This window comes from Nonomuraea sp. CX421 (assembly GCF_059358955.1).
The window spans coordinates 1-57671 of record NZ_JCADBK010000021.1 but is presented as its reverse complement, the minus strand read 5'-3'; the positions used below and the strand labels follow the sequence as shown (position 1 = coordinate 57671).

The 57671-nt window shown below is 65.4% G+C and carries 50 protein-coding genes, 1 pseudogene, 4 CRISPR repeat arrays and 1 other annotated feature; of the genes and pseudogenes, 30 read left to right on the top strand and 21 right to left on the bottom strand.

What is annotated here, in order from left to right:
- The first annotated feature begins 168 nt into the window (after positions 1–168).
- Positions 169–3120, top strand: coding sequence for a type I restriction-modification system subunit M (locus tag AC5L3X_RS29470; RefSeq protein ID WP_494861251.1), 2952 nt, complete (start codon positions 169–171; stop codon positions 3118–3120).
- 74 nt (positions 3121–3194) lie between these two features.
- Here the strand turns inward: AC5L3X_RS29470 and AC5L3X_RS29465 are convergent, their stop codons facing one another.
- On the bottom strand, positions 3195–3386 hold the full coding sequence (locus tag AC5L3X_RS29465) for a hypothetical protein (RefSeq protein ID WP_494861249.1): 192 nt from the start codon (positions 3384–3386) through the stop codon (positions 3195–3197).
- Between the two features lie 254 nt (positions 3387–3640).
- On the opposite strand from AC5L3X_RS29465, the gene AC5L3X_RS29460 reads away from it, so the two are divergent.
- From AC5L3X_RS29460 to AC5L3X_RS29450, 3 genes are read left to right on the top strand one after another with little or no spacing between them, the layout of a single operon-like run.
- Positions 3641–5158, top strand: a complete 1518-nt coding sequence (locus tag AC5L3X_RS29460) for a type I restriction-modification system subunit M (protein WP_494861248.1) — start codon at positions 3641–3643, stop codon at positions 5156–5158.
- The gene (locus tag AC5L3X_RS29455; RefSeq protein WP_494861247.1) at positions 5155–6369 is read left to right on the top strand and encodes a restriction endonuclease subunit S; all 1215 of its coding nucleotides are present in this window, start codon (positions 5155–5157) and stop codon (positions 6367–6369) included. Before AC5L3X_RS29460 ends, AC5L3X_RS29455 begins: the two co-directional genes overlap by 4 nt.
- Before the next feature lie 24 nt (positions 6370–6393).
- Positions 6394–9837: a DEAD/DEAH box helicase family protein gene (locus tag AC5L3X_RS29450; protein WP_494861246.1), complete on the top strand. Its 3444-nt coding sequence runs from the start codon at positions 6394–6396 to the stop codon at positions 9835–9837.
- Positions 9838–10360: 523 nt separating this feature from the next.
- Here the strand turns inward: AC5L3X_RS29450 and AC5L3X_RS29445 are convergent.
- Positions 10361–10834 (bottom strand): NUDIX hydrolase, encoded by a 474-nt coding sequence (locus AC5L3X_RS29445; RefSeq protein ID WP_494861245.1) that lies wholly within the window; start codon positions 10832–10834, stop codon positions 10361–10363.
- Positions 10835–10860: 26 nt separating this feature from the next.
- Positions 10861–11100, bottom strand: a complete 240-nt coding sequence (locus AC5L3X_RS29440) for a GntR family transcriptional regulator (RefSeq protein ID WP_494861244.1) — start codon at positions 11098–11100, stop codon at positions 10861–10863.
- Between the two features lie 140 nt (positions 11101–11240).
- On the opposite strand from AC5L3X_RS29440, the gene AC5L3X_RS29435 reads away from it, so the two are divergent.
- Positions 11241–11450 carry a hypothetical protein gene (locus AC5L3X_RS29435; RefSeq protein ID WP_494861243.1) on the top strand — a complete coding sequence of 70 codons (210 nt, stop codon included), beginning with the start codon at positions 11241–11243 and terminating at the stop codon, positions 11448–11450.
- 285 nt (positions 11451–11735) lie between these two features.
- Here the strand turns inward: AC5L3X_RS29435 and AC5L3X_RS29430 are convergent, their stop codons facing one another.
- The 3 genes from AC5L3X_RS29430 to AC5L3X_RS29420 form a co-directional block, all read right to left on the bottom strand.
- On the bottom strand, positions 11736–12308 hold the full coding sequence (locus tag AC5L3X_RS29430) for a phosphotransferase-like protein (protein ID WP_494861242.1): 573 nt from the start codon (positions 12306–12308) through the stop codon (positions 11736–11738).
- On the bottom strand, positions 12305–13378 hold the full coding sequence (locus tag AC5L3X_RS29425) for a P-loop nucleotide/nucleoside kinase family protein (RefSeq protein WP_494861240.1): 1074 nt from the start codon (positions 13376–13378) through the stop codon (positions 12305–12307). Before AC5L3X_RS29425 ends, AC5L3X_RS29430 begins: the two co-directional genes overlap by 4 nt.
- Before the next feature lie 202 nt (positions 13379–13580).
- The gene (locus tag AC5L3X_RS29420) at positions 13581–13973 is read right to left on the bottom strand and encodes a winged helix-turn-helix domain-containing protein (RefSeq protein ID WP_494861239.1); all 393 of its coding nucleotides are present in this window, start codon (positions 13971–13973) and stop codon (positions 13581–13583) included.
- 152 nt (positions 13974–14125) lie between these two features.
- On the opposite strand from AC5L3X_RS29420, the gene AC5L3X_RS29415 reads away from it, so the two are divergent.
- The 8 genes from AC5L3X_RS29415 to AC5L3X_RS29380 all read left to right on the top strand — a co-directional run bounded on the left by AC5L3X_RS29415 (position 14126) and on the right by AC5L3X_RS29380 (position 20170).
- The gene (locus AC5L3X_RS29415; protein ID WP_494861237.1) at positions 14126–14455 is read left to right on the top strand and encodes an SCO3933 family regulatory protein; all 330 of its coding nucleotides are present in this window, start codon (positions 14126–14128) and stop codon (positions 14453–14455) included.
- On the top strand, positions 14448–15782 hold the full coding sequence (locus AC5L3X_RS29410) for an FtsK/SpoIIIE domain-containing protein (RefSeq protein WP_494861236.1): 1335 nt from the start codon (positions 14448–14450) through the stop codon (positions 15780–15782). Before AC5L3X_RS29415 ends, AC5L3X_RS29410 begins: the two co-directional genes overlap by 8 nt.
- Positions 15783–15809: 27 nt before the next feature.
- Positions 15810–16517: a DUF2637 domain-containing protein gene (locus AC5L3X_RS29405; RefSeq protein WP_494861234.1), complete on the top strand. Its 708-nt coding sequence runs from the start codon at positions 15810–15812 to the stop codon at positions 16515–16517.
- Positions 16518–16529: 12 nt separating this feature from the next.
- Positions 16530–16856, top strand: coding sequence for a hypothetical protein (locus AC5L3X_RS29400; protein WP_494861232.1), 327 nt, complete (start codon positions 16530–16532; stop codon positions 16854–16856).
- Between the two features lie 18 nt (positions 16857–16874).
- Positions 16875–17036, top strand: a complete 162-nt coding sequence (locus AC5L3X_RS29395; protein ID WP_494861230.1) for a hypothetical protein — start codon at positions 16875–16877, stop codon at positions 17034–17036.
- A gap of 253 nt (positions 17037–17289) precedes the next feature.
- Complete coding sequence (locus tag AC5L3X_RS29390) at positions 17290–18621, top strand: replication initiator (RefSeq protein ID WP_494861356.1); 1332 nt, start codon at positions 17290–17292, stop codon at positions 18619–18621.
- The gene (locus tag AC5L3X_RS29385) at positions 18618–18809 is read left to right on the top strand and encodes a helix-turn-helix transcriptional regulator (RefSeq protein ID WP_357690089.1); all 192 of its coding nucleotides are present in this window, start codon (positions 18618–18620) and stop codon (positions 18807–18809) included. Before AC5L3X_RS29390 ends, AC5L3X_RS29385 begins: the two co-directional genes overlap by 4 nt.
- Complete coding sequence (locus AC5L3X_RS29380; RefSeq protein WP_494861228.1) at positions 18806–20170, top strand: tyrosine-type recombinase/integrase; 1365 nt, start codon at positions 18806–18808, stop codon at positions 20168–20170. Before AC5L3X_RS29385 ends, AC5L3X_RS29380 begins: the two co-directional genes overlap by 4 nt.
- A 200-nt stretch (positions 20171–20370) precedes the next feature.
- Here the strand turns inward: AC5L3X_RS29380 and AC5L3X_RS29375 are convergent, their stop codons facing one another.
- The 3 genes from AC5L3X_RS29375 to AC5L3X_RS29365 form a co-directional block, all read right to left on the bottom strand.
- Positions 20371–20895 carry a hypothetical protein gene (locus AC5L3X_RS29375; RefSeq protein WP_494861226.1) on the bottom strand — a complete coding sequence of 175 codons (525 nt, stop codon included), beginning with the start codon at positions 20893–20895 and terminating at the stop codon, positions 20371–20373.
- 137 nt (positions 20896–21032) lie between these two features.
- Positions 21033–22487, bottom strand: a complete 1455-nt coding sequence (locus AC5L3X_RS29370; RefSeq protein WP_494861224.1) for a chymotrypsin family serine protease — start codon at positions 22485–22487, stop codon at positions 21033–21035.
- A 198-nt stretch (positions 22488–22685) separates the two neighbouring features.
- Complete coding sequence (locus tag AC5L3X_RS29365; RefSeq protein ID WP_494861222.1) at positions 22686–23258, bottom strand: hypothetical protein; 573 nt, start codon at positions 23256–23258, stop codon at positions 22686–22688.
- Between the two features lie 1011 nt (positions 23259–24269).
- Between AC5L3X_RS29365 and AC5L3X_RS29360 the strand changes: the two genes are divergently transcribed.
- Positions 24270–25565 (top strand): S1 family peptidase, encoded by a 1296-nt coding sequence (locus tag AC5L3X_RS29360; RefSeq protein ID WP_494861220.1) that lies wholly within the window; start codon positions 24270–24272, stop codon positions 25563–25565.
- Positions 25566–26356: 791 nt separating this feature from the next.
- Positions 26357–27217, top strand: a pseudogene (locus AC5L3X_RS29355) (DUF6461 domain-containing protein); the annotation flags it as partial.
- Positions 27218–27702: 485 nt separating this feature from the next.
- Positions 27703–28890: a CRISPR direct-repeat array (repeat unit 29 nt; unit sequence GGGACCATCCCCGCGTGCGCGGGGAGCAC).
- 91 nt (positions 28891–28981) lie between these two features.
- A CRISPR array of direct repeats spans positions 28982–29316; the repeat unit is 29 nt; unit sequence GGGACCATCCCCGCGTGCGCGGGGAGCAC.
- A 140-nt stretch (positions 29317–29456) separates the two neighbouring features.
- Here AC5L3X_RS29355 and cas2e read toward each other — a convergent pair.
- Genes cas2e through casA (AC5L3X_RS29320) form a run of 7 tightly spaced genes read right to left on the bottom strand, consistent with a single transcriptional unit; the run spans position 29457 to position 35388 of the window.
- Positions 29457–29807 carry a type I-E CRISPR-associated endoribonuclease Cas2e gene (gene cas2e / locus AC5L3X_RS29350; protein ID WP_494861218.1) on the bottom strand — a complete coding sequence of 117 codons (351 nt, stop codon included), beginning with the start codon at positions 29805–29807 and terminating at the stop codon, positions 29457–29459.
- The gene (cas1e, locus tag AC5L3X_RS29345) at positions 29804–30769 is read right to left on the bottom strand and encodes a type I-E CRISPR-associated endonuclease Cas1e (RefSeq protein ID WP_494861217.1); all 966 of its coding nucleotides are present in this window, start codon (positions 30767–30769) and stop codon (positions 29804–29806) included. Before cas1e ends, cas2e begins: the two co-directional genes overlap by 4 nt.
- Before the next feature lie 3 nt (positions 30770–30772).
- On the bottom strand, positions 30773–31462 hold the full coding sequence (gene cas6e, locus AC5L3X_RS29340; protein WP_494861215.1) for a type I-E CRISPR-associated protein Cas6/Cse3/CasE: 690 nt from the start codon (positions 31460–31462) through the stop codon (positions 30773–30775).
- Positions 31462–32163, bottom strand: coding sequence for a type I-E CRISPR-associated protein Cas5/CasD (gene cas5e / locus AC5L3X_RS29335; RefSeq protein WP_494861213.1), 702 nt, complete (start codon positions 32161–32163; stop codon positions 31462–31464). Before cas5e ends, cas6e begins: the two co-directional genes overlap by 1 nt.
- Positions 32160–33359, bottom strand: coding sequence for a type I-E CRISPR-associated protein Cas7/Cse4/CasC (cas7e, locus tag AC5L3X_RS29330; protein ID WP_494861211.1), 1200 nt, complete (start codon positions 33357–33359; stop codon positions 32160–32162). Before cas7e ends, cas5e begins: the two co-directional genes overlap by 4 nt.
- Positions 33356–34003: a type I-E CRISPR-associated protein Cse2/CasB gene (casB, locus tag AC5L3X_RS29325; RefSeq protein WP_494861210.1), complete on the bottom strand. Its 648-nt coding sequence runs from the start codon at positions 34001–34003 to the stop codon at positions 33356–33358. Before casB ends, cas7e begins: the two co-directional genes overlap by 4 nt.
- Complete coding sequence (gene casA, locus AC5L3X_RS29320; protein WP_494861208.1) at positions 34000–35388, bottom strand: type I-E CRISPR-associated protein Cse1/CasA; 1389 nt, start codon at positions 35386–35388, stop codon at positions 34000–34002. The genes casB and casA (AC5L3X_RS29320) overlap by 4 nt, the downstream gene beginning before the upstream one ends.
- Before the next feature lie 31 nt (positions 35389–35419).
- Here casA (AC5L3X_RS29320) and AC5L3X_RS29315 point away from each other — a divergent pair.
- Positions 35420–36642, top strand: a protein-coding gene (locus AC5L3X_RS29315) for an IS3 family transposase (RefSeq protein WP_494861355.1) whose coding sequence is annotated in 2 segments (ribosomal slippage) — positions 35420–35699 and positions 35699–36642 — 1224 coding nt in all. Because the reading frame shifts where the segments join, the coding sequence is not laid out codon by codon here.
- Positions 35698–35811 (top strand) — a sequence feature (AL1L pseudoknot). Its footprint overlaps the gene before it by 114 nt.
- Here the strand turns inward: AC5L3X_RS29315 and casA (AC5L3X_RS29310) are convergent.
- From casA (AC5L3X_RS29310) to AC5L3X_RS29300, 3 genes are all read right to left on the bottom strand, one after another.
- Positions 36620–37012, bottom strand: coding sequence for a type I-E CRISPR-associated protein Cse1/CasA (casA, locus tag AC5L3X_RS29310; RefSeq protein WP_494861206.1), 393 nt, complete (start codon positions 37010–37012; stop codon positions 36620–36622). The genes AC5L3X_RS29315 and casA (AC5L3X_RS29310) overlap by 23 nt on opposite strands.
- Positions 37002–39920, bottom strand: a complete 2919-nt coding sequence (gene cas3, locus AC5L3X_RS29305) for a CRISPR-associated helicase Cas3' (protein WP_494861204.1) — start codon at positions 39918–39920, stop codon at positions 37002–37004. Before cas3 ends, casA (AC5L3X_RS29310) begins: the two co-directional genes overlap by 11 nt.
- 380 nt (positions 39921–40300) lie before the next feature.
- Positions 40301–41366: a CRISPR direct-repeat array (repeat unit 29 nt; unit sequence GTGCTCCCCGCGCACGCGGGGATGGTCCC).
- Positions 41367–42386: 1020 nt separating this feature from the next.
- Positions 42387–42803 (bottom strand): GntR family transcriptional regulator, encoded by a 417-nt coding sequence (locus AC5L3X_RS29300; protein ID WP_494861202.1) that lies wholly within the window; start codon positions 42801–42803, stop codon positions 42387–42389.
- 554 nt (positions 42804–43357) lie between these two features.
- Between AC5L3X_RS29300 and AC5L3X_RS29295 the strand changes: the two genes are divergently transcribed.
- Both AC5L3X_RS29295 and AC5L3X_RS29290 read left to right on the top strand, forming a co-directional pair.
- The gene (locus AC5L3X_RS29295) at positions 43358–43840 is read left to right on the top strand and encodes a GntR family transcriptional regulator (protein ID WP_494861200.1); all 483 of its coding nucleotides are present in this window, start codon (positions 43358–43360) and stop codon (positions 43838–43840) included.
- A gap of 3 nt (positions 43841–43843) precedes the next feature.
- Entirely contained in the window at positions 43844–44758 is a 915-nt protein-coding gene (locus AC5L3X_RS29290; protein ID WP_494861199.1) for a phosphotransferase enzyme family protein, read from the top strand.
- 14 nt (positions 44759–44772) lie between these two features.
- Here the strand turns inward: AC5L3X_RS29290 and AC5L3X_RS29285 are convergent, their stop codons facing one another.
- Both AC5L3X_RS29285 and AC5L3X_RS29280 read right to left on the bottom strand, forming a co-directional pair.
- Positions 44773–45375: a hypothetical protein gene (locus tag AC5L3X_RS29285; protein ID WP_494861197.1), complete on the bottom strand. Its 603-nt coding sequence runs from the start codon at positions 45373–45375 to the stop codon at positions 44773–44775.
- 304 nt (positions 45376–45679) lie between these two features.
- Positions 45680–47065, bottom strand: a complete 1386-nt coding sequence (locus AC5L3X_RS29280; protein WP_494861196.1) for an NsdA family TPR-like regulatory protein — start codon at positions 47063–47065, stop codon at positions 45680–45682.
- Positions 47066–47356: 291 nt separating this feature from the next.
- Here AC5L3X_RS29280 and AC5L3X_RS29275 point away from each other — a divergent pair, with 291 nt between their 5' ends.
- The 12 genes from AC5L3X_RS29275 to AC5L3X_RS29220 all read left to right on the top strand — a co-directional run bounded on the left by AC5L3X_RS29275 (position 47357) and on the right by AC5L3X_RS29220 (position 56519).
- Complete coding sequence (locus AC5L3X_RS29275) at positions 47357–47524, top strand: hypothetical protein (RefSeq protein ID WP_189124002.1); 168 nt, start codon at positions 47357–47359, stop codon at positions 47522–47524.
- Between the two features lie 85 nt (positions 47525–47609).
- On the top strand, positions 47610–47813 hold the full coding sequence (locus tag AC5L3X_RS29270; RefSeq protein ID WP_494861194.1) for a hypothetical protein: 204 nt from the start codon (positions 47610–47612) through the stop codon (positions 47811–47813).
- Positions 47810–48109 (top strand): WhiB family transcriptional regulator, encoded by a 300-nt coding sequence (locus AC5L3X_RS29265; protein WP_494861192.1) that lies wholly within the window; start codon positions 47810–47812, stop codon positions 48107–48109. The genes AC5L3X_RS29270 and AC5L3X_RS29265 overlap by 4 nt, the downstream gene beginning before the upstream one ends.
- Positions 48109–48276, top strand: a complete 168-nt coding sequence (locus AC5L3X_RS29260) for a hypothetical protein (protein WP_189124005.1) — start codon at positions 48109–48111, stop codon at positions 48274–48276. The genes AC5L3X_RS29265 and AC5L3X_RS29260 overlap by 1 nt, the downstream gene beginning before the upstream one ends.
- A 10-nt stretch (positions 48277–48286) precedes the next feature.
- On the top strand, positions 48287–48457 hold the full coding sequence (locus AC5L3X_RS29255; RefSeq protein ID WP_494861190.1) for a hypothetical protein: 171 nt from the start codon (positions 48287–48289) through the stop codon (positions 48455–48457).
- Positions 48458–48671: 214 nt separating this feature from the next.
- The gene (locus AC5L3X_RS29250; protein WP_494861189.1) at positions 48672–49787 is read left to right on the top strand and encodes a DUF2637 domain-containing protein; all 1116 of its coding nucleotides are present in this window, start codon (positions 48672–48674) and stop codon (positions 49785–49787) included.
- The gene (locus AC5L3X_RS29245) at positions 49784–52012 is read left to right on the top strand and encodes a cell division protein FtsK (RefSeq protein ID WP_494861188.1); all 2229 of its coding nucleotides are present in this window, start codon (positions 49784–49786) and stop codon (positions 52010–52012) included. Before AC5L3X_RS29250 ends, AC5L3X_RS29245 begins: the two co-directional genes overlap by 4 nt.
- Positions 52013–52153: 141 nt before the next feature.
- Complete coding sequence (locus AC5L3X_RS29240; protein WP_494861187.1) at positions 52154–52408, top strand: hypothetical protein; 255 nt, start codon at positions 52154–52156, stop codon at positions 52406–52408.
- A 106-nt stretch (positions 52409–52514) separates the two neighbouring features.
- Positions 52515–53432 (top strand): bifunctional DNA primase/polymerase, encoded by a 918-nt coding sequence (locus AC5L3X_RS29235; protein ID WP_494861186.1) that lies wholly within the window; start codon positions 52515–52517, stop codon positions 53430–53432.
- Positions 53429–54793 (top strand): DUF3987 domain-containing protein, encoded by a 1365-nt coding sequence (locus tag AC5L3X_RS29230; RefSeq protein WP_494861185.1) that lies wholly within the window; start codon positions 53429–53431, stop codon positions 54791–54793. Before AC5L3X_RS29235 ends, AC5L3X_RS29230 begins: the two co-directional genes overlap by 4 nt.
- A gap of 125 nt (positions 54794–54918) precedes the next feature.
- On the top strand, positions 54919–55116 hold the full coding sequence (locus AC5L3X_RS29225; protein WP_494861183.1) for a helix-turn-helix transcriptional regulator: 198 nt from the start codon (positions 54919–54921) through the stop codon (positions 55114–55116).
- Positions 55116–56519: a tyrosine-type recombinase/integrase gene (locus AC5L3X_RS29220; protein WP_494861181.1), complete on the top strand. Its 1404-nt coding sequence runs from the start codon at positions 55116–55118 to the stop codon at positions 56517–56519. Before AC5L3X_RS29225 ends, AC5L3X_RS29220 begins: the two co-directional genes overlap by 1 nt.
- A 334-nt stretch (positions 56520–56853) precedes the next feature.
- Positions 56854–57554: direct repeats of the CRISPR family, unit length 29 nt; unit sequence GGGACCATCCCCGCGTGCGCGGGGAGCAC.
- Positions 57555–57671: the final 117 nt, after the last annotated feature.

The following is a 57671-nucleotide window of genomic DNA, read 5'->3' as shown; positions in this document are numbered from 1 at the left end:
CGACAGCACCGCGGTTCAACCGTGAGCCGTACCTGACGTACCAAGGGATGGCCATGACGCTCGATGACGCCCGAACGGGGAGATGGAAGGCGAATCGACCAGAACCCTAACCAAACTGACAAACAAGAAGCGGCTCGAAGATCGCCTCAATCCGGTAGCTTCTGCTGTGTGGTTTCAGCTGAGCTCAAGAGCAAGGTCGATAGGTTGTGGAGTGCCTTCTGGTCGGGTGGGGTCTCCAACCCGCTGGAGGTAATCGAGCAGATCACTTACCTGATGTTCATCCGACGACTGGAGGACATCCAGACGGCGAAGGAGCGCAAGGCCACCCGCACGGGCCAGCCAATCGAGAACGCGATATACACAGCGGAGACGAACGATCTGCGGTGGTCTCGGTTCAAGGAACTGCATCCGGACTCCATGCTCACCGTTGTCCAGGACGACGTCTTCCCGTGGCTGCGATCTCTGGCAAGGGTTGACACCGTCTATGCCCATCACATGACGAGCGCCCGGTTTACCATCCCCACCGCGAACTTGTTGACCAAGGTCGTCGACATGCTCGATGACCTTCCCATGAGTGAACAGGACACCGACGGTGACCTGTATGAGTACATGCTCAGCAAGATTGCAAGTGCTGGGCAGAACGGGCAGTTCCGCACTCCCCGGCACATCATCCAGCTGATCGTCGAGATGATGGAGCCATCACCGAAGGACGAGATCTGCGACCCTGCTTGTGGTACGGCTGGGTTTCTGGTGGCGGCAGCGGAATACGTGGCTCGCACTCATCGGCACGAGCTGCTCGAGCTCACAAACCGGCAGCATTTCAACCGGAGTATGATCCACGGTTTCGACTTCGACAACACCATGCTTCGAATCGCCAGTATGAACATGCTGCTGCACGACGTCGAGCGCCCCGACATCCGCTACCGCGACTCCCTGGCTCAAAGCGCGGCCGATGAAGCGGAGCGCTACTCGATGATCCTCGCAAATCCGCCATTCGCCGGCAGCCTTGACTATGAGACTACTGCTAAAGATCTGCAGCGGATTCTCAAGACAAAGAAGACCGAGCTACTCTTCCTCGCGCTGGTCCTCCGGCTCCTCAAACCGGGTGGACGCGCGGCTGTGATCGTGCCAGAGGGAGTTCTTTTCGGGTCAACGGGGGCGCACAGGGAACTCCGCCGGATCCTGGTGGAGGACCATAAGCTCGATGCGGTGGTCAAGCTGCCGAGTGGCGTCTTCAGACCGTACGCGGGTGTCTCTACCTCGGTTCTGTTCTTCACCAAAACTAACAGCGGGGGTACGGACAGCGTTTGGTTCTATGAGGTCACTGCCGAGGGCTACAGCCTCGACGACAAGCGCACGCCGCTGCTGGCAGAAGGCAAGACTGGCCCACGCCCAGATGGCGCTCTACGTGAGGCCGAGCATGCCAGGAACAACCTGCCCGACGTTCTGGCTCGCTGGCCACACAGGAACGACAGCGAGCGGAAGCGTAAGCGCACAGAGCCGAGCTTCTGCGTGCCAAAGGAAGAGATAGTCGCCCAGGAGTATGACCTCAGTCTTAACCGCTACCGCGAGATCGGCGGGGGGACCAAGACGGCACGCGTCGAGGGTTGGCGACTTGGTGACTTCGCCGAGATCCTCGCTGGATGGGTACCAGCAACAGAACTTGATAGAGCCGCAAACCCCACTAACCTCGAGAAAGAGCAGAGAGTCCTCCATCCCTCCCTTTTGACATCTCCGTTGCCGAATGTGGACGAACTTCCACTTCGGACGAGCACGCGAGAGCCTCGATATCGACTCCGAGAGGGAGACATAGTTGGTCGAGATCTCGCGAGTACACGTCACTGGACTGTGCTTCCAAGCGAGTACGAAGGAGTTCAGGCCGGACAGGGAGTTCTGATAATCAGAATAACTCGCAATATCATCCCTGCAGAATATTTGGCCACGTATCTATCTACTCCTCAAGCAGAGCAACTCTTTCCGCGCTATGGGATAATCCCGCGCGTAAAGAGGCGCGACCTGGAGGGCGTGGTGATCCCGGCGTGTGATGGCGACTTCGAATCAGTTCGTGTAGCCGTTTCTAGACTTAAGGAAGGAGTCGATCAGGCAAATCGAATTCAACATATACTTAATGAATCCCGGATAGGAGTCTTCGAAAACAGCACCAAGAACGAGCGGCGTATCCGACTCGAACAGGCGGCCGATCTAAGCTCTCTGATTGCTCAGAGCTTGCGTAAGCAAACTGAGCCATATCGTGCTTTCCAGGAGACGTATCCATACGCAACTTCACGCGCCGTCCGAAAGTTCCAGCACAGCCAAACTCCGGCCGACAAACACGAGGCTGCAATTCAATGCGCCGAGGCGTTAATTCTTTCCTTGGGGATCTTTTCCCTAGCCCTTGCAGTGTACAGGAAGCGACAAGATCTCGCCGAGATCGCTAATTGGGCTGAAGCTGTTAAACAGGGAGGAGTTTCGCTGGGTCACTGGGTTGGAGTGACCAGGGCAGTAGGGGCAGATGCCAGGGAAAGCGGCGATGAGGCAGCAGGCCTTGTTGAAGCTACGGCCGCAAAGAAGAGGGGGAAGGGCCTTATCGCAGATCTTGGTGCGCTTGTGGCTCTACGGAATAGGATAAGGCACGGAGCTGGTCCTCGCACTCGCGCGGAAATCGAGAAGAGCCTAGTAGAACTAGAGCCGCTGCTATTTAGCGCACTTGCATCCAGCGCCTTTCTTGCAAGAGTGAAGTGGGTTCATGCAGATAGGCTGAGCTGGCAGCCGGAAACGGACAAATATCAGGTTTCAGGGCTTCTCCTGATGGGAGACCATCCGGATTTTGAGCCAATAAAATTCCAGACTGATAAACCTCTTGCTGACAATAGTCTCTACATGCTTACCCAGCAAGGGGAGGTAATCCCACTTTTCCCCTTCTGTATACTGAGTGATTGTCGCACTTGTCTGGCGCTAGAACTCTATTATCCGGATCGTGTAACCAGTTCTAGCGCCCAACTCAAAAGCCTTGATAGGGGTCACGAATCGGATAGCGAGGCAGTCTTTTTGCGTCTTTTGAGTTTACTGGGCAACTCTAATACCCCTGGCCGGGAACCCGGGCGGGCCATTCCCACATAGGGCAGGCATATAGCCTAACCTGATCTCAGCGCGATTCCCGCTCCCAGCAAGACAAAGGACAGAGCCGATGGTCGTTACAGCCCGTCGAGATGGTCGACGAGCCAGGTGAAAGCGTGGCCGCCGCCATGGGACCGATCGAGGGCGATGAACTCGGCCCGTACGGTGTGGAGTCGCTCCACGTCCGCCACGCCGACCGTGCGCTCGCCCTCCCGCCGGGAGGGCGCCGGGTGGGTGGGGGCGAAGTGCCAGTCGAAGCCGGCGCCCACCGCGGCGGCGAGGACGGATCCCGAACCGACAGCCGAGGAAGCGGTTGTAGAGATTGCGCAGTGCGGCTGAATGTCGATCACCGTGTTGTTTCGGCGGTCATAGTGGACGCGGGCACCGGGCGAGGCGGTCAGGCTGGCGAAAGCCCAGATGTAGCCGACGGCGCCAGGCGGCGGTTTGACCCGGCTATGGACGACGGCCCGGTCATTCTGCTGAGAAGGTAAGTCTTGTCCGGCCTCTCCACTAGGCTGCGCATGTGATTACGGGTGAGCTCAAGAACAAGATCGACCGGCTCTGGGACGCCTTCTGGTCGGGCGGGATCTCCAACCCGCTCGAAGTGATCGAACAGATCACCTACCTGATGTTTCTCCGGCGCATGGAGGACCTGCAGACCACGAAGGAGCGCAAGGCCAACCGCACCAGCAAGCCGATCGAGAACCCGATCTACACGGAGGAGACGAACTTCCTCCGCTGGTCGAAGTTCACCGAAGAGCATCCGGACAACATGCTTGTCACGGTGCGGGACGGCGTCTTCCCCTGGCTGCGCGGTCTCGGTGGCGATGAGTCCACCTACTCACACCACATGAAGGACGCCCGCTTCACTATCCCCACCGCGAACCTGTTGACCAAGGTCGTCGACATACTCGACGACATACCCCTCGGCGAGCAGGACACTAAGGGCGACCTCTACGAGTACATGCTCGGCAAGATCGCCACCGCCGGGCAGAATGGCCAGTTCCGCACGCCCCGGCACATCATCCAGCTCATGGTCGAGATGATGGCTCCCGGGCCGAACGACGAGATCTGCGACCCGGCGTGCGGTACGGCAGGCTTTCTCGTTGCCGCTGCCGAGTACGTCGCCCGCAAACACAAGGACGCGCTTCTCGATGTGGCCCAGCGGCGTCACTACAACGAGAGCATGTTCCACGGCTTCGACTTCGACAGCACGATGCTCCGGATCGCCAGCATGAACATGCTGTTGCATGAGATCGAACAGCCGGACATCCGCTACCGGGACTCCCTGGCCCAGAACGTCGCTGACGAGGCCGAGCGCTACTCGATGATCCTCGCCAACCCGCCCTTCGCCGGAAGCCTGGACTACGAGACCACCGCCAAGGACCTGCAACAGATCGTTAAAACCAAGAAAACCGAGCTGCTCTTCTTGGCGCTCGTCCTCCGGCTGCTCAAGCCCGGTGGCCGCGCGGCGGTCATCGTCCCGGATGGTGTGCTCTTTGGTTCCACCGGAGCACACAAGGAGCTCCGCCGCATGCTGATCGAGGACCACAAGCTCGACGCGGTGGTTAAGCTTCCCAGCGGTGTCTTCAAACCGTACGCCGGGGTCTCTACCGCGATCCTGTTCTTCACCAAGACCAACAGCGGCGGCACCGACAACGTCTGGTTCTACGAGGCCACCGCCGATGGCTTCAGCCTCGACGACAAGCGCACGCCGCTCCTGCCCGACAACAAGCTTGGCGCCCGGCCTGCTGCCGAGTTCGCTGATGACGACCATGAGAAGAACAACCTGCCCGACGTGCTGGCCCGGTGGTCCAAGCGCAACGGCAGTGAACAGCAGCGGGCTCGGGCGGAACAGAGTTTCCTTGTCCCCAAGGCCGACATCGCCGCCCAGGGCTATGACCTAAGCCTCAACCGCTACAAGGAGATCGTCCACGAAGAGGACGAGCACCGCCCGCCTCCGGAAATTATCGAGGAACTTGAGCGCATTGAAGCCGACATTCAGCAGGGCATGTCCGAGCTCAAGGGGTTGTTGGCATGAGTATCTGGCCCCGAGTCCCGATTGGTGATTTCTGCGAAGTTGTTTCTGGCGCAACACCTAAGACCGGGATTCCGGATTATTGGGACGGCAATATTGCGTGGGCAACCCCAAAGGACTTGAGCCTACTCAATAGCAAGCATATCCATGACACACCGCGAAAGATCTCGGAGAAGGGATTGAGAAGCTGTGCTGCTTCAGTTCTCCCTGCAGAATCTGTATTGTTGAGCTCGCGAGCTCCAATTGGGTATGTTGCCGTCAATACGCGGCCTATGGCCACAAACCAGGGCTTCAAGAGCCTCGTTCCCGACGCGAACAAGGCGGATTCCGGCTACCTCTATCACTGGTTGAAGGCTAACCGGCTATACCTCGAGAGCCTCGGAAATGGCGCCACATTCAAGGAGATCTCGAAAGCAACGGTAGTAAAGATTGAGATTCCTCTTCCCCCTGTACCAATCCAACGCCGAATCGCCGAGGTGCTCGATCAGGTGGATGCCCTACGGGGCAAGCGGCGCGAGGCGATCGTGCTCCTCGACGACCTCGCCCAGTCCATCTTCCTCGATATGTTCGGCGAACAGACTAGAGCTGTAACGGTTCGAGAGGATCTAAAGCACCCGGCAGGGTGGTCATGGAAGCTGTTGACCGAGGTCGCCGAACTTGCAACAGGCCACACTCCAGACCGGAGTCGTCCGGAATATTGGGGTGGCACCATTCCTTGGATCAACTTGAAGGAGATTAGAGATCTAGACGGGAAAGTTACAACCGGAACGCAAGCGACACTTACACCTGCTGGCATTGCGAATTCATCAGCAGTGATGCTTCCGCCTGGGACCGTCTGCTTTTCTCGTACGGCTTCTATTGGATTTGTCACTATCGCAGGCGTGCCTTTGTCAACCTCTCAGGACTTCGTAAACTGGATTTGCGGCGATAAGCTCAATCCGAAGTATCTAATGCATGCGCTCACGGTCTCTCGACAACATCTTCGTGCCATTAGTGATGGATCCACTCACAAAACCATCTATCTGAGACTGGCCGAAAAATTCCGGACTCTACTTCCACCAATTGAACTGCAAAAAGAATTCGAGAATCGGATTGTGGAAGTCGAGAGACTGAAGGCAGCTCACCTGGCTCAGATGGAGTTGTTGGACGAACTGCATGCTTCGGTGCAACAGCGGGCGTTTCGTGGGGACCTGTGGGACAATCCAAACATCTGAAGCCTTCCTGGGTGAGGTGTCTCGATGGGCAACTTCGCGTTCCTCCAGTTTGAGTCCGAGTGGGCCGACCTGTACGACAGTGCGACACGCGCGGAGCGGCTCGCAGTTGCCGACCCGCGCGTCTCGTGCTTTTACGCCCGCCGGGCACTGGAACTGGCGGTCACCTGGCTTTATAAGGCCGATGAGACGCTCAAGCTGCCCTATCGTGACGACCTTTCGGCGTTGATTGCCGAGCCGACCATGGTGAAATTGGTCGGCCCGGCGATCCGCACGAAGATGGACCTGATCCGGCGCCAGGGCAACACCGCCGTACACAAGCACGGACTGGTGCCCGCTGCGGACGCGGTCCGGATCGTAGGCGAGCTGTTCCATGTCATGTACTGGATCGCCCGGCAGTATGCCCGGAATCAGGACGCGTTACCCGCCGCCGGGCTGGCCTTCGACCAGGCGTTGATTCCCAAGCCGGTGCCCGCCGACGTCCGGCAGAAGAAGCAGGCCGAGATTCAGGCGATGGCCGAGGAGTTCGGCAAGCAGCAGGCCGAGCTCGCCAAGGAGCGCCGCAAGAGCCAGGACTTGGACGCCGAGCTGGCTAAGCTGCGCGCCGAGATCAAGGCGGCGAAGGCCGCGAACGCGAAGGTCCCGGACACTCACGACTACGACGAGGCCGATACCCGGGACCTCCTTATCGACTTGCTACTGCACGAGGCAGGTTGGCCGCTCGACAAGCCGGAGGACCGAGAGTTCCCGGTCACAGGGATGCCAACTCCCAGCGGGAAGGGCAAGGTCGACTACGTCCTGTGGGATGACAACGGCAAGCCGCTGGGACTGGTCGAGGCTAAGAGCACCACCAGCGACGCCACGGCGGGCCAGTACCAGGCCAAGGCGTACGCCGACTGCTTGGAGCAGAAGTACGACCAACGGCCCGTGATCTTCTACACCAACGGCTACGAGACCTACATCTGGGATGACCGGAGCTATCCACCGCGCAAGATCTTGGGTTTCTACACCAAGGACGAACTTCGCACCCTGATCCACCGTCGGAGTAGCCGTCGTCCGCTGAGCACTGAAACGGTCAACGAGGAGATCGCTGGCCGCCACTACCAGAACCGGGCGATCCGCCGTATCGACGACGCCTTCGAAAAAGACTGCCTCCGGCAGGCCCTGCTGGTGATGGCGACTGGGTCGGGCAAGACTCGGACCGTGATCGCCCTCGTCGACCAGCTGATCCGAGCCGGCTGGGTGAAGCGGGTGCTATTCCTGGCCGATCGGCAGGCGCTGGTCACCCAGGCCACCAACGCGTTCAAGCAGCACCTGCCCGGGGTGCCGACGGTGAATCTGCTGAACGAGAAGAACACCGAGGGCCGGATCTACGTCTCGACATACCCGACCATGATGGGGCTCATCAACGAGACCAGTAACGGCCTGCGCAGGTTCGGACCCGGCTACTTCGATCTCGTCGTCATCGACGAGGCACACAGGTCGGTGTACCAGAAGTACGGCATGATCTTCGACTACTTTGACTCGCTGCTGGTTGGGCTCACCGCTACCCCGAGAGAGGAGATCGACCGCAACACCTACCGGCTGTTCAACCTAGAAGACGGGGTGCCCACCGACGTATACGGCTTGGATGAGGCCGTGACCGAGGGATATCTCGTCGCTCCGCGTGGAGTGGACGTGCCGCTGAAGTTCCTGCGCAAGGGCATCAAGTACGACGACCTGTCGGAAGAGGAGAAGGAGGCGTGGGACGCGGCAGACTGGGATGAGAATGACGACGTCCCCAGCGAGATCAGCGCCGACGAGTTAAACAAGTTTCTGTTCAACAAGGACACCATCGACAAGACCCTTGAGACGCTGATGACCTACGGCGCAAAGGTGGAAGGTGGGGACCGGCTCGGCAAGACGATTATCTTCGCCCGGAACAACAACCACGCCGAGTTCATCGTCCAGCGTTTCGACACGCTGTTCCCCGAGTATCGCGGCGAGTTCGCGCAGGTCATCACGCACAAGAAGGTCTTCGCCCAGGACCTCATCGACAAGTTCTCAGACAAGAACAAGGCCCCGCACATCGCGATCTCGGTAGACATGCTCGACACCGGGATCGACATCCCCGAGGTCGTCAACCTGGTCTTCGCCAAGATGATGCGGTCCAAGACGAAATTCTGGCAGATGATCGGACGCGGCACCCGACTCTGCCCCGACCTGTTCGGCCCGAACCAGGACAAGAGCGGCTTCCTCGTCTTCGACCTGTGCCAGAACTTCGAGTTCTTCAACCAGAATCTCGCTCCCGCAGAAGGCAGGCTCCAGCCCTCTCTCAGCGAGCGGCTGTTCAAGCACCGGATGGACCTGCTGCTCAATCTGGACCAGCAGAACCTCGACTTGACGCCCCCGGCAGAGAAGACGCCCAACGAGACGAAGACCGTGGCCGATCTGCGCTGGAGCCTAGCCGAGCGGCTCCAGGGTGAGGTGGCGAACATGAACCCGGCCAACGTCGAGGTCCGCCGCCACCTACGCGAGGTCGAGACCTATCGGGAGCCGGCCAGCTGGCAGAAGATCACCTCGGAGAAGCATACGGAGATCACCCAAGCGCTCGCGTCGCTTCCCACGGAGTTCCGCGAGGACGAGAACAGTCAAGAGGCCAAGCGCTTCGACCTCCTGGCGCTGCGGCTCCAGCTGGCCCAGGTGGAGGCCGATGCTAGCTATCTGCGGCTCCGCGCCCAGGTTCAGGAGATCGCCTCGGCGCTGCTCGACCCCACCACACTGACCATCCCCGCCGTCCGGCAGCAGCAGGAAATCCTTGAGGACCTTACCACCGACTCATGGTGGGAGGACGTCACCCTGCCCATGCTGGAGTCGATGCGGCGGCGTCTGCGGGGGCTGGCCAAGCTCATCCCCAAGGTGAAACGCGGCATCGTTTACACCGACTTCCAGGACGAGCTCGGTGAACTGGGCATGGCCGAGATCAAGGGCGTGGTGTTGGGCACGGACAAGTCGCGGTTCGAGTCCAAGGTGCGCACCTACCTGCGCAGCCATGAGAACGAGTTGGCAGTGCAGAAGCTCCGCCGCAACCAGCAGATCACTACCGTCGACCTTGAAGAGCTGGAGCAGATCTTCATCGTGAACGGCTTCGGCACCGAGGCCGATATCGAGCAGGCCAAGACTGAGCACGACGGCCTAGGCGTGTTCCTCCGCTCACTCACAGGCCTGGACCGCGAGGCCGCATCCAGGGCGTTCGACCAGTTCCAGGCCGGCCAGAATCTTACCGCCAACCAACTCCACTTCCTCCGGCTCCTGATCGACTACCTGGCCAAGAACGGCATCATGGAGGTCGAAGCCCTTTACGAGTCGCCATTCACCGCCCTCGCTCCTCGCGGACCCGAGGACCTGTTTCCCGAAGCCAGCGTCGACGCCATCGTCTCGGTCTTGCGCGGCGTACGTGCGACAGCCATACCGGAAGAACATGCCGCGTGACGCTGGTGATCCTCACGGGTCATGCTCTTGCTTAATTATCCAGGAAACAACAAGACCGTGAAATGGATCAGATGACAAGACAGGGAGACGCGATTAAACGCCGCAGGTCACAAGCTCCTCTAGATGACAGTGCACTGGCCCGCCACGTCATTCAGTGGCAAGTGGACCCGGAGCGCAGGGCCGCCAGGCCCGAGCACCGGAAGCCGCGCGGCAGTCGATCGCCCTAGCCGCTTCGAAGAGTACCGAAGTGAGCGATCGTCACGGTGTCAAATGGTGACTCCTGTCCCCCTCAGGCGCACTGGGCGGTGCGTGCCCGGACCGGCCGAAGAGCCGCAGCCGGGCACGCTGACCGGCCAGTGCGCCCGGCGGGCCGCGCAGCGGGCCGCCCTTGAAACCGTGGAGAAAGTTCTCATTCGTTCGAGTCTTATGGCCTCTGACCTGCTCTTTTGTGGCAGGTCTCTCCGGCTGCGGTATCGGTTGATGCTTGACGCCGGTGTATGGGGTGATGGTGCAGTCCTGTGCTTCAGCCGATGTGCGGTTCGCCACCGCCGAGGTAGTGGGCGATCCGTAGGCGCATTGATCGATCCATGCGGTACTGCGCTACTTCACCTGTTGGCACCCACCGAACCTCACGTGACTCCTGGCTGGGTGTCGGTTCGCCGCCGACGGCTCGGGCTGTGAGGACGATGGAGAACTCTTGTCGGACCTCGCCATCGCTGGTGTAGAGGATGACGTGCTTGGGGTCGCTGTACGTGCCGATGATTCCGGAGATCTCGCAGTTGACTCCGGTCTCTTCGAGGGTCTCCCTGATGGCCGCGGCTGGGACCGATTCGCCGAGGTCGATGGCCCCGCCGGGCAGAGCCCAGTTGCCGTTGTCTGAGCGGCGAATCAACAGGACGTCGCCGGAGGCATTGGAGACCACGACGTTGACCGAGGGCACGAGGCTGTTCGCGGCTGGTGCATGGGGGTCGTCGTAGAAGTCGATCCTGCCAGCCATGAACGCGAGCTTAACCCCGTAGGAGCTCAGGAGTCCGCGGAGTCGGCAGGACTGACGAAGCTGCCGAGGTTGGGCACGGTGTAGAGCAGGCCTTCTTCGCGGAGCTGACGAATAGCCTTGCGGATGGTATCGCGGGCTACGCCGAACTCCTGGACGAGCCGGACCTCGGACACGAGGTACTTGGGCTGGTACTCGCCACTGGTGATACGCGTGCGGAGCACGTCGGCGATCTGCTGCCAGCGGGGCCGGTCTGGCTCGAAATCCATCACATGTCTAAGGGTAGAAAGGGGGCACCATGGACCTTCACTCGCCTCCTGGGATCTATCGGAATCCCTTGCTATCTCCTTTGATCCAATGGGGTCCCTAGGGGTAGACAGGATCCTGCAATCGCTCATAGCCTGATGCCATGTCGACGCCCACCTATGACCTTGACGCGCTGCGCGCTACGTTCCCCGGCTGGTCGTTCTTCCGCAGCGACACGGGGGCGTTCTATGCGACCAGGCGCGGTGTCCGGCTTGCCAAGGCGGAGATTGACGCGGGCCTTCAGCAGACGGTGAGCGCCGATGACGTGGCGACGTTCGTAGCGCTGCTGCAAGAGCAGCAGATCCGGCGGTGACGGCGTGGCTAGGCCGGCCTTCCTGCCCGACTATCACGGGCCGCATGTGGCTGCTCCGCGCCGCGAGGTTGAGCGAGTGGAGTGGGAACGAAGCCTTCCTCGTGCTGATCGGCTGCGGGTACGCGAGCACACATGCATGTGCCAGCGTCCGATGTTCGAGCTGTGCGCGGCCGGCGGGTTGTGGTTCGTCAGGCGAACCTCGGACGGCTCTCCGGCGGAGATCGTGGAAAGTGCCTGGCTGCCGGCTCGTGCGGCACAAGACCTGTGGCGGCGCATCCTGACCGGTCAAGCGCGATGACTCAGCCGCCCCGGCAGGATGGACCGGCCGGTGTACGCGCCGGCTATCTGCCGTGCAGCCTCGGCCGCGGGCGTCTGGCCGGTGTCGATCCGGAGCGGGAAGAGACCGTCGTCGTGGGCTTGCAGGTCTGCCCTGGTCTCGTCCCAGGCTCGCAGTCTCATGGTCGTATCGCGGTCGCCTCGCCGCTGGGACCGTTGCCGGCATATCTCCCGCGACACCCACAGCAGGACGAGAAGCCAGGGGCCGAGATCGGTCAGGCGGCGGATGTCGAGGACGTTGCCCATGTGCACGATCGGCACCTGTCCGGCCTGGGTCATCTGCTCGACCTGGTGGCGGTCGACGGCGTAGACGTTGCCGTAGCGGTGGGTCTCGACCAGCAGCCGCCCGGCCGCCCGCAACTCTCCCAGCTGCTCGACGGTGACGAACTGGTACTCGCTGCCGCTCCGGTTGCCGGCCTTGAGCTTGCGCAACAGCACGAATCGCGGGTCCAGCGCCGTCAGCTCGGCGGTGACGGTGCTCTTGCCGCTTGCGGGCGGCCCGTACAAGACGATGCCTGTCACGTCAGGATCCGTTTCAGCATCTCGCGGGTCTGGTCGGCGAGGCTGATGGCGGCTCCGAGCCGGTTGTCGACGGTGATGTGCGCGGTGTCCGGGCTGGTGCCGGTGTCCAGGCCGCTGGTGTACGTCTCCCAGTTCTTGAGCTTCCAGGCGTCTCGGGGGGCGCCGCGGAACTCGATGTACTCGCGCATGGAGTCGACATCGCAGCGGACCCACACCACCGCCACATCGATGCCCTTGGCCGCGCACCGGTTCGTCAGCCGCGACACCCAGTCGGGATCGGCCAGTTCGGCGATGAACGGCGCGGACAGGATGGCCGAGGTGCCGACCTTCAGGTTGTCGAACGCGGTCTCCATCAGGCACCGGTACTCCAGCGGCCGGACCTCGCTCAGGTACAGCTCGGTGTGCCGGTCGTGCGGGTCGCCGCCGAGGGAGACGAGCAGCCGTTCGACCATGGCGCGGGTCAGCGAGTCCTTGTCCAGGAACGCCCAGCCGGTGATGTCGGATAGGAAGCGGGAGAACTCGCTCTTGCCGGATCCGGCGTAGCCGCCGACGAGGGTGAGGATCGGTTTGGGGCTGCCCTGTCCGTGGCGGCGTCGCCACGCGTCGACCACGCGATTGAGTAGCGCGTTCTGCTCGCCGTTGGTGGGGGCGCCGGACACTTTGATGAGGGTTTGTTCGATGACGTGGGCGGCGGCCGTGTCGGCGGCGGGGTCGGTGGGGGCAGGCAAATCCGAGATGGAATTTTCCACTTCGGGTATTTCGCCGGGAAGCGGCAGCCGGAAACCAAGGGTCGGTTCATTCGTCTGGTAGAGGAGGCAATAGGCGCGCCGGTAGTGGGGTCCTGGATATACCGATCCTTGTTCGTGTGCCCAGAGTGTTTGGAAGTTGGCGGCGGGTGCGGTCAGGCCGTGCCGGTGGGCGACCTGGCGGAGCTGGTCACCTGCGGCTTCGAGGGTGAGGCCGTGCGCTTCGCGGTGCTGGCGCAGGATCAGGGGTTGCCATCCGGGGCGGTGAATTGTCTTCATCGCATCCTTTTGCGCGCTTTGAGGGGCGGGCGCGTGTAAGCGCATGTGTAACCGCCGTGCAGGCAGCAATGAAGAAGCTTAGCTAACGCTCCGTGATACTCAACAGCGCGAATACGCGATGAACTTACGGCATCCCCGCCGGGATAACGACCGACCAGAAAAGGGGTGCTGGGAGTGACCACAAACGAGCGGATTTTGGATGAGCTTCAGGCCATCCGGTCTGAAATGGAGGAGTTGGCCTTCCGGGTCAGCGAGATCGCTTCGGCCCTGGGAACACGGCCTTCTCCAGATCGGCGATTCGGTCGCCGAGAACCGCCATCGTCTGCCGCATCTGAGCGAGCTGCTCCATGACCGCCGAAGAGCCGGCCCCCTCATCGCCGGCCTTCGCCTCGGCGGCGGCCGCGACTGCGGCGGCGTCCTCGCGGACGAACACGCCCTTGCCCTGCTGGCCGACGATCAGGTTCTCGGTGCGCAGCACGCTGATGGCCGCTTTGACCACGCTGGCGGAGACGTCGTAGCGCTGGCAGAGCTGGGCGGTGGAGGGCAATGCAGCGCCGGGCGGGAGTGAGCCCGTCCTGATCTGCGTGCGCAAGTCGTCGGCTATCTGGAGATAGCCGGGCCGACCGGTCTTCTCGACCATGCGAAGCCTTCCGCGAGGGTGTCTGCCCCTTCAGTTCAGCACAGCCCACCTGACATGCCAACCAAGTCTGCGTGGAAGCCCTTGACAACTTAGAATCCTAAGCGTTCTATGTATTCATAGAGTTACGTCTCAACTACTCAAAGGAACCGACCATGCGCACCGTCCCCATCCCTGTGGACACCAGCAAGCTCACCATCACCTGCGTGAAGGCCCCGCGCCCTCGCGTGCTCAACCGGGACACCGGTGAGATCAAGACCGACAAGAACGGCAACACCGTCTACGAGGTGACCGTCTCGGTCGAGGACGAGTTCGGCCGGATCGAACTCGTCAAGATCGGCATCACCGGAGAGCCGCCCATCACCGCCGGAGACCCGGTCAACGCGGTCGGCCTGCTCGGCTACGTCTGGGAGATGGCCGGCCGGTGGGGCATCTCCTACCGCGCCACCGCCCTCCTCCCGCTGCGGGAGGCCGCCGATGTCTGACCTGCCCGCCTGGCTGCTCGGGATCCTGGCCGCTGTCGCGGCCGGGCTCTGGGCCTGGCGCCGCTGGCACTACCCGTCGTTCTGGCTCGTGATCGGCTTTCCTCTCACGGCGATCAGCGTGCGGGCCTCGTGGCGCAAGGTCGCCCTCGGCTGCGGGCTGACCAAGAAGCGGCAGCGGTTCTGGTTCACCACCGTGCCCGGCTTGGTCGCCTCGACCGGCGTCGTGCGGGTGCGGCGTAAGTGGCAGCGCATCGCGGTGGACACCAAGCCGTTCATGTGGCTGCCGCTGCCCACTCGGCACGGCTGGCGGGTCACCCTGCACACCCTGGAAGGGCAGATCCCCGGCGACTACGCCGAGGTGGCCGAACGGCTGGCGCACTCCTGGGGTGTGCACGCCGTCCGCGTCACCTCCGACAAACCCGGCCGGGTACGCCTGGCCGCCACCATCCGCGACCCGCTCGTCAAGGTCGATGACCTGCCGCCGTCGACGGAGCTGCTCAAGGTCACCGTGGGACGGCTGGAGACCGGCCGCCCGTGGGTCGTCGACTTCCGCACGGTGCCGCACTGGCTGAACGCCGGAGCGACGCAGTCGGGCAAGTCCAACCTGGCCAACGCCCTCATCGTCGGCCTGGCCCCGCAACCGGTCGCCCTGGTCGGGTTCGACCTCAAAGGCGGGGTCGAGTTCACCCCGTACGCGTCGCGGCTGTCGGCGCTGGCGACGAGCAGGGCCGAGTGCGGCGGGTTGCTGGATGACCTGGTGACGCTGATGACGGATCGGATGGGCGTGTGCCGGATGACCGGCGCCCGCAACATCTGGCAACTCCCGCCCACCCTGCGACCCGTCCCGGTCGTGGTCCTTGTGGACGAGCTGGCCGAGCTCTACCTGATGGCCGACAAGAGCGAGAAAGACGAGATCGCCAAAACCTCCACCGCGCTGCTGCGGGTGGCGCAGCTCGGGCGGGCGTTCGGCATCTACCTGTTCTGCTGTGGCCAAAGGATCGGCTCCGACCTCGGCCCTGGGGTGACCGCCCTGCGGGCGCAGTGCTCCGGGCGGATCTGCCACCGGGTCAACGACCCGGAGACCGCGACCATGACGCTCGGTGACCTCGACCCGGCCGCGCTGGATTCCGCGCGGGCGATTGCCGCCGAGACACCGGGCGTCGCGATCGTCGCATCCCAGGACGGCGAGTGGTACCGGGCCCGGTCCTTCTACGTCAGCGAGCAAGCGGCCGAACACGCCGCCCACACCTACGCCGACCTGACCCCGGCCTGGGCGGACGTGATGGCCGCCCAGCCGTACGAGGCACCCGACTCAAAGACCGCCTGACCGGAATCACTGAGAGGAGGACAGACCATGCGCCGCTTCGCTGCCCGGCTGCTGGGCACCGGCCCTGTCCTGGTCCTGGCCCTGATTGCCGGAGCTGGGTCGTTCACTCACATCCGTGACACCGCCACCGAGCATGGCCAGCACGGCTGGATGTCCTGGGCGATCGCCGTGTGCATTGACCTGACCTGCGTCATGGCCGCCCGCGAACGCCAACGCGACAAGAAGACCGGCCGCGTGCGGCGCGGGCCGATCTCCTGGCCCGTGCTCGTCCTGACCGGCGGCATCGTTCTGTCGCTGGCCGCGAACCTGGAACAGGCTGACCCGACCGCCTGGGGCCGGATCACCGCCGCCACCCCGGCCGCCGCCTTCCTTGTCGCCGTCTCGATGCTGGAGCGCCGCGCCACCTCGGGCCGTCGTGAGCCGTCCTCGGACGTCTCGCAGACGTCCCCGTCCTGGACGGCGGCGTCCCCGACCGTCCCGGAGCGTCCCCAAGCCGTCCCGCCGGCCGACCGTCCCGCGCTCGTCTCCGCCCACGAGGACGACCCCGACGGCCAGCCCGGCGACGGCCCGGCGCCTGACCCGGCGCTGGTCGACTACGCCCGCCGCGTCGCCGACGAACACCACGCCCAGCACGGCAAGCCCATCACCCGTGACCAGCTCCGCGCCCGCCTGGGTGTGTCCACCCAGCTCGCCGCAGACCTGCTCCGCACCCTGACAACCACACCCACCCAGTGAAAGAGGAACACCATGCCCGTCGCGCACCCGCGTCTTCACCTCATCGTCGGCCTGCACGCTCTGGCCGGATTCCTGGAGGCACGCCCCGACATCCCCACCCCTGACCGGGTCATCGTCCACCACTTCATCCCGCGAGCCGACGACACCGACATGCGCGCCGAACTCGAACGCCTCGCGGCCCGGCTCGGCACGCCCGTCGACAGCGACGGCGGCCACCTGACCACCTCGCTGACCTTCGGCCCCGTGGAATACCGCGCTGTGGCCATCCTGTCCGCCGCCCGTGCCAGTTACGCCGCCCACGACAGCTACCGCGGCTGCGTCACACCCGACAACCACTGAACCGAGGAGAACCTGACCATGCGCATCCGCCTTGAGGGAAACCGCGCCGAGATCACTCTCGGCATGATCCAGCTGCGCGAAGTGTTCACCGTCACCGCGATGTCACGCGCGTACCCCGACCGCTCTCGCCCGCACACCTACCGCGTCTACGTCCGCATCATCCCGCGCAAGGACACCTGACCCATGGACGCCGCACCCGCCCACCACCACTGCTGCTGCACCTGCAACGGCACCGGCCTCACCGACGACCAGACCTGCGCCGACTGCCACGGCACCGGCATCGACAACCACGGCGCCTGAACCGCTGTAGCGCCCCCCGCCTGGCCACACATCCGCCAAGACCTGCGCCAGGCCGGGGGCCATCCCACACCAGATGACTGGATAGGACGGTCCCATCTTGCCCTGCTCTGCCCACCCACACGCCCTCGCCGGGATGATCGACCGGCTCAACCACCCCGACTACGACCGCTGGGCCCACCAGATCAAGCGAACCGGCGGCTGCCGACAGCCCATCCACCTACGCGGCCGAGTCGAACACTACGACCAGGCCACCGGCCAGCTCCTGCACCGTTACACCACCACCCGCGAGCCTGACGGCATCCTGCGCGTCCCGTGTAAGACCCGGCGCGCCTCGCGTTGCCCTTCCTGTGCCGAGGTCTACCGTGCCGACACCTACCAGCTCGTCCGCGCGGGCCTGGTCGGAGGCAAGGGCGTCCCGGAGACGGTCAGCGCGCACCCGTGCCTGTTCGTCACCCTCACCGCGCCCTCCTTCGGCGCGGTGCATGTTCGGCGGGAGAAGGACGGCAAGGTTCTGCCCTGCCACGCCCGCCGCGACGCCACCACCTGCCCACACGGACACCTCATGTCCTGCACCGACCGGCACAGCGCCGACGATCCGCGACTGGGAGAACCGCTCTGCCCGGATTGTTACGACTACGAGGGCTCGGTGCTGTTCAACGCCATCAGCCCGGAGCTGTGGCGGCGCTTCACCGAAGCCCTCCGCCGGCGCTTCGCCAAACTCTCCGGTCTGACGCTGAAGGCCCTGCGGGAGCAGGCCGTCATCTCCTTCGCCAAGGTCGCCGAATACCAGCGACGCGGCATCGTCCACTTCCACGCCGTCATCCGCCTCGACGGCCCAGACGGACCGAACACACCGCCACCGGCCTGGGCAACCGCCGACGCCCTCGTCGACGCCGTCCAGCACTCGGCGGGCGCGGTCACAGCAGAGATCAAGCCGCTGAACCGTACCTTCCGCTGGGGCACTCAGCTCGATGTTCGCCGCATCACCATGACCGGTGAGCTGACCGAGCAGGCCGTCGCGGCGTACATCGCGAAATACGCCACCAAGGCCGCCGAATGCGTCGGCACCCTGGACAGGCGCATCAACCGCCTCGACGACCTTGACGCGCTGCCGATCCGGCCTCACGCGCGGCGGCTGATCGCCGAGTGCATGCGGCTGGGCGCCCTTGACGACCTGGCCGATCTCCGGCTCACGCAATGGGCCCACATGCTCGGCTTCCGCGGCCACTTCTCCACCAAGAGCCGCCGCTACTCCACCACCCTGGGTGCCCTGCGCGCCGCCCGACAGGAACACCAGCGCGCTGAACAGATCACCACCGGCCGCCTGCCCCTCTTCGACGAGGACACCGTCCTGGTCATCGCCCACTGGCAATACGCCGGACAGGGCCTCTCACTCGGAGACCAACTCCTCGCCGCCGCCATCACCGGAACGCCACTTTCCGCCGCCGGGGGTGGTGCTCGATGAGCAGGCGTGACGAACTGCTGACCGTTCCTGAGGTCCTCGCCGAACTCGGCGGGGTCTCTCGACGCACCTTCTACCGCTGGCGCGAGCTCGGCCGTGCGCCGGTCTGCATCCAACTGCCCAACCTCGAACTCCGCGTCTGGCGGAGCGACCTCATGGCCTGGCTGGACTCGCGACGGGAGGCGGCGTGAACACCACCTACGACGTGAGGCTGGCCCAGATTCAGCAGCGTTCCAACGGCGGCACGGTCACCTACATCGCTCGCTGGAGAGTGGCCGGCAAGGAGAGATCCAAGAGCTTCCGCACCAAGGGCCTGGCCAACGCGTTCATGTCCGACCTGCGGCAGGCGACCAAGGCGGGGGAGGAGTTCGACATCAGCTCCGGCCTGCCGGTGTCGATGCTCGCGCAGCGGTCATCCGGCCCGTCGTTCCTGGAGTTCGCGCAGGCGTACGTCCTTCGCCGCTGGAACACCTCAGCTGCCCGCACCCGGGAGACGGACGCGTACGCGCTCCTGACCCTGATCCCCGCCCTGGTGGCAGATTCGCCACGTCGGCCCTCCGCCGAGGATCTGCGGGAGGTTCTCCGGGTTCACGCGCTGCTTCCGGAGAAGCGGCGGGCAGACCTGACCACAGCACAAGCCGCGGCTTTGGGCTGGCTGGAGAGGGCATCCCTCCCGCTGTCGGCCCTGGGAGAAGCGCACGTTCTTCGTACGGCCCTCGACGCCATCTCGGTCACCTTCGCCGGTGCTCCGGCGGGCGCGAACACGGTGCGTCGCAAGCGCGCCATCCTCCATCACCTCCTGGAGCACGCGGTTGAACAGAAGGTGTTCAGCAGCAACCCGCTGGATGAGATCAAGTGGACGGCGCCCAAGGCTGTGACGGTCGTCGACCCTCGTACCGTGCTCAACCCGGCCCAGGCCCGCCAACTCATCGATGCTGTACCAAAGGTGGGCCGCAAGCGCGGTCCGCGGCTGCGGGCGCTGTTCGGCTGCATCTACTATGCGGCCCTCCGGCCGGAGGAGGCGGCCGACCTGCGGCTGAAGAACTGCACCCTGCCCGAGTCGGGCTGGGGCCTGATCATCTTGGAGCATGCCCGGCCTCAAGGAACGAAGCGCTGGACCAACTCCGGAGAGACCCACGAGTCGCGCAGTTTGAAGCACCGCGCGGACAAGGAGACGCGAGAGATCCCGATCCCGCCCGCCCTGGTCGCCATGCTCCGCGAGCACATCGCCGAGTACGGCACGGCCAAGGACGGCCGGATCTTCCGCACGGGCACTGGCGGGACCTACTCCAGCTCGGCGCATTCCTACGTCTGGCAGGAAGCTCGCAAGCTCGCCCTTTCCCCGGCACAGGTCGCCTCATCGTTGGCTGCTCGCCCGTACGACCTCCGCCACGCCGCCGTTTCGCTCTGGCTCAACGCGGGCGTCCCGGCTCCCGAGGTCGCCAAACGGGCTGGCCACAGCGTTGACGTCCTGCTTCGGGTCTACGCGAAGTGTATGGACGGTCAGCAAGAGCAGATCAACGGCAAGATCAACAACGCCCTGGACGCATAGCCCTCGTTCCATGCATCTTCGGCCCCGGCCAGAACCGGGGCCGTTCCGTTCCATGTCACCGGACGAGGGCCTGTGCTGAGTCGAGTAGGCAGCCCTCGACGTCCGCCGGTTGGGGCAAGCGCCCGGGAACACCCTTCCGCCCCACGTTGCGTCTACGCAATCAGGCGTGTCATCAGATCTGGGGGCTTAGCTGAGCTAGACTAGACACCGACACTTTCCACAGAACCAATGACAAAGACGTCGCCATTCGGAGCATGAGTGAGACAGCCGATGTCACCGTCTACCCTGTATCCGAACGGTACATCTTTTCCCCATTTCTCATACCCGCCCACCAGGGCTAACGATGCACCTTGAAGGATATTGCCGACATTAGGGACAGTCACCCCGCGTTTGCTGTTGATCCATGCTGGGATCGTGCCCTTCGGCCAGACAAGCCCAACAGGTCTCGAGCCAGCCATCATCAGTTCCAAGCACCTGTTCGCGGAGTTATAGCTCAGTTCCCCTTTTACTGCGACGAGAAAGTTAAGCGTTGAGGTGCGGACGACGATCTTCGGATCGTGGCCAACCGTACGTACATGGTCAACGCCTTCGGCGTCAGATGGTTGGTCAGCCTGACGTGCTGTTGCCGTTACCCCACCGTCCGATGGAGAGCAGGCTGCAAGCGGGATCAGCAGAGCCAGGATGACTGTGCCGAAAGATCGGGGACGACAGCACAACTGTCTCATGGATTCATCCAACCATCAGGAGATGAGGATGAGGACCTTCTTCGCAAGTCTGGGCATCAAGACCAGGCTGCCGGGCAAACTCCTGCTGTTGAGTACCGCGAGGTGAACGGCTTCAACAGCAGGAGGCAACAGGCCGCTCAGCAGGTAGGACAGGTCCATACCTTCCATGTGGTCCCGAAGCCGTCCGCGGCTGAGTAGCCCTTGACCGAAGCCAAGACCGTCTCGCCGCTGCTTTGAAGTATTCCGCTTGATACTCCGATCGCTGTGGACCCCCAATACCCCGGGCCTCCACTGTCCCCCGACCGCATGAGGTAGTTCGTGACGATGCCGCGAGGGCCAGCAGCACCTACGGCGATGAACCTGGTGATTTTTCCGCATTGGGCGGGCCGTTCGGCTCCGGCGGTTGCTCTCCCGAATGAGCAAATGGGCTGATTTATCTCCGCGGTGTTGAGGACGTCTCTGGCGTACCGGGGCAGATTCAGGTCGTAGTAGAAGGTCCGGGTGTATGTAAGGCTGCCGCCTCCATAGCGAGCCAGGTCATATGGGTCGCCGTTGCCCGTCCGTCCTAACGTTGTTCCCTGGGTGTAGTAATCCGGGTGATTCCGGTACCAGAAATAGAGAGGACCTGCGCAGTGCCGAGCGGTTACTGCGTTCTTTTCGTCGGAAGTGGAGATCGCATTGAAGGCGGCTGTGCATTGTGTCGTTCCGGGCGCACCCTCCTCCAGGAATCCTCCGCCTCTGAGGTAGTCGTCGATGGGCTGGAACCCTATTGAGTCGGCAATGTTGAGACTCACATTAATCTTGTCGTTGGGTGGAGGTTCCGGCTGGAGGGTGGCCTGCAGCGTTGCCCCGTCTGTGGCGAGCCCCCTCTTGAGCTCGGCTGTGAGGGTGACGGCCCCGGTCTCGAAGTCTGTTGTGGCCTGCGCCTGGGCCACTTCCGGGTGGGCGGTAAGTGCGTCGTAACGCGACCGGGCGATCTGATCGAGCTCCTTTTCAGAGAATCCCTTGTTGCCGACAAGCACGACCTCTACGGGAAGCTGCTTGGCGAGGTTGACAGCTTCCGCTGGGACCTGGCCTTTGAAGGCGATGAGAGCGCCGCGACCATCGTCGGCGATCTTCAGCCCAGCAAGGTCGTCAGGGAATTTGGATCGGAGCGAGGCGGCGAAGGGGTTGATGCGCGGAGTCCAGGCGTAGCGATCGATCGATTCCTCGAAGCTGATCCCCTCCGCGGCCGCGAGGCGATTGAGGTCGATGAGCTCGGCAAAGGGGATGCCATCGACGTCGATCGTAGGATCAGGAACAGGCCCGTCTGGCATGGCGCGTTGAGCGGACGGGGTTTTGGCGATGACGTCCGCTGCATATCTGTCGAGAGCCTGCATGAGCGTGATTCCCTTACCCTGCGCTTCCTTCGACAGCATCTCCAGCGTGGGTCGTTTTAGAGTGGGCTGGGTGTCTGCCGTGAGTGTGACGGCCTCCGCGCTCACGGTCGGCTCTGGGGTGGGACTGTCGGCAGAGGCCGAAGGTAAGGTTAAGCCAGCTATCGGGATCGCTACTGCCAGGACAAAGGCGGCGCGGTGGCGGAACTGCTGCAAGGATCCTCCCTATTCTGGGCGCTTCGCACTGTGTATGGCCCCACGAGTGCGGTGTTGCACTTGAAAGCCTTCGCGATGAATACGTTGAGATCAACCCTTGAGATTCCGAGACAGCCATTTTATGATCTACAACACGATTTTTTCGAACGCGTTGCAGCGTGGCAATTACATACAGATAAGCTCCCTGCAAGCAGGCATCTAAATTTTCAGGGCTGAAGCGTTCTCATGTTGTGAAACCGAGTAGCTGAAGGCCGTCGGCGGAGTGGCTGCGGTAGTGGTCGTGGCGGCGGCGATGTTGGTCCAGCCGAGCAGGCGGGCCAGGCCGATGGCCAGGTTGCGGAGGCCGGCCATGATGCGAGGTGCGGTGCCGGTGCGGACGCGGAAGGCGTCCTCGCGGTAGGTGACGTCGCGGATGTGGTGCAGGGCTTCCACGTTCCAGTGGCCGCGGATCAGGGCGGCGAGCTGGGCGTGGGTAATCCGTCCCGGCGGGAGGCTGATGACGGCGTAGATCGTGACGATGGTGGTCTTGCCGGAGCAGTGGTCGGTGCGGCGGCGTTTGACCTGGATGGCCTGGATGGCCTGGGCGGCGTGGGGGAAAGGCAGTCCAGGGCGGACGGTGCAGATCTTCATCTGCACTTCACCCCCACCTACTCCTCGTGGATCAACCAGGTCAAGCGATGGTTCGCCGAACTGCAGCGCCGCCGCCTCGACCGCGGTGTGTTCTGCTCCCTCGACGAACGGACCACCGCGCTGCAGGAATGGCTTGAGCACTGGAACGAAAACGCCCGCCCGTTCACCTGGACCAAGAACGCCGACCAGATCATCGGCGCCATCAGCCGCTACTGCGAACGAACTTCTGGACCGGGACACTAGGGCGGCAAGCTCGTCATACGACGGACGCCCATCCCCGGCCTACACCCGAAGACATCCCACGAGCAGCAGAACACTCACGCACTACTCGATCTTGAGCCCTGTTGAATGCTTACATACCACTTGACAAGTGATCACGAGCCACGGAATATGATCAAAGTCGTCTGATTCACGACCCAGAATCACCGCCGTGAGCTCGGTATCCCAGGACACGACCAGATCGTAAGTGAAGCACAAGGTCACTCGCAGACCATCGCTGATACACCCACAGTCACGCTGACGAACGACTTAAAGATCTACCGATGTAGTACTGGTTTCCCATCGCGGTAAACAGTCAGCCAGCCGGTCCATCAGCCCTGCGAAACAGCCAGGCCAACGATCAGGCGCTAATTAAATCTTCAACTAGTAACCTCGTACAGGAATCCAGACCAGAAGTCAACATGTTGATTTTTTGCTGGATCAGCTCGCAATCTGCCAATGGCTCGCCTAACAGAAGCCACATGGGTGAGTCAATCCAATTCCCACGAGTGGAGCCACTTGGACAGCACCTCCACCCGTGGGGCACCTTCACGCAAGGAGGATCCTACAGCTGCCGACATCTCGTTCAATCCCGGGAAGTCAAGGCTTGATCATCGGGAAATGCCGTGTCAAGTTGTAGTGGCAATGGACGATACGCCAAATAACTGTTCGCGACCCTCGGATCACATACTGCGAAGGAGAACTTTGAGTAGGAAGCTTGCGTTAGCTGTTGCTGTTGTCATAACGGCATCATTATCCCCTGCCATCGCTCAAGCAGCCAAGGCCGATGGACCCACTCCTGGTCCATCTCAAGATACTTCCTCGCTCGCCGCACCCAGCTTGGTACTCTCGCGCGAGCAGCAACCGAAGGCCGCGCGCCCCACCCTTAATAAGTTGTCCGAGAAGGCACGCGCACAAGGCATCAGCCTCAAGCAGGAGCTTGACAACTATGCCGACGAGATCGAGAAAAGCGATCCCGGCATCCAGCGGTCACTGCCCGACGGGCCGGTCCCCGATCCCGTCATCAAGGTCGACGGGATTCCTTTCGCGGAGCTTATAGATCTCCATCGGCTCGCCACCACCACGGGCATCACCTTCGAGGAAGCGATCGACCGCTACGCATGGGCACCGACGGCTAACGCCGTCGCAGTGCAACTGACGAAGGAACTCCCGGACGACGTAGCAGGATTCTCTCTCGTCAACGACGGCCGAACTCTCCGCATGGGGTTTAAGGCAGAAATCCCAACGCGCGCTGTGGAACTCGCGAAGACCCTTCCCGGCGAAGTGCAGCTCATCCAAAACAGAGGATTCTCTGAGGCTGAGCTGCGAGAACTGAGCATCAGTCAGCGCCGAGCAATCGCCACCCACCCAGAGGTCGAGAGAGTTAAAGGCAGCTACGATACCGAGGCAGGAGCAGTCCTTCTCGAAGTACAGCCGAAGAAGGGAATCCGAGCTAGCGACTACGATCGCTTACGAGCCGAACTGCAAGCCGCACAACCGATGAACCCGCATGTGACCTTTAAGGTTACGACGGTCGACGACCTGGGGATCAAGCCGAAGGACAACTACCTCCGCGGAGGAGGATACTTCAATTTGCCAAACGGCACCCCATGGTGCACCGCCGGGTTCAACGTCATCAGCGAGACCGGAGTCAAAGGCACGACAACGGCGAAGCATTGCGCTGACGACCCCTACCTCATCTACCTCAACCACCCGGCTGAAGACGATAACAGAACAACTGTGAGCCGGATGTACCGTGCGCCAGACTACGATATCGCTCGATACCAAGGAGGCGACCTCACCTATACTCGCACCTTCTATTACGAGCTTAATCTGCCGCGCTACGCTACCAACTGGAGCGTTCCTGCTGTCACAAATATCCCAATGTGTACATTTGGGCGAACAAGCGCGACGCAAGGACTCGGAGCGAGATGCGGCAAGGTCACCCAGTTAAGCGTCGGATGGGATGACGGTTTCGAAGACAACTTCGAGACCGACACCGCCACCCTGGGCGGCGACAGTGGCGGACCAGCGTACTGGGGCGGCACGGCGTATGGAATACTCTACGCTGGAGAAGAACCGCCTGGAAGCGTCCTCCACTCGTACCATGCCAAGGTCTGGAACATCCCCAAAGCAGGCGGCTTCGGGACTGCCAACCCCTGGCAAGTCTGGACCTGCAATACGTGCTGACTAGCGTCGGCACCAGGTCGGGGCACCGGATTCCAGGTACCCCGACTGCAGGCGTTGGGCTCCTCATAGCCGGTCTTCGCTCGCCATCAGTACCACTCTTCCGGCTGGCGTGCCGGGTGTTCACGCGCCTCTCATCAGGACATTTTGTGATTTACTGGCCCCATGAGCTCAACGCCTCATGACTTCAACGGCGCATCTCGTCTAGTGCACGGACTCGTTGCGCTCGCTCTTTTCAGTCTCGCCGCGTGCTCGGATGCTCCCGGTGAGGACACGAAGATGAGTAGGGGTCCGCTCATTGTCAGACACACGTATACGCAGACGATGAAGGCAAGCCTTACAGCCACGCTGGCCTACGACTCCGTCCATCACTGTTTAGTGCTCAATTATAATTCGCCACCGAAAAGTGTCCTGCCTGTCTGGCCGGTAGGCGCGAGGCCAATAGTTGTTGACGGAAAACAGGGCATTGACTTGCCTTCTGTCGGGCAAATCCTGCAGGGCGATCGGGTAGTCCTTACAGGAGGGTTCATCCACTGGAGAGACATGGCGAAGTCCAAGACGCTCGTTGACGGCGCTGCACGATGTCTCGAGATTGATCCCGAAGGTCCCGTTTTTCGTATCGGGCGTGTGACTTCTGTGAACAGCCAAGAGTTTAAGCAATAGAGGAATGCTATGCGCTAGACTAGTCTAAGAATCGGCGGCCTGCCCCAGACGATCACCCGCCGCGATTTCCCCGAGACGGTCGCGACCGCCTATGCCGCGTTCCGCGAAGTTCGGGCTCTGCCCTCTCCGGAAGGTTGGGGCGGTGGACCCTCATCGTCGAACCCAACGGGTTCCAAGGCTCACGCCTGCCGGTGTTGGCCGATCTGTCGAGCGCTGGCCGGGCCATGAGCGTCTTCTGGAACATGAACGGCGATGCTCAGATCGCCTACGCCGAGCATGGGCGCATAGTCGCTGTCATCGACCTGCTCGATCCGGAGGAAGGGGACGGCGACGAGGGATTCCTTCGACGTTGGGAAGGCGTCGCCGAGCTGGAGGAGGATTGGCGGGTTGGTGCGCTGAGGCTAGCGGAGACCGTCGCGGGTCAACGCCTCAGCGCGGACTGGTTCAGCGGGCCTCGGCTCAGCGCGATCGTCCAGGCCTCTCCTGACCTTTGCGACACTGCAGTCGATGACGAGCGGGATGCGTATCTGCGGGAGCAGCGCGCCCTTCTGGCCGAGGACCTGCGGTTAGCGGCGCTGGTCGAGGACCCTGCACAGGAGAGACTCAGGGATATGGCCGCCTACGCCGCGGAGTTGGTGGGTAATCGGGCCGGATTGGCGGCTCCGCTGGTGGAAGAGACTCTCGCAGCATTGAGAGCGCAGGGCGAGGTGGCTCAACGGGTGAGGACGCGGTTGGAACAAGTAGAGCGGGATCTCCTCGCCCAGGCCGCGGCCGTGCACGATTCCGGCCCTGCGGAGCCGGGTTCGCCGGCTCATCAGCTCGTCGTCGAGAGCCGCGCAGTCAAAGTCATGGTTGCGGCCCTGCACGAGAACCCGGCCACAGCGCTTTGGGAAGTCCTGTGGTACGTGGAGATACTCCGGCTGGACGGCCCCGACCGCCTCCGCCTCAATCTTCTGCGAGCCGGCTACGACGAGATTGAGCAGCAGGCATGAGGTATTTGCGCTGACATCCCGCCTGGCCTCGTCAGTCCGAGGCAATGCCGCATCTGACATCGATGAGTCCGGCGATGTTGCGTTGTTGGAGGTCGCTGGGGCTGCGCTGGCCCTGCGGCCCCCTCCGGGCTTGGGCATACGAGGCCAAGATCATCCCGCATATGTCCCGTGATCAAGGCCCTACGGCTGCATACGGGTGCCCTTGGCGACCCATCGAGGGCCTGGGAAGCGAAAGACCTGCGGCTAAGAAACCGCAGGTCAGAGGCCGGAATGCCTGATGGAGAAGAGTGCCCCCGGCAGGATTCGAACCTGCGGCACCCGCTTTAGGAGTCAGGGGAGCGACGAGCGTGTTTCTCCAGGTCAAGGGGCATGCACCTTCCTGATGGGGATGAGCTTGAGCATGTATTTGGCATGATCAAGCGAGGACTGTCCCCACGCGCCTGGGGCGTATGGGCCAGGCGGACATCGTCTAGAGCGGGTGCTGCGGGACCATCCCCGCGTGAGCGGGGAGCACATCGGCGCGATCCAGGAGCCGACCAAGGATGTGGGACCATCCCCGCGTAGGCGGGGAGCAAGGTGAGGGTCTGGTCACGCTCGCCTCGGGGCCGGGACCCTCCCTGCGTGCGCGGGGAGCACGTCTTGAACTACAGAAAGGAGGTTGGCCACATGGGACCATCCCCGCGTGCGCGGGGAGCACGGGAACGGCGTCTTGCGGTCGCGTAGCCGCCGGGACCATCCCCGCGTGCGCGGGGAGCACCGGGACCGGCCACACGCGGATCAGGGCGCCAGGGGACCATCCCCGCGTGCGCGGGGAGCACACCGTCCGGGAGGGCGGCTTCAACCCGGTGACGGGACCATCCCCGCGTGCGCGGGGAGCACAAGTGGCGCACACAGGGCAGCGCGTGGATGGCGGGACCATCCCCGCGTGCGCGGGGAGCACACCGCACGCGACAGCCCGCGCGACGACGTCATGGGACCATCCCCGCGTGCGCGGGGAGCACGTCCGGACCCCTGGGCGTGACCAGCACTGGAGGGGACCATCCCCGCGTGCGCGGGGAGCACCAGCGTGTACGGCGCTTTGACGACGATCGGACGGGGACCATCCCCGCGTGCGCGGGGAGCACGACTTTTACCACGCCAGCGAGACGTGCGAGGCGGGACCATCCCCGCGTGCGCGGGGAGCACGTGATGTTGCTACTTCGTGCCACCGGGCCATGGGGACCATCCCCGCGTGCGCGGGGAGCACGACGTGATCTGGGTGTGGAACGAGCCGGAAGTGGGACCATCCCCGCGTGCGCGGGGAGCACTTCGTGCGCGCCGCGCGCGAGCATCTCGAACCGGGACCATCCCCGCGTGCGCGGGGAGCACAGACGACGGCCCGGTGGGTGCGGGTGATCGCGGGGACCATCCCCGCGTGCGCGGGGAGCACTCGTCCATCGACACCAGCTTCGGATACGACAGGGGACCATCCCCGCGTGCGCGGGGAGCACCCGCCACTCTCACACTCGGAGTATGGGGCGACAGGACCATCCCCGCGTGCGCGGGGAGCACGCACCCCACCCCCCGAACCCCGTTCGCGGTCCGGGACCATCCCCGCGTGCGCGGGGAGCACTCCAGCGCCGTGGAGCTGGCCACGGAGCGCCAGGGACCATCCCCGCGTGCGCGGGGAGCACCCTCTCCCCCCGAAGGAAACCGTCATGTCCTCAGGACCATCCCGCGTGCGCGGGGAGCACGCCCACACGAGTCCGTCGCCGGTGAAACCCGCGGGACCATCCCCGCGTGCGCGGGGAGCACTCGACACGGCGAAGGTGTCAACCGCAGACCTCGGGACCATCCCCGCGTGCGCGGGGAGCACCGAAGTTCGAGCCAGCCACGGCCCTCATCGGCGGGACCATCCCCGCGTGCGCGGGGAGCACGGCCCGTTCACCCTGCTGCGCTTTTCCGAGCCGGGACCATCCCCGCGTGCGCGGGGAGCACGATTTCACGATCCAGACGCCCGGCGCGACCTCGGGACCATCCCCGCGTGCGCGGGGAGCACTGGGCGAGGGCGTCGCGCAGCGTGCCCTTGCCGGGACCATCCCCGCGTGCGCGGGGAGCACTCTCGCTGACCTGCGCCTTTATCCGGAGGAGGAGCGAGTTTCGAGCACTTTCAAGGAATCGGACATTATGGACATCGTTGAGAGCGGCCTCATCTGGTAGTCCAAGGTGCGTCTAGGGCAGGGCATTCTCAGATGCCCGGTTAGCGTTGTCCGTATCGGCGTCGCTTGCCGGCCTTGCTCCAGTTGCGTGGAGGAGTCGCCCCAGAAGCCACAGGCTGTTCCTTGGGTCGGCGCAGCAAGATAAGACCCTCGTGGTCGATGGGGTGCCACTTATGATCGTGCGTTTCGAAGGCGAACCCCTGCTCGTTGTCGGTGGTGTAGGCAAGCAGCGCTCGTCCCGTGTCGGCGTACTCCTGCACCTCTAGCCAGAGGGCTTCCCGAATCCGTGCCGACGGGCCGCCGATGAAGACGCCGGGAGAGATCTCCATCAGCCAGCGTGTCAGGAAGCCGCGCAATCCCGTTGGGCAGCGAGTAAGCACGATGACGGTCACCAGGGGACCTCACTGCCGTCATCGTCGGCGTAGTTACGGCCGGACTCCACCTCGATGCCGTGGTCGCTCTGTAGGGTCACGCGATCGGTGTCGTCGTCGGTCGGGGTGTTCTCCGCGTCGTCCAGGAGGACGAGGTGCTTGACGTCGTTCACGCAGCGCTTCAGGAGGCCGACCTTGTTGATGTGGTCGCGGATTGCTCGGCGCGTATGGGAGCCAACGTCTTCGTGGCCTTCCGCGGCAACGTCGAAGGCGATCGGGATGGCGATTTCCGTCTTGTAGAGATCGGCGATGTCCAGGACGAAGGCCAGTTCGTGGCCTGAGTGGATGAAGCCGAGCCCAGGGGCGCAGCCCAGCGCGGCAACGGTGGTCTGTGCGATGCCGTACATGCACTGGGCGGCCGCGGTGACGGCTTGGTTGACGGGGTCGCCCGCGCTGAAGTCGCCGGGAACATAGATTCTGCCGTTCCACGGAAGTCCGGCTCTTTCGGCTTCCCTGCGGTAGCACTCCTTGACCCTGCGCCCTTCTCGGCCGAGAAGTTCGTGCCGGGTGAGCCCGTCGGGGTTCTCGTTCGGGAAGCGCATGCGGTACATCTCGCGGGCCACCTCAAGCCGGCTTCGGCGGTTGGCCCACTTGGTCGCTTGTGCTTCGACGAGTGAGGAGGAGCGATTAAGCGATCTTCCGCCCGAGTAGAAGCGCACCCCTTGTTCGCCGATCCACACCACTCCGGCTCCGCTGTCACCCAGGAGGCTCATGGCCTGGTGGGTAACGCGGGTGCCGGGCCCTAGCAGCAGGGTTCCGATCGTGGCCGCCGGAATGTGGGTGACGCCTTGCGCGTCCTCGGCCGTGATGGCGTTGTCTTCGCGGTGCAGGATGCATCGTTCAAGGTAGATGAATGAGATGCGGTCCCCCATGCGGGTGAGCTCGCGCGGCGAGGACATGCCGCGCTGGCCGATGGTGGCCACGCCTCACGCCTCGGTAAGGGTCATCAGCCCGCAGCCATACGACTTGGCCCGGCCGAGCCCGTGGGTAAGGGTGCGCCTCAGTGCGTTGGGATCGGTGACCTCCAGCCTGCCGTCAAAGGTGACCGTGAGCAGAGTGACTGGCTTGTCCTGGCCGCGCTTCTTGAAGGAGAGCTGGCGCCGGTCGTGGACTATCAGCTCATGCTGGTCGTGGTCGGGGATGAGCTGTTGTTCGATCGGCTTGTCGACCACTTTGAAGCCGGCGTCGTCTTGGCGTTGAAGTAGCCAGCGGAGCTGGTGGTTCTGGCTGACGTGCGCGGTGAGCTTCGTGGGCTCGCCGTCTTTACGGCGGATGCTGTGCACTGGATTGGCGGTGAGCCGGAAGGCCCATCGGTCTCCGGTAGCCAGTCGGGACAGGAACGGCTGGTAGTCGTAGGTTTGCCAACGTCCTGTCTCAGGCCAGCCAGCCTGCTCGACCAGGTGCGTCAGATCGGGTTTGTCCGGACCGACGACGTAGAGATAGGTCTCGGCCCGGCTGTTGCGATCGATGCGCCACAGCACCCGCGGTCCCTCGCCACCTACGGTTGGCATGTCGGCGAAGGACGCCATCACCGCCGCGTGCAGCATCTGCGGCGACGACAGCAACCGACGGGCACCCAGCCGGGCGGTGTTCAGGCGAAACCGAGTGAGGTACATCAGGCACCTTCCAGCACGGAAGTGGGGTCGTGATCGCGGCGTGCGTACGGGTTGGATACGTTCACCTGCGCGCGGCGGACCCCACGCAGCGCATAGCGGCGATGTACCGGGTCGAAGCTGAGTGGATGGTCCCGAAGGCTGTCGACGGGACCATCGGCCGGCGTGGCCTCGATGAGGGTCTCCAGCCCGATCTGGTGCTCATTGCGGCGGCGGCGCTGGTGCCAGCGCGCGGCCCGCCATTGCTCCTGCTCCAGTGTTTGTTCCAGGGGATTCTCGTGGTCGACACGCAGATCGACGGGGCGCGCCGGCGGGCAGGAACGACGCCCCAGGTAAGGAAGGAAAACCGGATTGCGTAGCGCGGCATGCAGGGAATCGATCAGTCCTTCGTCTCCTTCCACCCCCGCCACGAAGACTGCATCGGCCAGGTAAAAGCGGTCCGAAATAGGGAGCGAATCTCCACTGACGAAGTGGTGCGCGGTCTGGAAATCGCGTAGCACCGTCCCTCTCTGGTCAACCCGGACGCCGAAGCGCAGCGCCGCCAGATCGGCCATGTCATCGGAGCGCTGCCGGCCCTGGGCTGCGGCGAGTAGTCCGATGACGGCGCTCTTCGTGGGCGCTGGCTCGGTGGAGCGTCGGGCGAAGCGTGAGGATGCCCCCCAAGATTGCAAGGGGCCGGCCAGTTGCATCAATAGGACGCTCATGCCCCGTCCTGTCGCCGGACGACCTCTGCGCCGATCGCCGAGATCAGCTCCGGCAGTGACACCGTGATGCCGAGCCCGGACAGTGCTTCGGTGTTCTTGCCTACCCGGAGCACCCAGCTCGGCGCATCTTCGGCCATGCCATAGGCCTGTTCGACCTCAAGGATGTAGCTGGCAAGGGCCTGCGATGCCTGCCGGAGGTGCCCGCCGGTCTCCGGCTCCGCCCGGCACGGCTCCTCGAATGCCGCGACGAAGTTGATCGGGCGAGACGAACGCACCTTGACCACTACCGCGTCCGGCAGGGTGTGGTTACCGAAGGTGTTGATCTTCCCAGTGGGTAGCGAGGTGAGGAAGCTCTCGACGAACGCCTCGACGGCTCGGCGGACGGGTTCGGTGACGGGCTCGTCATCCCGTAGTCCCTTGCCAAGGTTCTTGGACAGGAGGTCGACGTCGACGGCGGCATAGCGGTAGAGGGTGGCAGAGTTGAACTCCACCGTGCCGATCATGCCTGCGCCCAGGTCGTCGGTGTCCCTGTTCTTGTAGTCGTCGACGGCGGTGTAGTAGTCGGACTCGATGTCCACCTGATGCACGCTGATGGCATGCGCCACCTGGGCGGCGGCGTCGACATTGATGTCTGCACCGTCGGCCACCATGCGGCCGAACAGCGCGATGTCGACTGAGTGTCGGCTGTTCGCGATCTTCTTGGCCTGCTCCTTGACGGCTTTGTCCTTGAAGAAGTCCTTGGGAGCGCCGTGTGCCTTGACCGCGAGTTCGGCCAGGCCATCCAATTGGTGAGAGCTGAGGAACATCAGATACTTCGACTCGGGCGCGGGATCGGCGTCCGACTTTGCCTTGGTCGTTTCCGACTTACGCTTGGGTGCCTCGATCTTGGAGCCAGTTGCGACCTGGACGGCCTCAGCCGCCAGTGCCCATGCCTGACCCTGCTCGATCGTCCCGTCCAGCCGTCTGATCCGTTCGGCCAGCAGCTCGGCCACCTTGCGGGTACGGACGCCGAGGTCGCTGGGGTTCAGCATGTTGTGGAAGTCGCGTCGGGTGGCGCGCTTCCACGCCTGGCTGGAGACCCGGGCGCGACGCACTCCGCCGTAGATGGCGCTCTTGGGCGTACCGGTGTCGTCGCGGTTCAGGCAGCTCGGCGGAACGGTCTGCAGCACGTGGAGTTCGAGCACGGTACGGGTCATCGAGTGTCCTTGTCTGCCGGGGTGTCAGGGTTAGCAGGGATTTCGGGCCGGGAGGTGTCGGATCGATATGCGTGGAAGCTGCGGCCCCAGCTTTGGCGTACTTGGCGCAATCCGTCGGGGTGCTGTGCCTGGTAGAGCTGCCGGGCCAAGAGTTCATAGTCGAGCGGGATCGACTGGCCGCGCAGGAGTGTGATGATCTCCCGTAGCCGATAGGCGAGCGCCTGGCGGGTGGTGGCGGTCCCGACTCGTACGAAGCGTCGCCGGATCGGCTCATCGATGGAGCCAGCCGGCATGAGACGGCGCACAGCCGCTCCGAGTTCGAAATCTGAACGGTGCATTCGCTGCTCTGGACGGGATTGCTGATGCAGCGCGTACAGGGTCACAGCCAGGAACAGCGCGGCCTCTGCCTTGGTGGCCTCGTCGTCACTGAGGCTTCTTTCCGTGTACAGCCGTTCGGTGCCGGCCATGCCCCACAGCTCCGGGACGTCCTCCGGCACTTTGCCCGCGCCGCGTCTGAGCTGTGCCAAAGCCGCGACCGCCGCGCTCCTGTCGTCGAGATAGCCTTTCTGCAGCTCAGCGATGTACCCGCCGGCGATGTCTCCGACGATGTCGGCTACCCGGCGAGGGGCTGTGGCCATGATCATGCCTCCACGTTCTGTGGTTGACCGTTGCCTTCAGGAGGACCGGCGATCACGGCTGCCGGCAGTGCCGTGCGTAGCCGGGTGCGGAAAGCCAGGTCTGTCTGTGACGCACTCAGCCAGAGTTCCTGGCCCTTCTTCGTTTCGATGACGCGTCCTTCCCAGGCGGCATCGCCCGCCGCTCGCAGCAGTTCGTCACCCAGGCGGCTGATGATGCGATGTGCTTGCCCTTGCCAGCCTGACCTCTGTTTCGCGGGATCGTCTGCAGGGCGGAGTGCTGCCAGCCAGTCTCGGAACGCTCCATCGAGGGTGGCGAAGCCGGCACCGCGCGCGGCCTCCTTGGCTGGCTCGCTCTCAGCTCCAGCTGCCCGAGCCAGGTCGGAGGCCAGATCACCAAGTACGGTCACCGCGTTCTCGGAGTCAGAGACCGCATCGATGGCGGCCTGGGCGAGGCGGCTGTCCTCCTGGTGCAGCAGCACCAAAGGCATCGCCAACGCATCGTCGATGATCTCGTCGATCACGGACTGCTGGACGCCGTACACCACGCCGAACAGCCGCGCTCGGATCAAGAAATCCATCGGAAGCTCACCTTCGACGGTGAGCCGGGCGGCCCAATCCAGGATGCGCGGCCGGACGATGCCCGCAGCCTCTCCGCGTTGCTCGGCTCCAGGGGCGCGACCGGCGATCAAGGCGCCCAACCCTCGCCAAGCGCTCCGGCTCGGATCGTGTTCACGCGGCCAATAGACCTGAGGCAGGCCGAGCTTCTTCTCCTGCGCGGGACTGCGCCGCCAACCGGTCATCGGCTCGCGTTGGTGCATGTTCGGCGGGGGGAGCGGATCGCCGTAGGTGAGAATGACCCCCGATACGCCCTCGGCATCGAACGTGAACCGTACTCTGCGTGACTGCCAGGTGTACAAGTCCCGTATGCCGGTGGGGCGGCTGCTCAACTGCGCTGGGTCGGCCTGTCCCGGCTTGTCCGGTAGGCGCCGCCAGGCGGGCTGATCACGTACAGGGTCGCCGCGCAGGTTGTCGGTGTCGAAGGCGATCAGATTGAGCAGCAGACTCTGCCGCAGGTTCTCACCCTCGATCATGACGCCGCCCAGGTTGCCGGCCCACGCCACGCCCTGCGGGTACGCCTTGCCGCCCTTGACCCGGGAGTCACCGAGCACGCCGGTCTTGATTCCGGAGGTGTCGAAGGCATGGGCGTGCACGAGCCACCTGGCAGCCTCGGCGAAGCCGAGGCGATCGACGCCATGGGCCCGCATGGTGAAGAACGGCATGCCGTTGGGGACGTCAGCGACGATCCGGTCCAGCGAACCCGTCTCGCCATTGGAGGTGCGCAGGTTGGCTGTGAACCGCTCCGACTTTCTTGGAGACCCCGAAGCCAGCATGATCGTGCTGGCGGAAGGGAGATCACACGCGATGCCAGCCCCCAGGAAGTACCCGCAGGAAGTACGCGAGCGTGCGGTGCGGATGGTCTTTGAGATCCGCGAGCAGACCGGTAACGCGCCAGGTGCCATCGCCCGGGTAGCCCAGCAGCTCGGCGTGCACCGCGAGGCGTTGCGCGGCTGGGTCCGTCAGGCCGAGGTCGACGGAGGACAGCGTCCGGGCACCTCAACAGTCGATGCGCAGCGGATCGCCGAGCTCGAGCGGGAGGTCCGTGAGTTGCGCCGGGCCAATGAGATCTTGAAGTCGGCGGCCGCTTTTTTCGCCCGGGAACTCGACCCCCGACCGCCCAGATAGTGGCCTTCATCGACGCTCATCGCGAACAGTTCGGCGTCGAGCCGATCTGCCAGGTGCTCGATCTCGCGCCGGCGACGTACTACGCCGCCAGGAATCGGCCGCCCTCGGCCCGCGAGCAGCGCGATGAGCAGCTGTCGGCCGAGATCATCCGATTGTGGAACGACAACTTCGAGGTGTACGGGGTGCGCAAGATGTGGAAGGCGCTCAACCGCCAGGGCGTGGCCGTGGCACGCTGCACGGTTGCCCGGCTGATGCGCCGGCTCGGGCTGTCCGGCGCGGTCCGCGGCGATCACAAGCGCCGCACGACCATCGCCGAGCCGCTGTGCCCGCGCCCGGCCGACCTGGTCGAGCGGGACTTCGCCGCGCTGGCGCCGAACCGGCTGTGGGTCGCCGATCTGACCTACATCCACACCTGGTCCGGGTTCGTCTACGCCGCATTCGTCATCGACGTGTTCTCCCGGATGATCGTCGGCTGGCGGCTGACCGACCATCTGCGTACCGACCTGCCGCTGGACGCGCTGGAGATGGCGATCTGGCGCCGCGGCGGCCAGGCCGACACGCTCGACGGGCTGGTGCATCACTCCGACCGCGGCTGCCAATATCTGTCCATTCGCTATACCGACCGGCTCGCCGACGCCGGCGCGGTCAGCTCGGTCGGCTCCCGCGGGGACAGCTACGACAACGCCCTGGCCGAAAGCACCATTGGGCTGTACAAGACCGAACTGATCCACCGCCGCGGCCCGTGGAAGGGCCTGGACCACGTCGAGATCGCCACCATGGAATGGGTCGACTGGTACAACAACCGCCGCCTCCACAGCGCCTGCCAGGACCTTCCACCCGCCGAATACGAAGCCCTCTACCGCGCAGAGATCAACCCAGCTACTCTCGCCCCAGCCACGTAACCCGGTCTCCAACAAACCCGGCGCGGTTCACTGTCTGGAAGAAGGGCTGCTCAGGATGTAGCAGGTCCAGGCGGGCCTGGTGCGTGTCCAGATATGAGGTAATGCGGTCGACAGGTAGTCCGTGGTCCCACAGCTCTTGCCACTCTTCGAGATCGCCGGGACCGTCGATCGCATCGTGAACGATCGCCAGTAGTAAGCGCAGCAGCGCGAACTCCTGGGTGGGTACGTCACCGACCACGCGTCGCAACTGGTCGGCCTGGCTGAAGACCTCGCGCAACGACAGTTCATCCTCCCTGCCGTCGCAGCGCTGCACCGGCAGCCATCGCTGACTGGTCAGATCGAACGACGGCAGGCCAAGGTCACGCGGCACGAGTTACCTCCAGGCCATCGGTAGGGGTGTAACGCAGGTCGTAACCTGCCAGGCTGGTCCGACAGTTCTCGTCCAGCACGAGGATCAGCTCGCCGGCCAGCCAGTGGCACTCCTTGGACTGCCACGCTGCGACGTATTCGCCCTCCAGTTCCTCGATCGCCTGGTCAAGGACTCCGGGGAGAGAGAAGACGAAGGGCAGCCGCAGGCCACAGCCGGCTACGATGCGCGAGAGCCTGGTCTCGGGAACCGAATCCGTGGGCAATTCCAGCCCGCCGCGTCCTTCGCTCAAGTGCGGCAGCGTGGCCAGCGACCCATCCGCTCGGCGGTGGACGACCAGCACCTCCAGGCACTCGCGGCTATCGCGGACCTGGGCACGCCCACGCCGTGTGTCGTCGGCGTCCCCGATGCCGGCATCGACCCAGCCGACCAGCGCTCGGCCGGCCTTACCGACCGCGTTGATCTGAAAATCGTGTGCCTTGCTGTCTTGCTTCGCCTGGTGCAGATCGTGGTCCTCACGTGCTTGAGCCATGGCCTTCTGCCATTCCGGCGGTCCCACGGGATCAACTCCGTACGCAGACTGGACAAGAGGGCTGATGTCCTCCGGTAGGCGCACGACATGTCCGGTCTCGGCAGTTCCTGACAGGTATGGCTCAAGCACCGCGGCGGATCGGAGTAGCGCATGCCGTCGATAGATCAGCGTGGAGCCGCGGACTGGCTCCACAGGAATCGCGTCCCAGTCCGCGCCTGTGAGCAGACAGCGAGCCGTACGCAGGGGTCGCGGTCGATCATGCTGGTCTTTGCCTCGAAGGTGCCGGTGCAAGCGGCCCATCCGCTGCAGGAGCAGATCGATAGGGCACAGGTCGGACACCAGTAGGTCGAAGTCGATGTCGAGCGACTGTTCGGCGACCTGGCTGGCCACCACGATGTGCGCTTCTGAGGGCCGATTGCCTCGGCTCGTTTCCGGCGGGCCAAACCGTTCCAGCAGATCAGCGTCCTTCTCCGCGCGATCCAGGTCGACGAACCGAGCGTGTGCCACACTGACCGCGTCGTCACCGAACCGCTCACGGAGATAGGCCGCAGCCTCCAGCACCCGGGCAACGGTGTTGCGCACCACCAGGACGCATCCGCCCTCGGCCAGTTCATCCTCAAGCCTGTCGCCCAGCACGGCGAGATCGTCAGTCAACCGCTCAAGATGTACATCGGTCGTGCGGCCGGACCCAGCGACGACCCTGAGGACCACCGGGCGATTCGGCTCGACGGCCGTCAAGAGCGGGTAACCACGTGCGGCTCCCACCGCGGCGAAATCGACGTCGTCCGTATCCTGTCCCGCGTACGCCTTGGCGAGTTCCTGTCGGCGCCCTGCTGGAAGCGTGGCCGACAACACCACCACCGGAACCCGGTACGCGCCCAACCACGACAACACCCGATCCAGATAGGAGTTCATGTACGTGTCGTAGGCGTGTGCCTCGTCGATGATGATCACCTTGCCCGCCAACGCGAGGTGACGCAGGGCCAGATGGCGACTCTTCAACCCCATGAAGAGCAGTTGGTCGATCGTGCCCACCACGAACGACGACAGCATCCCCTTCTTCCTGCCGCGCAGCCACTGGTGGGCCACCAACTCGGCGGAGCTGCTGATCTGATCTCCCCGGGGGCGCCATTCATCTCCGCTGCCGTCCAGCTCAACCCCGCGGATCTGGCGTCGGCCAGCAAGCATCAACTCGGCATAGTCCTCGTTGAGTGCCGCCTTCGAGTGCGCCAGCAGTACCGAATGCGCCCCACGAGCGGCGCGCACGTCGGGAAGGCGTTGTAGCCAGTCCAGCATTCGAGGGAACATCGCGTTGCCCGTCGCCATGGACGGCAACGCGATGAAGCAGCCTCCCGCTCCAGACCGAGCGGCGAAGATCTCGGCGACCGCGAGCGCGGCTTCGGTCTTGCCTTCCCCCATCGGCGCCTCAATCATCAGCAAGCCGGGGGACGACATCGCCCGTGCCACGCCAACCGCCTGCTCTTGTACGGGGCGGACACGAGCTCCGCTCGGAAACCGGAAACGGGAAGCGTAGAGTTCCGCCGGCTCGTCGGTGGCTTCGCACGCTTGCCACGGAGCGGGGAGGTCAAGGCCGCGCCATGCCGCCTCCACCCGCTGCCGCTGTGATTGGCGTCCCGCGTCAGGAAAATACGGGAACAGATCAGGATTGCTCGCGATCCAGTCAGCGACGATGACCAACCCGCTCAGCAGTACCTGGGCCGGCTGAGCCAGCTTCACCGCCTGCCAACTAGCCAGCCTTTCGCTGACCCCACACACCTCGGCGCAGCGGTCCAAGATTTCCCATTGCACGTCCCGCCACTGCGAGACACTGCCGGGCGAGCGTAGTAGCTGTGGATGGACGTTCAATGCTTGAATGTCCTGATTGGTCGGCGGTACGCCGTGGTGACCCCCGGCGATAATCGTGAACTGGGTAGTGGCCGACCGCGCCCAGCCGTGTCGCTCCATTAACCAGTCGCGCAGAAGCGTCTGACCGGCGAGGCCGTGCGGAGCAAGCTTGCGATCAAGTAGTTGCTTATGTGGCGGCATGCCCAAGCCCGCTGCCCGCATGGCATCCGCAAGTGGTTCGACCTGGCAGGCGAACGCCGGGGTTGCCTTGCCGATGTCGTGAGTAGTGGCCAGCCAGATCGCCAGCCGACGCCCGTCTTCTAAGCCGCTCGGCAGCGCCTCTGCGATCACCCGCTTCACCTGCAGAGGCATCCATTGGTCCCATAGCAGCCCCGCGACAGCTCCGCTGTCGGTCATATGACGCCACAGAGGCAGCCAGCCGTCAGTAGCCCGATCATGCTTAGCCCAAACCGTCCAGGCGGTGGCCGAAAGATCATCAACAGCCCAGCAGTTGGACGGCTCCTCGTTGAGCATGGAGCCCATTAAAGACCAGCAACTCAGGAAAGTTCTACGGATTCGAATACTTCTAACCGGAAACGCTCCCGAGTCCATGCCTACATCCGGGGCGTAATTCACATTTCCTGACATATGTACAAATAGCCGTATTTCCGCAAGGGTATGATGGTTGATCGTGTCGCCCCCAGTGTCCGATGCTTCTGTATGGAACATTGCCTCGATCGGGAGTAGCGATCCCGAAGGTCGATCATGGGTGCGGTTGGTCGGGATGAGCTCCGATGGCGCACCCTGCGGTGGCTTGGCGAACACGGAAGGTCGGTCGATTGCCCGAAATGTCGGAACCTTTGAAAGTGCTCGAATTTCGCGTTCTCCGTCGGTAGCGTCCCAGGTCAGGCAGTGTGCTCCCCGCGCACGCGGGGATGGTCCCAAAGCCCGCAACGGCGCCACCCCCACCCGGCGGTGCTCCCCGCGCACGCGGGGATGGTCCCTCCGTGCCGTCAAGGTCGCCCTCAGCCCAGAAGTGCTCCCCGCGCACGCGGGGATGGTCCCTTGATCCTGGCCACGGCGCCCTCGGCGCTCACGTGCTCCCCGCGCACGCGGGGATGGTCCCAACGGGCGGACTGCAGGAGGAGCGCATGCTTCGTGCTCCCCGCGCACGCGGGGATGGTCCCGAGGCATTGGACAGCACCGAGACCGGCGTCGAGTGCTCCCCGCGCACGCGGGGATGGTCCCATGTTCACTGATACTCCGTTTAGTGAGTCGAAGTGCTCCCCGCGCACGCGGGGATGGTCCCGAGGCGGTGATTATGCGGGGCTGAGCCAGTTTGTGCTCCCCGCGCACGCGGGGATGGTCCCGCCCACGACTTTTGATTGCCGGTGAAGCGGAAGTGCTCCCCGCGCACGCGGGGATGGTCCCAGCCGCTCGATCCGCGTCAACGTCTTCGACTCGTGCTCCCCGCGCACGCGGGGATGGTCCCCCGTTCGCCTCCCGCAACCGCCGCAGCAGGTCGTGCTCCCCGCGCACGCGGGGATGGTCCCTTCGCGCGCATCCCCGTCACGCTGTATTCCACGTGCTCCCCGCGCACGCGGGGATGGTCCCGACACCTCGGCCTCGGCCACGTCGCCCACAGAGTGCTCCCCGCGCACGCGGGGATGGTCCCCTGGACACCGAGGGGGCGACGGTGGTGGTGCGGTGCTCCCCGCGCACGCGGGGATGGTCCCGCCCGCGCCCAGTTCTCCGAAGTGCTCACCTTGTGCTCCCCGCGCACGCGGGGATGGTCCCACGAGGAAGGCCCCTCGGCCGGGCCAAAGGTAGTGCTCCCCGCGCACGCGGGGATGGTCCCCGGACGGCTGACGTCGACCGGTTCGCTCAGCTGTGCTCCCCGCGCACGCGGGGATGGTCCCGCGGGCGTGATCTGCGCGGCGGACGCGATTTGGTGCTCCCCGCGCACGCGGGGCTGGTCCCTGGACGGTGAAGTTCTGCCAGAGACGGACCAGGTGCTCCTCGCGTACGGCCCACGCCTGGAACGTCTGGTCGTTGTGTCGCTGCGCCGCCATGGCGATGCAGGATGCCTAGTCAGAGGGGTTAGCGTCCGCGTTGGATGGGGTGGATGTGCGAAGGAACCGCGAACACGGCCCAAGTGTGACCCATTTCACACATCTATTAGTTTGTGCGATCTGACCTGCGATAACATGGAATAGCAATTGCCTGACTCCGAAGTTCTGCGGACCCTCGCGGAACTACGCGGACGATCTGATTGGCGAGTATGTTTGCAACCCCGATTCCGCGACTCCAAGACGTCTAAGCTTTTGCCTGTCCGCTGAAGCAGTAGCGGCCCTCGATCAGTCGTTCCCCCGGGGATCGATCGATCTCAGACGCAAACAGTCTGGAATGAGGGGCGGCACATGCCAGAGCGGGAACGCGACGAGCAGCCTAAGCGGATCGAATGGATAGCGCTCGGAGTCAGAGCGGTCCTGATCGTGGTGGACTGGCTGGTCAACAGAAACGGCTTCAGATAGACGACGGTCCACCTGAAGCCGCTCACGAGGTGTCCCCGCCTGCTGACGCAATCTTCGGGCGGGGGCATCTCCCTGCTTCCGACCATGTCTCCCGCGAGACATGCCCTGCAAGCATCGTAGCGGCGTGCCAGAGTTTCTGCCCATTTTCAAAACTTCCAGCACGCCCCTAGCGTTCACGCCGGCATCCGGAACGCCTTCCCGCAGGTCACACGTGCGCGAGTTTCCACTTTCAGCGACTTTTCGACACGCGCGAAACTCGCCGAAACTCGCGCAGCTACTTATCCAGGCTCCGCCACCACCGCAGCGCGCACGCGGGGATGGTCCCCTGCACCATGGTCACGCCCGCTGCGGCGGCCTGGTGCTCCCCGCGCACGCGGGGATGGTTCGTCGAGTCAGTGCTCAGCGCCGGGTTCTTTGGAGCTGTTCATCCTGTTGTCCGGTTGCCGGAACTACCGTCGCTGATCGCTTACTCGCCGTCTTCGTCCCAGACCAGGACCGTCCGGTCAGCGGGCAGGATGCGGTTGTGCTTGCGGGGCTGCTTGAGCACGAACACCGGCACCCCCTCAGGGATGTCCAGCTCCTTCCGCTCATCGGGAGACGGCATGCGAGCGCTGACCTCCGCGGCCCCTTCGACGGTCACCCGCTCAACGGGCACCTGCGGCCGGACGTAGGAGCCTTCACGCTTCACGGTGACGACCAGTCCCTCGCCCCGTAGAACCCCCAGCGCCTGCCGTACGGCGACGCGGCCAAGCTCGTACTCCTGCATGAGCCGGGTCTCGGAGGGGAGCGCCTGACCAGGCTTCAGCCTGCCGGCGACGATCTCCGCCCGGATGATGTCGGCGAGCTGCCGGTGCACGGGCCGATCGGAGCTGAAGTCGATCACAGCTGTTAATCATCACAACCCCACTACCTCATATAGCCTTGTAGGCATATGCTCATAAGCATTGACGTGGAGAAACGTTGCCACAACGCGATGGGGAGGGTTGCCGCTATGACCGAGGTTCTCGATGTGGAGCTGGACGCTTGGCCATGCCCGCAGCTCGCGCCCCACCCGCCGGCTCGCACTGGTGGTCGCGTGACCTGTCTTGACTGGGCAGCCGAGTCGCCGGCTCGTGCCCGAGTCGTGGATTACACGTGCTCATGCCGGGTGATCGTGTACGAGCTGCTCGCCTCCGGTGGCAGCTACGTGATCCGTCGCACGCACCAGACCGTGCCTCCCAGGGTGGCCTACGCCGGCCCGTGGCTTCGCAGCCCAGCGGATCGCATGTGGATGTTGATCCTCACAGGTGAGGCGCGTTGACGACCCGCCCCCGAGAGCGGCGAAGCCGCCCGCCCGCGCGTCCCAGAGCCCAGGTCAGGCGCCGACCCGCTCGCTCATCCCTGCCGACACCCGCTCGCCTTAGCCTTGAGTCCGTTGCTGCTCGGCAAGGGAGCCTCATGACTCAAGGCAAAGCTCAGCCCACCTATGCCGTCCTGGCCGGCGACCTCCGCCGGCGGATCGCGACGGGGGAGTACCCGCAGGGCGGGATGATCCCGTCGGAGACGGCGCTGATGGAGGCGTACGGCGTGGCCCGTGGGACGGTGCGCCAGGCCCTCGCGGAACTGGAACGCGAGGGCCTGGTCGTCAGCCAGATGGGCCGAGGGCGTCGCGTCCAAGGCCAGGCCGCGGACGCGAAGCCTGCCACGCGCTACGAGGACGTGGCCAACCAACTTCGTCTCGCCATCAAAGCCGGCGAGTTCCCCCCAGAGGTGCGTCTGCCTGGTGAACCTGTCCTCGCAGAGAGGTTCGGCACGGCGCGCATCACGGTACGCAAGGCCCTGGAACTGCTTCAGCGAGAGGGCCTGATCGTCGTCATCCCCAGTAAGGGCCGCTATGTGGCCACCGGTCCCCCACCTCCCGATACGAACAGCGAGGGCTGATCCATGACCGAGATCTACACCGGGCGAGGCTTCTCCCAGTACGACGCACACAGGGCGCTCATCGCGGCCTGCGAGGACGCCGGCCTGGACAGCCGAGACGCGCGTCTCATACGGCTGGGAGAGAACGCGCTGTATCGCCTCGCGTCGGCCCCGGTCGTCGTGAGGATTGCTCGGAGTGTGGATCTGCTGCCCGATGTCCGTAGGGAGGTCGCGGTGGCGAGGTGGCTCGGCGCGGTCGGCTTTCCCAGCGTGCAGCTCTGGCCGGACTGCCCGCAGGCGACCGTCCATGACGGCAGGGTGGTGACGTTCTGGCGCCATGTGGACACAGACGGGCCGGCTCCCGGGTTCGTGGACCTGGCGGTGATGCTCAAGGAGCTGCACGGCTTGGCCAAGCCGGTGGACCTGGTCCTGCCGCTGTTCGATCCGCTGGCCCGCGTTGAGGATCGCCTGGACTGCGCCTTCACTGTCGCGGACGAGGATCTCGGGTTCCTGCGCCAGCGGGTCAAGGATCTCTACGCCGAGTACATCGCGCTTGACTACGCGTTGCCCACCGGCCACATCCACGGCGACGGGCACAAGGGCAACCTGCTCCGCACGACGGGCGGGAGTGTGATCATGCTGGACTTCGAGGCGTTCGCGTGGGGTCCTCGCGAGTGGGATCTGTGCACTGGGGTGGGGATTCCGTTCAGAGGGTTTCGCTGGGTCGCGCCGGAGGAGTACGCACAGGCCGTGGACGTGTACGGGTTCGACATCACCGAGTGGCCCGGCTTCCACACCCTGCGCCGTATCCGGGAGATCACGATGACCACGTGGCTCATGCAGAACGTGGACCTGAGCCCCGACATCCGCGCCGAGTTCGACCACCGCATGGCGTCACTGCGGCATGATGTGCTGCCGCGCAGCTGGCGACCCTTCTGAACGTGGTTCGTAGCTCAGTAGCGATGGCCGGGCCAGTGCGGGTCCTCCCAGCGGGCGGGGCCGGTGAGGCTGAGCAGCCTTACTCGGTGCAGTAGTTGCTCCGGTGCGCCTGAGGCGCGTAGGCGCGCTGGAGCGTGGCGTACCAGCCAGGCGGTCAGCGTGATGCGGAGGTCTTCCTCGTCATACCGGGTATCCCAGGGGAGCAGGTCTCCCAGCAGGTCGTACTCCCACTGGGCTACGGCTTTGGCGAGGTGCTGGTCGGCCACGGGGTCTGTCGACTTCTCCCAGATGTCGAGCCAGGGGGCGAGCGTGGCGGATGCCTCGGCGCACAGCGCGAGCACCTCGTAAGCAGGTACGGCAGCGTCGGGCGTGATGAGGCTGTGGGCCCACCAGGCGTGCAGGAAGGCCCTGACTGCGGCGGCCTGCTCGGCCGGCCATTGCTGCCAATCGCCGCGAGCCAGCGAGCGGCCGACTTCCTCCATGCCGAAGAGCGGCTCTACCTGGCCGCTGACCAGCGCGGATGCGAGCTGGGGCAAGATGCGGCACAGGACCGATGCGTGGTCGTCCCAGTCGCTGGCCTCCCAGGTGCGTCGCAGCAGGTCAGGATCCAGCTCCACGTCCGGCGTCTTCAGTCGGGCTAGGTCTTCGGCGCTGCCCCAGTGGCATTCGCAGTTGTGTTCGTCCGGGTGGGCGGTCATCCCGCGGAAGGTAGTGGCCAGGTCCGCCAGGGCGGTGTCCAGACGACGCTGTGCTGACGTCTGCGCAGGGGGTGTCATGGGCGTCCGCCTTGGGAACTCCGGCAGCCGCCGCCAGCCGCCGCCAGCCGAAGATCACCACATTATCGACCCAAACCACCCTCGTCACCAGGGAATGCCAGCGGAAGCAGCGATCACCCGGAGACCGAATCACAAGGTCCGCGACCTACCTCAGCGCGCCCGCCTCTGAACGGGCACGTGCGAGCCGGGTCTCGGCGAAGGTCTGAAAGTCCCGTACCAGTGGGTCGTTGCCGTAGCGCGCGAGCTGATCCATGAACTCCCGTACGTAACGCCGCGTGCGAGCCGATCGCAGGTCGGCCACCGTGGCGACCACCTCGCGGGCTACGGCGATGCCCTGCTCCAGATCGCCGCCGGCCACGTGGCTGGTGGCGAGGATGGTGCGGACGAAGGACAAGCTGCGTACGTAGAGGCTCTCTGACAGCGCCACGCTCTCCAGGACCCGGTCACGCGCCCGATGGTGGTGCCCGAGGTCGCGGAAACAGTGGGCGAACTCGGCCGCCAACTCCGCCTCGTCGAAGTACGTCAACCAGACCGGATCGTCCTCTGAGTTGCGCCGCTCGAACCAGCGCTCGGCCTCCCCGAGGGCGCGGCAGCATCCGGCCTCGTCGCCCTGGGAGGCCAGCGCCCGTGCCTCCATCGCGTTGAACAGCGCCATGGCCGTGGGTGTGGCCGCGCCGTCGGCGCCCATCCGCGCGGCGCGTGCCAGGTTGACCGCCATGCCGTAGTGGCCGAGGTAGTTGGCCTGGTGACTCATGCCGGCCAGGATGCGTCCGCCGAGCATTCGGTTGCCCGCCTCGCGCGCCAGCAGCAGCGCCCTGGTCATGTAGCGCTGGGCCAGGCCGTGCCGCCCGGTGTCGTACGCCATCCAGGCCGCGAGCCGGAGCATGGCCGCCGTCTCGGACAGGAACTGCTTGCCGAGCGCCGTGTCCGGCGTGACGTGCTTGAGCAGCGGCTCGACCTCCATCGCGATGTACTGGACCACCGTGGAGCGGGCGTGCCCGCCGCCGAATCGGTAGTCCAGCTTGGCGAACATCCCCGTCGTCTCCCGTACGGCCTCGACGCTGGCCGCCGTGATCAGCCGTTGCTCAGCCAGAGGCCGGGGGATCGGTACGGGGTTCACCAGCCACGTGACCATGGAGTCGTTCCAGGCGTCCGAGGACACCTCGCTCTCGACCACCTGAGGATTGGCCGACAGGTCACCCGAGACCAGGACCGTCACGCCGTCGGCGAGGCCGCTCACCTGCCGCAGTTTGCGGGCCACGAAGGGCGTGGCTTCGGCGTACCTCATGCCGATCTCCCGCACGCTCACCTGCTCGCCGAGCTTGCGGCTGAGGGCTTCGGCGATGAAGTGCGGAGTCAGTCCGCGGGGGTGCATTCCGTCCAGCCAGCGTTTCACCGACACGTGATCACACCGCAGGTCCGTGCCGTGATGCGTGGCCACGTCCTGTACCCGGCGGGCGAGGCCCTTGTTGGAACAGTCGGCTCTCGCCATTACCGCCGCGAGCTGGTGGTTCGGCTCTCGGACGTTCATGCCTCTCCCGACTCGCGGAGGGACGGCGACCCTCTGTGATCACTATGTCGCCGTCAGTTTGCACCCCCTCCTGGCGCCAGTGCACCCCCCTTTGTCGAATTGCACCGCCTTTTGAACACTGCCGTACCCCCTGACCTGCGCGGTTTTCTAGTGCCACGAACACGGCGGGCCCCGAAAAGGACCTTGACGGACTCGCCGTTCCTGTTCTATACCTGTACAGGACAGGTCCTCGCGAAGAGGGCCGGTCACCAGGAGGGACAGGCCCGGCCACACCAGAAGGGATCACCACCCATGCCTGCTCTCCGACCTCGACGCTTCCTGCCCACGGTGCTGATGATCCTCGCGGCCTTCTTCGTGATCACTCAGCCGCACAAGGCCGCGATGGCGGTCAACAGCGCCGTGGACGGCATCCAGACCATCGCCCAAGCCCTGACCACGTTCAGCAACGGTCTCGGCTGAACCAAACAAAACAAGCCAGGGCGCGGCTCACAGTCGCCAAACCAGTTCCGCGCCCCGGCACCCCATTACGAGAGGTGTCCTCATCATGACCTACGGGTCCAGCAACACACAGCCTGACCTCGGCCTCGTCCCCGTCGACGTCTCGCAGACGCAGTGGTCCTGCCTCGTCTGCGGCGGCGCCGAGGAGATCGAGACCAACGAGGAGGCGCCGGTCCCGCCGATCTGCTCCACGTGTCACCGGCTCGCCGTCGCCGAGGCCCTCGCCGGCCTGCTGGGGGTGCGGCGATGAAGGAGCCGGCCGCCCGCCTGAGCGATGCGCAACTGGTCGACCTCCGCGACGACCTGCTCAACGCCGACCCGGCCTGCGAGACCGGTGACGCGGAGCTGTTCACCGGACCCGACCTGTTCGACGACGAGCCGGAGAACGTACGGCAGGCGCGCGAGGCACAGGCCAAGGCCGTGTGCGCCGGATGCCCGGCCCGGACCGCCTGCCTGACGTACGCGCTGGCCATCCGCCCGAAGGCGGGCGTATGGGCGGGGCTGACCATCGACGAGCTTCGCGCCGCTCGGAAGGTGGCCGCTTGATGACTCGCTTCCAGTGCACCGACTGCGGCAACCGCTCGCGCAGTGCCTACCGCTGCCGCCGCTGCGGCACCCGCCGCCAGGTCGAAGTCTGCGCCTCGCACGGCGCCCGCTGCCTGGCCGGCTGCCGCCTCTGCCGCATCCTCACCCGCTCCCAGTCCGGCATCTGAAAGGGGACCCATGCACTACACCACTCGCGCCGTGTCGCCCTGGCTCGTGAAGCGCTGCCCGCGCTGCGCCACGTGCCTCGACGGCGGGCCCGTGCAGTTCTACTGCGCCGCGTGCCGCCGCACGGTGTTCGCCGCCGACCTCGACAACGAGTCCCACGCCCTGCTGAGGAGGGCCGCATGATCTCCGTCCTGCTCCACTTGATGGTGTTCGCCGCCGGATTCCTGACGTGCGAACTGGTACGCATCTGCCAGGAGCGCTACCGCCTGCGCCAGGCCGTGCGTTCCACGGTCCAGACGGCTGGATCACCCGACATGGTGCTTCGCATCTGGTCCGGCCATCGGGCGAACTGGTGCGACCGACCCGGCTGTCCCCGCTGCTGGGGACGGTGGGGCCGATGACCGCCACGACCTATGGTCCGCGTCCGCTGACCGAGGGCGAACACACCGCCGTCTCGGTCACCACCGCCGCCGTGGCCGCCCTCGGTCTGCTGGGGTTCGTCATCAGCTTCGCCACCGTCGCCAGGGCCGCCGGACCGTCGTTCGGCGCGATGGCCTGGATGGTGCCGCTCGGCATCGACCTGGGCATCGCCGTTTTCTCCGCGCTGGACATCGTCCTGGCCCGGCTCGGCATGCGGGTCCGGCCGCTCCGGCTGGTCCCGTGGTCCCTGACCGCTGCGACCGTCTATCTGAACGTGGCCGGTGAGGACACCGTGTTCGGAATGGTCGCCCACGCCATGCTCCCGCTGCTGTGGGTCGTGGCGGTGGAGGTCGGCGCGTACGCCGTTCGCAAGCGCGCCGACCTGGCCAAGCCCGACCGCATGGAGTCCATCCGGCTTTCGCGCTGGCTGCTGGCCCTCCCGTCCACCTTCGCCCTGTGGCGGCGGATGGTGCTGTGGGAGATCCGCTCGTACCCGGACGCGCTCAGGCGCGAGCGTGACCGCATCCTGGCCCGCACCGACCTTCAGGATCGGTACGGCAGGCTGTGGCGGATCAAGGCCACCCGCCGCGAGCGCGCTCTCTACCGGCTCGGCGAGCTCGTTCCCGAGGGCGTGCGCCTCGCATCCGCGACCACGCGCCCCACCCTGCCGCCGGGACCGGCGCGCAGGCCGACCGCCAGGACCACGCGCAAGGGCGGACGCCCCCGCCGTACCGCTCCCGTCGACGTGGACGACCTGATGCCACTCGGCCGGCAGATCGCCGCCGACCACCAGATGTGCGGCATCACGCTGTCACGCGACCGGCTCCGCGACGCCATCCGGCGAACCGGCCAGTCGATATCCACCGACCGCGCTGGAGCCCTGCTCGCCCGCTTGCGGGCCGAGGCGCCGACCGCCGACACCAATGCGGACGGACCGCACGGTCCGACCGCCGATCCGCCACCGGACGAGCCGCGGTCCGACCGCGCATCGTCCCCGACCGACACGCAGGGCGCGGCCTCCACTCCGCCAAGAACAGTGGCCGCGCCCCGCAACCCCGCGACCGTCAAGGCACACGAGGTGTACTCATCATGACCCACGACCCGCACGACCCCGACAGCCGTCCGGTACCGGGACGTGAGCTGAACGGCTTCGCGTTCACCGACCGCCCGGACCGGGACGGCACGGCCGAGGTCGTCCCGCTCGACTCCCGCCGCCGCGCCCGCCCGGCCGACGAGACCACCCCGGACGACGACCAGGAGGACGCGTTCTTCGACCGCGAGACGATCGCCGTCGCAGACCGCGTCACCGGCCCGCCGGTCGACCCGCCGGACGAGGACGCCGCGCCGTACGCGTCGCTCACCACGCGGCGCCGCGCGCCGATCGTCCCCGCGTGGTTGCGGACCTGGCAGTCCGTCCGCGCGATGCTCACCTGGCAGACACGCGACGCCGGTTACGTGCTCGGCTATCACGCCGTGCGCTCGCCGAAGTACCTGGCCAAGACGCTCTGGTACGCGCTTCCCGGCGTGTTCACCGCCATCGGGCGGATGCTGCACTGGGCGACGGCAGAAGAGGGCAACTGGGCCCTTCGCCAGTACGCCGCCGACCGGAACGACGCCGAGACGTGGCTCAAGCTGGACAAGCAGCGCCAACGGCAGTCTCGCTGGCGGTGGTCGATCCTGATGGTGCTGAGCGTCGTGGCCCTGCTCGGCCTGCTGGTTCTCCTCGTGGCCGACGTGCCCGGTTGGGTCCGGCTCGCCGCGCTGGCCGTCGCCGTGCCGCTGCTGGCTCGCGCGGGCAGGCCGACCGACAAGCCGATCACGGACCGGGTGAGCGAGGCGCCGCGCTATCGCAAGCTCACCGCCGAGCTGGTACGCCGCGCGCTGCTGTCGTGCGGGATCTCGGGCATCACGCAGGCCGTCTCCAAGGACCCGAACGCCATCAGCTTCCCGCAGGAGATCCACCGCGACGGCCCCGGCCACCTCGCGATCGTGGACCTGCCGTACGGCGTGGAGGCCGCCGAAGTGGTCGCCCGGCGCGGCCGGCTGGCGTCGGCGATGCGGCTCCCGCTCGACCAGGTCTGGCCCGAGCCCGCCGCCGGCCACCCCGGACGCCTGGCCCTGTGGGTCGGCTACGAGCCCGCGTCCCAGATGAAGCAACCGGCCTGGCCGCTGCTGCGGGACGGTACGGCTGACGTGTTCAAGCCGTTCCCGTTCGCCACGACCCCGCGCATGGAGACCGTCCAGGCCGAGCTGATGTTCCGCAACTGGCTTGTGGGCGGGCAGCCCGGCTCCGGCAAGACGTTCGGGCTCAGGCTCGCGGTGCTGGCCGCCTCGCTCGACCCGCGCGCCGAACTCAGGGTCTACGAGCTAAAAGGAGTCGGGGACTTCAAGGTGCTGGAGCCGGTGTGCACCGAGTACGGCAACGGCTTCGACGACGAGACGATCGCCTGCTGCGCCGCCATGATCGGCTGGCTGTACAAGGAGTGCGAGCGCCGTTCCAAGCGCATCGCCCACTACCACGCCCTTGGCAAGGCGCCGGAGAACAAGGTCACGCCGGAACTGGCCTCGCTCAAGGGCTCCGGCCTGCACCCGCTGATCGTCGCCATCGACGAGGTCCAGGAGCTGTTCCTGCATCCGAAGTACGGCAAGGAAGCGGGGGAGATCTGCGAGAAGGTCATCAAGCTGGGCCGCGCTCTCGGAGTGATCATCATGCTGGGCACGCAGATCCCGGACAAGGACTCGCTGCCGACCGGGATTACCCGCAACGTCAACACCCGCTACTGCATGAGCGTGGCCGACCAGGTGGCCAACGACATGATCCTCGGCACCTCGGCCTACAAGCAGGGCTACCGCGCCACCGTCTTCGAGCCGGTCACCGACGCCGGTTGGGGCATCCTCGCCGGACTCGGCAAGGCAGCGGCCCGCCGGTCCTTCTACCTCGACACCCGCGACGCCGAGAAGGTCGTCGCCCGTGCCGTGGCCGCCCGGGTGCAGACCGGGACACTGCCCGAACCCGGCACCCAGGCCCGCCAGGATGCGCCCGTGTTCGACCTGCTGGCCGACCTCGCCGAGATCTGGCCCGCAGGCGAGAACGCCGCCTGGAACGAACTGCTGTGCTCCCGGCTGATCGAGCTGCGGCCCGAGATCTACACGGGCTGGAAGTCCGAACAGCTCACCAGCGCCCTCAAGCCGTACGGCCTGCGGGTGGGCGACATCGGCCGCCGCATCGACGGCAGGCCCGTCACCAGGCGAGGCATCCGCCTCGACGACCTGACCGAAGTCATCGCGGAGCGTAACCGTCAGAAGCGTTCCGGCTGACCTTCGAAGGGCTGCTAGCGCTAGCGACCGACCCTGCTAGCGCTAGCACCCCCGCTAGCACCAGAAATAAGCCCTGATCAGGCCGTTAGACCGCTAGCGGCCCTCCTCGACCACGCCCTGAAACCGGCCCTGGAGGCGGTCATGACCCCTGTCGTACTCGTCGCTAGCGCAGCGATCATCAGCACGCTCGGTTACGCACTGCTCTGCTACGCCAGCCCGTTCGGACCCTGCCGCAAGTGCAAGGGCAAGCGTCGCGTCCGCAACAGGGTCAGGCGCGGCTCGCGCCACTGCCGCCGTTGCGACGCCACCGGCCTGCGACTGCGCCTTGGCCGCCACGTCTGGAACTCCATCCGCCACCTCCACCACGACGGCAACGGCCCACGCGACACGAAGTGAAGCGACCAGGAAGGGCCCCGGCGCACAGCCACCAAGCACGACGCCGGGGCCCACGCCCCAACCGATCACCGGCCACGCGAGGCCGGCGCAAAGGAGCACCACCAGCATGACATCCGATCCGCACCGCCAGACACTGCGCTACGCGCTGGCCGCCGCCGCCCGCGGCTGGCACGTCTTCCCGCTCACATCGGGGGACAAGGTGCCGCTGAAGGGCTGGAAGTGGACCGAACACCACACCACAGACCCCGAGGTCATCGGCCGGTTCTGGGCTCGCGCGCCGTACAACGTGGGCATCGCGACGGGCCCCTCCCGGCTCGTCGTGATCGACCTCGACACCCCGAAGGACGGCGAGCAGCCGCCACCGCCATGGGACCTGCCCGGCGTCAACGACGGCGCCGACGTGCTGGCCCTGCTCTGCGAGCAGGCTGGACAGCCGCTGCCCCTGGAAACCTTCCAGGTCCGCACCCGGCGTCGCGGAACACACCTGTACTTCCAGGCCCCCGAAGGGCTGCCGCTCGGCAACACCTCCGGGGCCAAGGGACAAGGTCTGGGCTGGCTGATCGACACCCGCGCCTGCGGCGGCTACGTGGTCGGCCCCGGCAGCCTCGTGAACCTGCCGGACGGCGCAGGAACGTACGACGTGATCCACGCAGCCGATCTCGCGCCGCTCCCGCAATGGCTCGCCGCACGGCTCGCCCCGCCCACATCGGCACCCGTGAGGGTCTCAGTCGGGGACGTTCTCGCCTCGCTCGGTGACCGGTCGACGGGCTACGCGCTGGCCGCCCTCCGCAGCGAGGTCCAGCACGTGCTCGACGCCGCATCGGGCACCCGCAACCACACCCTCAACGCCGCCGCCTTCGCCCTCGGCCAGCTCGTGGCCACCGGCCTGCTCCCGTACCGGCTGACCGAGGACGCCCTGCACACCGCCGCCCAGGCCATCGGCCTGTCCCCCCGAGAGGCCGCCGCCACCATCCGCTCCGGGCTCACCTGCGGAGCACGCCAGCCACGCCGGGGGATCGCATGACCAACCCACTCGACGCCAACACCATCCTGGAGAACCTCGCCGCCGATGCCACCATCCACCGCCTGCACCGCGACCTGTCCGGAGAGCCGAGCATCGGCCTGCCGGTGCCCGCGCCGGCCGCCGACCCGGCCATGTTCTACGGGCTGCCCGGCGAGCTGGTCGCAGCCGCCGACCCATCCACCGAGGCCGATCCCGTGGGCGTGCTGGTCTCCGCGCTGGCCGCCTGCGGAGCCGTCATCGGCCCCGGCCCGTACGTCCAGATCGGCAACACCCGCCACCCGCTGCTGATCTGGCCATTGCTGTTCGGCCGCACCGGCTCCGGACGCAAAGGCCAGGCCACCGACACCGCCGAGATCTTCCTGCACCACGCCGGGATCGGCTACGGCGAGCTGTGCGTCACCGGCCTGTCCTCCGGCGAAGGGTTGATCGAACGCATCCGCGACCCCGACTCACCGGAGGACCCCGGCGGAACGATGGACAAGCGGCTGTCGGTCACCGAACCGGAGTTCTCCACCGTCATGGCCCGAGCCAAGCGCGAGGGCTCCACCTTGGGCACGATGCTCCGTCAGGCGTGGGACGGGCGCACGCTGGCCGTGCTCACCCGCAACGCCTACCGGGCCTCCAACCCGCACATCGTCATCATCGGCCACATCACGCCGAAGGAGTTCCGTCTGCGGGTCGCGGAGGCGGACATGGCCGGCGGCTCCTACAACCGCTTCCTGCCCATCTATGTCGAACGCTCCAAGCGTCTGCCCATCCCGGAAGGCGTCTCGCCTGACTTGTTGGCCACTCTCAGCGGCCGGCTCCACGACGCCGTCAAGCAGGCCCGCAAGGTCAAGCGCATCGCTCTGGACGACGCCGCCCGCGTCCTCTGGTCCGCCGAGCTGTACGAGGAGTTCACCGCCGCCGACGACGAAGACCACGCCTGGACCGAGTTCACCCGCCGCTCGGCCCCGTACTGCCTGCGCATCGCCGCCCTGTACGCCGCTCTCGAAGCCCGCCCGCTGATCACGCCCGAGGACCTCAAAGCCGCCGCTGCCCTGGTCCGCTACTCCATTGCCTCAGCCGTCTTCGTCCTGGACAAGCAGATGCGCGACCCGAAGATCGACCGCATCCGCCGCGCGCTCGACCAGGCCGCAGACACCGGCCTGACCCGCTCGGAGATCTCCGCCCTGTTCTCGCGCAACGTCCCGAAACAGACCCTCGACGAGCTGTTGGCCAGCCTCACCGCCACCGGCCAGTACGAGACCTTCACCACGCCCACCGGAGGCCGTCCGTCCGTTCGCTACCGCCGCACCAACCGGACGAAGAAAGAAGAAACAAGCCCACCTGAGCAGCCGAATGCGCCCTTCACTCGCTGAGACAGGGGCCGGGGCCCCGAGCTGTCTTTCTTTCTTCTTTCTTCGTCCCGACGACACCCGGCCCACAGCCACCAAGCACGAGGCCGGACCCACCCAACCGCCAGATCCGCAAGGAGACACCCACCATGGCCACCGGCCCCAGCACACGAGGGATGCTCACCCTCGTCGAACTCTGCACCGAACTCCAGATCTCCCGCTCCACCTTCTACGACTGGCGAGCCAAGGGCCGCTCACCGCGCTGCCTCAAGCTCCCCAACGGAGACCTCCGGATCCGCCGCGCCGACCTGGACCGCTGGCTCTCGGGTCTGGAGGACGCCGCTTGATGAAGGACATCACCTACGACGTGCGGGTCTACAAGACCGAGGTCTACAAGGGGCAGAAGGCCAACACCTACTACGTCCGCTGGAAGGTCGGCGGCAAGCTGTGGCGTAAGCCCTTCCGCAATGCCGCGCAGGCCGACACCTACCGCGGCGAGATCCAGGCCGCCGCGCGCAGGGGAGAGGCGTTCAGCCGCGTCACGGGAGAGCCCGTCTGCTGGAGCCGTACGAACCGGGCGGACATGAGCTGGTACGACTTCGTGTGCAAGTTCGTGGACATGAAGTGGAAGGCAGCCGCGCCGAAGTACCGCCAGGACATCGCCCGCGCGCTCACCGCCGCGACGCCGGCCATGTACGGCCCGGCTCGCGGCCGTCCGGACGATCGCGCGTTGCGTACGGCGATGCATCGCTGGGGCTGCAACACCAAGCAGCGGGAGGAGGCGCCCGAGGAGGCCGGCGCCGCGCTGCGCTGGCTCGCCGCCAACACCAAGCCCGTCTCGGCGCTCACTGACGATCCCGGGCTCGCGCGTGACCTGCTCGATGCGGCGACCTCTCTCCTGGACGGCCGGCGCGCGGCGGCCAACACGGTGCGCAAGCATCGGATGCTGCTGTCCAACGCCCTGGACTACGCCGTGGAGCTCAAGCTGCTGCCCGAGAATCCGATCAAGACGCTGAAGTGGAAGCTGCCGGCCAGCACGTACGAACTGGACCGGCGGAGCGTCGTCAACCACACGCAGGCGAAGGCGTTGCTGGCCGCCGTTGCGGCGCAGCGGCCCAGCGGTGAGCGCCTCGTCGCGTTCTTCGCGCTGATGTACTACGCGGCCCTACGCCCTGAGGAGGCCATCAACCTGCGCCGCGACAACATCAGCCTGCCGCCGCTCGTCGAAAACGCCGACTCCGGGGAAGCGGAGGAGCCTGTGGACGCCTGGGGAGAGCTCCATCTGCTCAAGGCAGCGCCCTACTCGGGCCGGGAATGGACCGACACCGGCACCGCCCGCGAGGAACGCGCCCTAAAGCACCGCGCCGACGGCCACAGCCGCAACGTGCCGATCCCTCCTCCGCTGACCCGCATCCTTCGCGCTCACCTCGCCGTGTTCGCCGATGGTCCGGACGGGCGTCTCTTCTACGGGGTGCGCGGTGGAGAGCTTCCATTCATCACCTACCGACGCGCCTGGAAAGCCGCCCGGCAGACGGCCCTAACGGCCAGCGAGTTCACATCGCCCTTGGCCGCTAGGCCGTACGACCTCCGCCACGCTTGCGTCTCCACCTGGCTCAACGCCGGCGTTCCAGCGCCTCAGGTCGCGGAGTGGGCCGGGCACAGCGTGGACGTGCTCTTGCGCATCTACGCCAAGTGCATCGTCGGCCAAGACGAAGCAGCGAAGCGCCGGATCTCCGAGGCTCTAAGCTAACGGCGAGTCGCTCGTCCTGGTCAGCTCAGATGGATCACCCCGCGTGCGCGGGGAGCACAACGAGAAGCTCATGGCGCTCGGCTCGTGGGTCGGACCATTCCCGCGTGCGCGGGGAGCACATCGTGCAGGGCTACAGCGAGGAACTCGGCAACGGACCATCCCCGCGTGTGCGGGGAGCACAGAGGAGCGGGACCGCAACGTCTGTATCCAGTGGGATCATCCCCGCGTGTGCGGGGAGCACATCCTGATCTGGACGCTGGCGGCGTTCACGGTGGGACCATCCCCGCGTGCTGCGGGGAGCACCTCTTGCCCTTCTTGCGAATCCACTCCAGGACGGGACCATCCCCGCGTGCGCGGGGAGCACTCGGGGTGCATGCTGCCCTGTGACGCGTACTGGGGACCATCCCCGCGTGCGCGGGGAGCACATCCGCCTCGCCCTCCTCAGCCTGACGTTCGGGGGACCATCCCCGCGTGAGCGGGGAGCACGAGGAGACGGCACGCTCGATCTCCTCCGGCTTGGGACCATCCCCGCGTGCGCGGGGAGCACATGTCGCCGGTAGAACCGGCAGACGCGGCAGCGGGACCATCCCCGCGTGCGCGGGGAGCACGGCCAGGATCCGTGCCAGGTGGGGCGGGAGACGGGACCATCCCCGCGTGCGCGGGGAGCACATCGAGACGCCGTCCTGGTTGACCCAGTCAATGGGACCATCCCCGCGCGCGCGGGGAGCACACCAGGAACGTCGGCCACGGCTGCAGAAACCAGGGACCATCCCCGCGTGCGCGGGGAGCACGTCGGGTTGCGCGGGCTGTACCTGCCGTCGCGGGGACCATCCCCGCGTGCGCGGGGAGCACAAGTCTCGCTCTCCGGTCGCTCCGTCAGCTTCGGGACCATCCCCGCGTGCGCGGGGAGCACCGTACGTCCTGGTCATCGACCAATCAGGCCAGGGGACCATCCCCGCGTGCGCGGGGAGCACAGGGCCACCAGGTCCATGCGGACGACGTCGCCGGGACCATCCCCGCGTGCGCGGGGAGCACGACACGTTCCTGCACATCCGCCAGGTGGCGGAGGGACCATGTTCACGTCCAGGGAGATGGTGTGCGGGTGATCTAGCCCATGCTGTGGTGCGGGTGAGATCCATGTGACAAGAGACG

Coding starts and splice junctions, on each gene's coding strand:
- AC5L3X_RS29230 (WP_494861185.1), top strand. CDS start 53,429: ATGACCAACCCACTCGACGCCAACACCATCCTGGAGAACCTCGCCGCC.
- AC5L3X_RS29385 (WP_357690089.1), top strand. CDS start 18,618: ATGAGCAGGCGTGACGAACTGCTGACCGTTCCTGAGGTCCTCGCCGAA.
- AC5L3X_RS29275 (WP_189124002.1), top strand. CDS start 47,357: ATGCCTGCTCTCCGACCTCGACGCTTCCTGCCCACGGTGCTGATGATC.
- AC5L3X_RS29410 (WP_494861236.1), top strand. CDS start 14,448: ATGTCTGACCTGCCCGCCTGGCTGCTCGGGATCCTGGCCGCTGTCGCG.
- AC5L3X_RS29235 (WP_494861186.1), top strand. CDS start 52,515: ATGACATCCGATCCGCACCGCCAGACACTGCGCTACGCGCTGGCCGCC.
- AC5L3X_RS29435 (WP_494861243.1), top strand. CDS start 11,241: ATGTCGACGCCCACCTATGACCTTGACGCGCTGCGCGCTACGTTCCCC.
- AC5L3X_RS29425 (WP_494861240.1), bottom strand. CDS start 13,378: ATGCGCTTACACGCGCCCGCCCCTCAAAGCGCGCAAAAGGATGCGATG.
- cas6e (WP_494861215.1), bottom strand. CDS start 31,462: ATGTACCTCACTCGGTTTCGCCTGAACACCGCCCGGCTGGGTGCCCGT.
- cas7e (WP_494861211.1), bottom strand. CDS start 33,359: ATGACCCGTACCGTGCTCGAACTCCACGTGCTGCAGACCGTTCCGCCG.
- AC5L3X_RS29280 (WP_494861196.1), bottom strand. CDS start 47,065: ATGAACGTCCGAGAGCCGAACCACCAGCTCGCGGCGGTAATGGCGAGA.
- AC5L3X_RS29245 (WP_494861188.1), top strand. CDS start 49,784: ATGACCCACGACCCGCACGACCCCGACAGCCGTCCGGTACCGGGACGT.
- AC5L3X_RS29455 (WP_494861247.1), top strand. CDS start 5,155: ATGAGTATCTGGCCCCGAGTCCCGATTGGTGATTTCTGCGAAGTTGTT.
- casA (WP_494861208.1), bottom strand. CDS start 35,388: ATGCTGGCTTCGGGGTCTCCAAGAAAGTCGGAGCGGTTCACAGCCAAC.
- cas5e (WP_494861213.1), bottom strand. CDS start 32,163: ATGAGCGTCCTATTGATGCAACTGGCCGGCCCCTTGCAATCTTGGGGG.
- AC5L3X_RS29375 (WP_494861226.1), bottom strand. CDS start 20,895: ATGAGACAGTTGTGCTGTCGTCCCCGATCTTTCGGCACAGTCATCCTG.
- AC5L3X_RS29255 (WP_494861190.1), top strand. CDS start 48,287: ATGCACTACACCACTCGCGCCGTGTCGCCCTGGCTCGTGAAGCGCTGC.
- AC5L3X_RS29415 (WP_494861237.1), top strand. CDS start 14,126: ATGCGCACCGTCCCCATCCCTGTGGACACCAGCAAGCTCACCATCACC.
- AC5L3X_RS29220 (WP_494861181.1), top strand. CDS start 55,116: ATGAAGGACATCACCTACGACGTGCGGGTCTACAAGACCGAGGTCTAC.
- AC5L3X_RS29225 (WP_494861183.1), top strand. CDS start 54,919: ATGGCCACCGGCCCCAGCACACGAGGGATGCTCACCCTCGTCGAACTC.
- AC5L3X_RS29390 (WP_494861356.1), top strand. CDS start 17,290: ATGATCGACCGGCTCAACCACCCCGACTACGACCGCTGGGCCCACCAG.
- AC5L3X_RS29450 (WP_494861246.1), top strand. CDS start 6,394: ATGGGCAACTTCGCGTTCCTCCAGTTTGAGTCCGAGTGGGCCGACCTG.
- AC5L3X_RS29445 (WP_494861245.1), bottom strand. CDS start 10,834: ATGGCTGGCAGGATCGACTTCTACGACGACCCCCATGCACCAGCCGCG.
- AC5L3X_RS29440 (WP_494861244.1), bottom strand. CDS start 11,100: ATGGATTTCGAGCCAGACCGGCCCCGCTGGCAGCAGATCGCCGACGTG.
- AC5L3X_RS29395 (WP_494861230.1), top strand. CDS start 16,875: ATGCGCATCCGCCTTGAGGGAAACCGCGCCGAGATCACTCTCGGCATG.
- AC5L3X_RS29405 (WP_494861234.1), top strand. CDS start 15,810: ATGCGCCGCTTCGCTGCCCGGCTGCTGGGCACCGGCCCTGTCCTGGTC.
- AC5L3X_RS29265 (WP_494861192.1), top strand. CDS start 47,810: ATGAAGGAGCCGGCCGCCCGCCTGAGCGATGCGCAACTGGTCGACCTC.
- AC5L3X_RS29270 (WP_494861194.1), top strand. CDS start 47,610: ATGACCTACGGGTCCAGCAACACACAGCCTGACCTCGGCCTCGTCCCC.
- AC5L3X_RS29290 (WP_494861199.1), top strand. CDS start 43,844: ATGACCGAGATCTACACCGGGCGAGGCTTCTCCCAGTACGACGCACAC.
- AC5L3X_RS29420 (WP_494861239.1), bottom strand. CDS start 13,973: ATGGTCGAGAAGACCGGTCGGCCCGGCTATCTCCAGATAGCCGACGAC.
- AC5L3X_RS29400 (WP_494861232.1), top strand. CDS start 16,530: ATGCCCGTCGCGCACCCGCGTCTTCACCTCATCGTCGGCCTGCACGCT.
- AC5L3X_RS29295 (WP_494861200.1), top strand. CDS start 43,358: ATGACTCAAGGCAAAGCTCAGCCCACCTATGCCGTCCTGGCCGGCGAC.
- AC5L3X_RS29250 (WP_494861189.1), top strand. CDS start 48,672: ATGACCGCCACGACCTATGGTCCGCGTCCGCTGACCGAGGGCGAACAC.
- AC5L3X_RS29260 (WP_189124005.1), top strand. CDS start 48,109: ATGACTCGCTTCCAGTGCACCGACTGCGGCAACCGCTCGCGCAGTGCC.
- casB (WP_494861210.1), bottom strand. CDS start 34,003: ATGATCATGGCCACAGCCCCTCGCCGGGTAGCCGACATCGTCGGAGAC.
- cas3 (WP_494861204.1), bottom strand. CDS start 39,920: ATGCTCAACGAGGAGCCGTCCAACTGCTGGGCTGTTGATGATCTTTCG.
- AC5L3X_RS29240 (WP_494861187.1), top strand. CDS start 52,154: ATGACCCCTGTCGTACTCGTCGCTAGCGCAGCGATCATCAGCACGCTC.